The sequence below is a fragment of the Parashewanella hymeniacidonis genome (genome assembly GCF_016900895.1).
Classification (GTDB): domain Bacteria; phylum Pseudomonadota; class Gammaproteobacteria; order Enterobacterales; family Shewanellaceae; genus Parashewanella; species Parashewanella hymeniacidonis.
In genome coordinates, this window is record NZ_JAFEUN010000026.1 from 1 (window position 1) to 44382 (window position 44382).

Sequence of the window (44382 nt, forward strand, 5' to 3'; positions counted from 1 at the left end):
CGTGGTTTATCTGCGCTCGAAGTTATCTCTGAAATTGTTACGGCTGTAACACAACGTAAACCTTATCCAGATGTGTTTAACCTCACCAGCGATTAGTCAATACTACGCTGGTGAATGGTTACTCTAACTCTGCTATTGACGTATTATATGCCTTGAATGCTGCAACAAATTCTGGTTGTTCTTTTATGGCTTCTTCAGCGTCTTGTACATTGGCATATTTTCCAGCTTTTACTTCTTGTAATGCAACGATATGAAGTTTCTCATTCACAGCACCTACAACAGGAACCACTTTAACTTTCATATCTCTTTCAATCATTGATGCTTCAAATTCTTCTCGATTCCTTTTCGTATCATCGGCTAAACACGCACCTGAATATATCCTTCCAGCTAACGCTTCACTATTAAGGAAACCATCGGCTCGCTCACCTTTGGTATCAAAAAAGTTATCGTTATTTTTCGTTAATACCGCATAAAACCATTCTTTTTTTATTTTGACTGCAGTTAACTCCTGATCAGTAATGGCTTCCGTTGAATTGGTTAATACCACTACTTTACCTTTAGGATACCGAGCCATAAATTTATCGATACTTGTTTTTAACTCCTCCGGGTTCTTCATTTTCACGAGTGAAAATTCTTTTTCTTCCATATCTTTCGTATAATGCTGGGTTACATCAGTTAAAAAGACTTCATCCATATCTAAGAATAAAATGGGCTCTTCACCTAAGCCATAACTTTCAAAGTTATTAACAACTTCAGGAACACTCAATACTGGTCTTGAACTGAACCTAGATGTGTAACTCTCATCAATTGACGATATCGTTTCCGATGGAGAAACGGATATTGGTAAGGCCGATTTAATAACGGGTGATCTGTTACTATCACCAGTAACCCCTTCTTCATCATAAGATCCCTCTTCATCAGTGCTTAAGGTATAACCTTGTCGTATTTGTTTTGCTAATTGGAATATGTTTAGCGGTAAGCTTCCTTCCTCTTCAGGAGCGGCAAAACTTGAAGTATTTGAGTCGTCTACAGACTCATACATCTCATTTAGCCCTTGAGCTTTCGGCTCCACCTCAGTGTTTGAAAGTTCATTATTTTGTTTCTGAATCGTGCTTGTGAAACGAAGAGTGGCATCATTTGATGTTGCGCTGCTTGAAGACGAATCTTGCACAGCTTCACCTTGTAAGACGGAACCAACAACAATTGGAGTTTGGATACTTTGTAACACGTATTGAGCCGCAGTACTGGTTTCTCTTTGTTGAGCTGATGGATATAGTGAAAATTCTACAAAATTTGAAGCACTATCAGCTTTTTCATAATAAGGGTTCGAGGTAAATTTGCTTAATATGGCCCCTATTTCATTTTTTTGCTCTGACTCTAATTTCAATGCTGCCACGTTTTGCCAAAATTCAGCAAAGGCTGTTGACGCCATTTGATCGTCTTTACTGATAAAAGTACTCGTTTGTTGTTCATCAATTTCTTTGTTTTTTTTGATGACCGTAACTTGAAGTTCTTTTCCATTTTCCAAAGTTATAAAAATCTGTTTTAACTCATCGATATCATGAAGTGTCCATTGACCTGATTCATTGGCAACCAAAGTTAATGTTAAAGACATAATTTAACCAGCAATAAGACATAAATACTTGAATCTTAGCACCAAAACATTTATTGAAGGTGAAGCCTAAATGATCTTTTATTCATGTAATTAAGCATCTACTCGTGATAATCATTCAGTCTTTCTTTAATCTCTTCAGATAACTTCATACTGCTTTCATTCTCATAGTCATAGTGCACCATGGTCGTCCTCCCTTCTGCTGTCAGCTTTCCATCTTGCATACAGCGTTGATACACCTCAAAACTAGCGCTGCCAATACGGCTAATATTAGTAATAATCGTCACAGATTTACCGTAAAAGGATGGTGCAGAAAACGTGACATTGAAGCCAGCAAGGATAAGATTCCAATCCGCCATCTTCATGCTAGGAACAAAAATCTCAAAAATGGGGTCTCTTGCGGCTTCAAACCAAATTGGAATTACAGTGTTACTGATGTGCCCCATGCCATCGGTTTCACTAAAGCGAGGTGACAAGGTCATTTCAAACGTTTGTTTTAACATAGTATGTTCATTTAATTAATTTTTATTAACAGTGCTTAGCTGCAAAAAATAAAAAATATATTATTTTTCAGATTATTACAACGATCGAACTCTTTTGTATCTAAATCATTAATTAGACTTAATTTAGTATTTTATGATTCTAGTCTTACCTTATTCCTTGACTTGATTAAATAGTATGAGCTTTCTGTCTCTGTAACAGCACAGAATCTAAATAATTAAGGAGTTTGTAATGGCGTCATCAGCAGCCACATTCACTGTGCCAACTGAAATGACCTCTTTCAATTGTTCATCCAGTTCTCCTTCATATTCAAATGATAAAAAGATGAAAATAGGCTCAGGAAAAGAGTTTGTGGTTATGGAACTGAAAGATCTGACTACTCCTACCACCTCAGAGACTCATCAAGCTACAGTAAGTTTTTCTAAAACCCAGCCTCAAACCCCTTATGCTACTACTTGCATGACATCTCAATTAGAACTGGAGCGCTCAGTATCTTCTCACAGCCCTTTACCTTCAAGTCGAGATACTGAAAAACAAGAACAATCAAACCCTCTAGCCGAAGCTTGCAAGAATGGAAATATTGACTTAATCAAACTTGCAGCTCAATCAACAAATAGTGTTAACCATAGAGACGCTTCAGGTAATACCCCTATGGATTATGCAATCATATCTGCGATTGACAATAACAACACTGAAATATTAGAAGCGTTACTAAAAGTATCTCCAACATGTATTGAGTGTCTGTCTTATCAACATTGTGGACAACTCGTAGAAACTAACAACGTTGCTGCGATTGAACTACTCGCAACACATAAAGCTAACTTTAATCCTCCAGAGGGGTTTACCGGACAGACACTCGTTCACTTATCAATGCTTAAGCCAGACACGAGGATGCTAGAAGCATTAATTGACAGTCGAACCTGAAATGTCGATTATCCAGATGAGTCTGGCTTATCACCACTTCATTATGCAGCTGATAAGTCGATTCAACACGTAAAATTACTTATTCAAGCTGGTGCGAATCCCTACATTAAGAGTGAAAAAGCGCAGTGCTCACCGCTTCATTGTGCGGCAAAGAACTCTGACTCAATGTTTCTAGAAACCATGCTGAAATGCAGAACCCAGCACAGTTCACCATTAGATTCAGCTTGGCAAACGCCGCTTATGTACGCTTGCCAAAACCACTTAGGAAAAAATATTGAATTATTGTTAGAAGCTTGCCCAAATGATACACGCTTATCTGATCGCTGTGGCAAAAATGCACTTCAACTTTTAACAGGCGTCGCTAGCACCGATAGTAACCCAACAGAATATAGTTTATTAGCTACTTTTGCTAAAGACGAGCATGGTAGACAGTTGTTTAGAAATAAAACGAGAGATGGAAATACCCTCTTCTCCCTCGCTTTAAAAAATGAACATTTTCAGTTAGCACGTGACATGGTAAAACTTTCACAAGGTATTGGAGATACAACGGCCTTAGATTTAGGCTGGAGTGATCGACTGGCCTCTAATAATCAAATTATGTGCCGGCTAATAAGAATGAGGGATAATGACTTAATAAACGGCTGTTACGACCATATACTCTTTGCTAAGGAAGCGCGAGGAGGATATGGCAGCTCACCTATGGAATATGCTATTGCTGTAGGAAACTTTAAACTTGCGGCACATATCGCTGGAGATATAGATTTACCAATAACTTATAGCTGTTTTTTAAAATATGAGCGCCTTTACCAAGGCTCTACTAATCCTCCATCTCCTTCTCAGCTTTTAAACAGATTATGTGTAGATTTCCCGATGCAGGAGTGGCAGCATACAAGAATGGTAACCACTCTAAAAAACAGCCAAAAACTTTATGGCACGTTGTAAACGCAAACACGGCATAATTAATCGTCATTATAATGAGTGAGATGCCATTATAAAAATAAACGTCTCACTCCAATACCTAGAAATATTAGCGCTCATACATCATGCGAATTTCATCCGCATATTTGTTATATATGACTTTGCGACGTAATTTTAGAGTGGGTGTGATTAGCCCTGCTTCCATTGAAAACTCATCGGGTAACAGAGTGAACTTCTTGATTTGCTCGAAGCTAGCCAATTCAATTTGTAATTCGACTAAACGTTCTTCAAAATGGTGAATCACTTGGTTATGACGAAGTAGCTCCATCGTATTGCTGTATTTCAATCCTTGCTCTTTCGCCCACTCTTCGAGTGTTTCAAATGCTGGGACAATCAGTGCTGTGACATAATTTTTCGCTTCAGCTATCACGGCCACTTGCTCGATAAATGGACTACAACCCACCTTCCCTTCGACTCGTTGTGGTGCAATGTATTTACCGTTGGACGTTTTCATTAATTCTTTGATTCGGTCAGTGATAAATAGATTGCCTTCCTCATCAAACTCACCAGCATCACCCGTTTTAAACCAACCTTCATCATCAAAAACATTGCCATTTTCTTCAGGTCGCTTGTAGTAGCCTCGCATCACACTGCCACCACGGACGAGAATTTCACTGTTCTCACCAATCTTAACTTCTGTTTCAGATAATGGTTGGCCATTTGAACCAGGCATACGTGAATCAACGGTGTTACACGTTATAGTAGCAGTGGTTTCTGTCATGCCGTAACCGCACAGCAATGGAACATTCACAGCTTGAAAGAAGCGCTCTACATTAGCATCTAGTGCTGCACCGCCACAGGGCATAAAGACTAAATTGCCACCAAGAGCTGTTGTCAGCTTTTCAAAGACGAGTTTGTTCGCAATTTGCCATTTTAACGATAACCAAGGGTGCCCCTTTTGTCGCCCTTGGTTCGCTTCAAACTGTTGATAACCAACAGCAACCGCCCAGTTGAAAATGCGTTTTTTATTGCGAGAAGACTTAATCACTTTATCTTGAATGGCACTATAGACTTTCTCTAAAAATCGAGGAACCACGCAAAGAGTGTGCGGTTTGATATCAGCAATGGCCTCTTTTGCTTTGTGCGTATCGGTAAGATACACATTTCGCATGCCACGATATAATGCGTAAAAAGACCATGCACGTTCAAAGATATGGCTTAGAGGTAAAAAAGCTAATGAGGTATCACCTGCACGGACATTAAATTTTTTGTCGTGTTGTGAGATTGTCGAAGCAACATTTCTGTAATCTAACATTACACCTTTAGGTTCACCGGTTGTCCCTGAGGTATAAATCAGCGTGAGTAAATCATCAAGGTTACTGCTTTGCAAGCGGGCTTTGAGTTCACCATTTTGGTTCACATCGGTAGCCGACTGACACAAAGCATCGAAATGGCAATCTTGCTCTGATTCCAATACTGCCTCAGTATCAAAAACCACGGTGCGCTGTAATGTAGGGCATAAAGCTTTGAGTTCGAGCGCCATTTGATAGCTTAGTGCATCTTCAACAAATAACACACTGGCTTCGGCATCATTAATAATAAAAGCGGCTTGTTGAACGGTACTTGTCGGATAAAGAGGAACAACGACACCACGGGCTTTTAATATCCCTACATCTGCACAGGTCCATTGCGGGCAATTTCTCGACATAATGGCACATCTGTCTTGCGTTTGAATACCGTGTTCAATCAGCCAACTGGCAATTTGATTGGTGACATCTTCAAATCGTTGCCAAGTAACGGTCTTCCAATTGACAACGCAATCGTAGCCTTCAAGGGCGATTTCACTGCTTCGTGTTCGAGATTGCTTACGAAGTAAAGAAATTAAATGGTACTGCTCTAGTGACATATTTTTAGCTTACAAGTGTTCCGCTTTTTTTATATTGTACCGCAGCGTGGCAAAAACACCCAAGAGCTTTTACTCTAATCGTTCGTTCCACATTTTTTTTGCAGATATTCTAAATATCATTTCTGCTACTAGAATAAAAACCAAGTTTACCATGAGTGGAAGCATCGTTGCGGGTTCATCGGTAATCTGTTCTTGCCCTATCACAATCCAAATGCCCGTCATCATTACTGGCAACATGGCCAAGGTGAATTGCCACATTCTCGTTGCAAGTCCTGATAGCCCCATCATTAACATGGTTGCAGCGTAGCAAGCCATCAATATATGCAAGCCATTGTTTAGGCTAATATCATTTCGAGTAAAACTGCTGACAAGCGCCAAAATAAAAATATAACCACTAATAATGTAGGCCACTCTGCGTTGCGCAGAAGCAAATCGTTTTCGTAAATCACTTATGCCATTATGAATCGGTAATGTAATGAGTAACTCAAATGCCTGTGGTCTTTGTAATCTCCCCCAGTGAATCATCGAACCTATAATGACTGAAACCTGAAGCATCACAACAAATATTGGAAACTCCCAATTGAAATACAGACTTGAGCCCTCAGCAATCAAACACATCGTAGGAATAAGCACTAACATGCTACTCAAGGTCGGGCCGATAAAATAATTAGCAGGAAAGATAAAGCGTTCAAAAGCGGTTAACCATTTAAATGAAAGCTTCGGTGTCATCATCCAACAAGAATGCAGACCACTACTGAATACATTGATGGCACTTGCTGTCCAATTTAAACGACGGTGGGTGATGAATACTGCCAATGTGGTGATAATCATCAAGGTGTAAATCAGCCAGTTTGGTATTAATTCTGCAACGGATTGTGAGGCTAGATTTAATAAGTAAAAAACAGCTGAAGCATGAAAAAAACTGGGGTTATATCGGCAGATGACTAAAAACACATTACCAAAAATACCGGCTACTGACAGTACAGCTAACGCTTGCGAATTTAAGAAAATCCCGGCATAGCCAAAACCAAATACCATAACCAAGATGTAGATGATAAGGGCTTGTAACTGAATATGCTTATCAAAACCGGGCAGTAATACTTGCCATTCAGTACTTCTTAATCTTATCACTTGCCATGTAATGGCAATGCACATGGAAACAATAGTGAGGCCATACATCAATGAAAATAGTACCCCATCCTTGTCGGAAAGCATTGGAAATACCATCGCCATAATTGCCATGATCATGCCAGTACATAAAAAATTAGCTGATCCGACATCAAATAACCAAGTTCTAGTCATTCCTTGAAATGGGTTGCGCTTCATTGATGCAACTCCACAAATAAGTTTTCAAGGTTTAGCGATGACTCCGACAATACTCCCTGAACAATTAGATCTTTCCCTGATTTTTTTACCACCAGCTGATTCGCTTTTTTCGCCAGCACACAAATATGTTCTGGGATAATGAAGTCAGGTTCGACCTTCCAAACCTTAATGTGCTCGCGTAGGTTATCCATCTCATCAAACAACACTAACTGGCCTTCTTTTATCAAGGCTACATGGCTTGCGACCCGCTCTAAATCTGAAGTAATGTGCGACGAAAAGAGCACTGCACTCCCAGACTCTAGTGCTAATTCAAAAATATCACCCATAAACTGTCTACGGGCGATAGGGTCTAAGCTTGCAACCGGTTCATCCAACACTAACAGTTTTGGTCGATAGGCCATCGCCATGATGAGTGAGAGTGATTGCCTTTGACCTACAGAAAGCTTTTGTACTGACTGTTTTTCATCGAGCTGAAAACGATCTAACCAATATTGCTCAAGTTCTTTATCCCAATTTGGGTAAAAACTTGAATGTAAATCTAATGCATTCCTTACCGTAAATCCTTCATAACCGAATTGCTGCTGCGGAACATACCCAATACTTAACTTTGTGTCTGCTGATAGCTGAGTTGCAGGTTCACCTAATACACTAATAGTGCCATTAGTAGGCGCCATGATACCGAGAGCGCAACGTATTAAGGTTGATTTTCCCGCACCATTTTTACCTAATAAACCCACCACCATCCCTGGGTACAATTGAAGCGATAATTTATCAAGCGCAAGCACAGAGCCTGTGCCTTGCTTAAAGTATTTAACTACGTTATCAAAAGATAAAATCGCTTGTTCTTGTTCCATCGTTCATTATCCCTGCCATTTGTCTTTTAAGGCTTGTTGTAAGTCTTCTAGCGGTACGCCAAGTTGCTTTGCTTGCTCTACTAATTCTGTAATTGTTCTTTGCAACAATTCAATCCCTGAATGAGAGTGATTAGGCTGAGTTGCAGCAACACGAGTCGGTTGGCCACGTTGCCGAACAATCCAACCTTGTTCGACTAATTGTTGTATCGCACGCGACACCGTCATCGGGTTTACCGATAATAATTCTGCTATTTGTCTCACGGAAGGAAGGACTTGAGCGGGTTGTAACTGACCGCCCACAATTAAACGCACGATTTGCTCGTGTAATTGACGGTAGATTGGTTCCCCACTGCTGGGGTTGACATGAATGAGTTCTAGCATTAGCCTATTGCTACTGTATTAACCAATTAATACACTGATACACCAATACAGTGAGAATAGCATAGCTAATTCAGAAATCGTAGCGGGATTGGAAATTTAGTAAATAAAAGGATATTGAAATGGAATTTTTAAATGAGATCTTTACCAGCGAAAACTATGGCTTAATTGCTGCTGTAGCTGTAGTAACTATTTTTTTATGGTTTCTGCCTGCATTACTCGCACTCTTTTTTAACCGTAAGCACTTCAAACTCATATTAATTGCTTGTATACCTGCAGGTCTGTCAGTCATCGCATGGAGCGCACTCATGCTGTGGGCTACGACAGGAAAAGTTGCCAGTAAATATACCTCTATACCCATGATACCTGAAGATGCTCGATTTCAGCGAGAATGCACAACTTGTTAATCAAGGCGACAGTGTGCGGCAATAGTGAGCTATTGTTAGCACTGGCAACGAAGAGTAATAAGCTGTGCAACTCGCACTGCGTGGACTTCTCAGCGCCAATTCTTCTTTGTTACATTAGCTCGAAAGAATCCCGATATTCCTTCGCTAATGCGCCTCAAAGAATTGGCGCTGAAAAAGTCCTGAAACATGCATCTTCAAGTATCATGGGTATAAATTTAAAACACCAACAATTAAAGCTTCACGATAAACCGATAAAAAGGGAATCAACATGAAATCATGGAATCTTGCTTGTTCAGCATCCAAGCACAGAATGACGGCAGTGGTTGTGGCAATAGCGACAATGCTATATGTCAGTCATTCTAATGCCGAACAAACTCAGAATAAGCCTAAGACTAAGAGCTGTTATTTAAAAGGCATTTCTGATCGCTTGCAGTGTGGCAAGTTATCTGTGCCAGAAAACCCTAATAACGTTCAAGGTAAAAAGATTGATGTGCACTTCGCTATTTTACCAGCCGTTAAGAATACTCATCCCCAAGAAGCAATGCTTGCCATTGCGGGCGGCCCCGGTCAGTCCGCCATCGATAATGCTGCATTATTTGACAAAATATTAAGTGAGGTTCGTGAAAATCGTGACGTACTACTGATTGACCAACGTGGTACTGGACGATCGAACTTATTGAACTGTGATGAACAAAATTTGAATGCGCTTTCTTATAACGACGATGACATCGATATGGTTGCTGAGACTCAAAAATGCCTCAATAGCATTCATGACGAAAGCGACATCACACAATATACCAGTGACATTGCACTTAAAGACTTTGATGCAATTCGTGCACATTTAGGTTATCAAAAATTACATGTTTATGGCGTTTCTTACGGAACACGTATGGCTCAGTTGTACATGCGCCATTACTCGCAGAATCTGGCTACTGTCACATTAGATGGCGTAGTACCGATGCAGCATAGCGTATTATCCATTGGTGAAGTCATCGATCGTGCCGTTAAGTTGCTCATGAAAGATTGCCAAGAATCACAAAATTGCCACCAGGCCTTCCCTAACCTTGAGCAAGATCTTCAACGCGTTTCTCAACGTTTAAAAGACACACCTTTCGCTGGTAAAGTTTCTGACCCGTACACGGGTGAACAAACGGATTTACTCTTAACCCAAAGTAAATTTTTAGGCAGCGTTCGTCTGGCGTTATATAGCACCAGCACGCGCGCTTTATTGCCATATGCCATTCATCAAGCGACTAAAGAAAACTACCAACCGATTTTGGGACTTTATTCATTGACTGTCGGCGGCCTAGATTTAGCATTGGGTATGCATTCATCGATTGTTTGTGCTGAAGATCTCCCTAGAGTAACAACCGCTATGCGTGATAAAGCAGATAGCAGCTTCTTTGGCTCGACCATGCTCGATTCAATAGAGCAAACCTGTAGTGTATGGAACATGCCAGCAGTGAATGCTGATTTTTCAGCGCCAATCATGAGTGATATTCCGACTCTGTTACTCTCAGGTGAAATAGACCCCGCAACCCCACCAGCTTGGGGAGACTTAGCAACAGAAAAGCTGACTAACTATCAACACTTTGTTGCACCTTATGCGACTCATGGCGTTGCTGCACAATCTTGTGGTCATCAATTGATTGCCGATCTCGTGAAATCTGGTTCAGTTAAAGAGCTCGACGGTAAATGCCTTGATAAAGACGTACGCCGTAGCTTCTATCTTAATGCCAGCAGTGTTGAAGTATTCACAAACAAAGGTGAAAAATAAATCATGATTAACGTTTCTAACTTAAAAAAGAAAATTGGTGATGTTCAAGCACTCGATGATTTAAGTTTTACTGCCGAAAACGGTCAAATCACAGGGTTATTAGGCCCTAACGGTGCAGGTAAAACAACCTGTCTACGCACGTTATTTGGTTTACTGAAAGCGGATGAAGGTTTTGCAGAGATTGAAAACATTAACGTTGCTACAGATCCTATTGCCGCTAAGCAGCAGCTCGGTTTGTTCCCTGATCCTTTTGGTCTTTATGAACGCTTAACCCCAAGAGAATACATTCAGTATTACGCTGAGCTCAGTGGTTTATCGTCAACTGAAGCCAAACTCGCCACGACTGACGTGATCACACAGTTAAGCCTTGAAGATATTGCGGATCGCCGTTGTAAAGGCTTTTCACAAGGTCAACGTATGAAGACCGCATTGGCACAAGCCATTGTTCATAAACCAAGTAACATCATCCTCGACGAACCGACTCGTGGTCTCGATGTAATGAGTACACGTCAATTGCGTGATTGTTTACAAGCATTAAAAGCGCAAGGTCATTGTGTTTTATTTTCAAGTCATGTGATGCAAGAAGTCGCCGCTCTGTGTGACAAAGTCATTGTCATGGCAAAAGGAAAAGTGGTCGCCGAAGGCAGTCCGCAAGAGCTTTGCCAAATCACAGGAAAAGAATCACTCGAAGATGCGTTTATTGCGCTCATCGGAACGGATGAAGGAATTGCAGCCTAATGAACATGTTAAACACATTAATCAAAAAAGAACTCATCGATGCCATTCGCGATAAGCGTTCCGTCATGGCGGGTTTGTATTATGCCCTCGGTTCGCCACTGCTCATGGCAGGATTATTTATTGTGATCATTGGTCAAATGTCCAGTCCAGAAGATCTTAATATCAACATCAAGAATCCTGAGGGTGCCCCCGATCTTGTGCGCTTTTTAGATAACGCAGGGATCACCCACTCTGAAGATGAAAAACGTAAAGACATCACGCTCGTGATCAGTGATGAATATGCAAAGAGCATGTCACAAGGTCAACCAGCCGAAGTCATCATCATTGCAGATACTTCAGAGCAGAAGCTGCAATCATCGATTCGCAGACTCAAAAGAAACTTGCAAGTCTATAGCGGTGAAATGGGCAGTTTGCGATTGATTGCTCGTGGTATCAACCCAAGTATTGTGCAGCCATTAAGTGTTCAAGTTGAAGATCAATCCACCTCAGACTCTAAAGGCAGCTTTATTCTGAGAATGGCCATATTTATGATGCTTTACGCTGTATTTATTTCGGGAATGAATCTCGCTATTGATACCAGCGCAGGCGAACGTGAACGTAATTCTCTTGCTTTATTGCTAAGCCATCCGCTTACGACAGGTCAAATTGTTATGTCGAAAATTGCGGCAGTCTCGATTTTCGCTTTGGGTGGCTTACTGCTGACCTTAATTGTATCTAAATTTGCCTATCCATTGGTGCCTTGGGAAGAAATGGGGTTCAGTATCAATTTCAGTTTTGAGTTCATGGCTCTCATGTTGATTGTTTCTATACCTGTGGCTTTAATGGCGGCGACACTACAACTGTTCGTCTCATTCTTGTCAAAAACCTTTAAAGAAGCGCAGTCATACTTGTCATTAGTCCTTATTGCACCCGCAATGGTATCAATGGCAGCGGCTTACAATATTGCACCTGAAGTCTTCCAGTGGCTGCCATTATCAGGGCAGCAACAAGCCATGACCTCATTCATTCGAGGAAATGGTTTGCCGATTCAAAAATTGCTGGCATCGACTGGCGCTACGCTCGCCATTGCTGCGGCATTGTGGTTCGGTATGAAACAATCGCTCAAGAGCGAAAAAATTGTATTTGGATTGTAATAAGACGTTGTGCCGCTCTGTATGGGTGGCACACAAAAATGGAGAGCGATAATTATGGACGATAATACGACACTGGTACTTATTTTTGCCGTCATCTTTGGGTGTGAAGCTTTATCCCGGCATTTAAGAACCAAACAAGCAACAGCTAAACAAAAGCAGAGTAACTTAGCTTTAGAAGCCGAAATTCAGCAACTTAATGCTAATCAAACTCAATTGATTGAACGGATTCAGACTATATACCCATACCTGAAGATGCTCGATTTCAGCGAGAATGCACAACTTGTTAATCAAGACGACAGTGTGCGGCAATAGTGAGCTATTGTTAGCACTGGCAACGAAGAGTAACACGCTGTGCAACTCGCACTTCGTGGACTTCTCAGCGCCAATTCTTCTTTGTTACATTAGCTCGAAAGAATCCCGATTCCTTCGCTAATGCGCCTCAAAGAATTGGCGCTGAAAAAGTCCTGAAACATGCATCTTCAAGTATCATGGGTATAGAAGCCATTGTCACCAATGATGGTTATCAATTGAAGCAGGAAGTGAAGAAGTTAGCCTGAACATAAAAAGCTAAGCAACCTCGTTGCTTAGCTTTTTATTAAACGAAAGAATTATTGTTTTACTTTTCTTTCTAATACGGCAACGTCTTTTTGATCTAGTGCGTGCCTTGGATGGTATTTACCTACAGGCATCGTATGAATTATTTGACCGTTAACTGCTCTCGCTACAGGCACATAGTCCTGGTTTGCCGTTTGAATTGCCGTCGCAATTAAATTCAACAATCCATTACCAGTGTTTCCAGACGTATCATAAACAATCGTTGAATCATAAAACCAAACTCTTTGTTTGCTTTGTGTGGAAAAGAGCTCAATCTTCGCTGAAACCGTAACATTTCCGGCTAACACATTATAATTAGTATCCCACTGCTTTAACGTCACAAAAAGAACCGTATCTACACCAAACAGCTCTTTATACTTATCTAGGGGTACTTGGGCTGCTTGCGCACCATCAGAAATCCCTTCTCTAGCAAGAAACTTCTGTGTATATGGCACAGATAATACGTAATAACCAGCCTCAGCCAATGGGTAAGCCACTGTCGTAGAATACAAATTAATGGCATCAGCTGCGGTGGTATTATTGATAGCAGGCACAACCAGTACTGATACAGGCTTTTCGTTATACACTTTTGGGAAAGCTTCTTCTTTTGTAATGTATTTTGGTGCCTGACAACCAGTCAGAAATAGCGCCATGACCAAGAATAAAATCCGTTTCATTGTTATAGACTCCCAATTTCTCTCATTGCTAATTTAACTGCAGTCTTTGACTCAGGAAAAAGCTCTGTCTCTTTAGCAAGGTGTGCTTTTGCGACATCTAAATTACCTGTTTCAGCTTCCATCATTGCCAACTCATAATGAATGCCAGGTGCGACTTTCTTATTTTTCTCTGCTGCAGTAGTGATGATATTCTTTAGTTCATCCATGTGAGCTTTTTTAGTTTCGTCTGTAGGCTCTTTCGTATAATTATAAAGCGTATGATTATAGTCACCCCAATGGTATAAGGTATTGGTCGCCTTACAACCGACAAGTCCGATAGCTAAAATCATGAATGCGATTGTTTTTAATTTCATGGTACTTTCACCTCAAAAACATTTGAATTAGAGACATAAATCTTACGATTTACGATTAACGTTCCATCTCTTGAAACCTTGATAGAATGTGTGCCAGTCTCAATAGGGAACCGAACAACCTCTTCATTATCAATTTCGAATGCGTCTATCTTGTCTTCTGAAATCAAAACAGGCGTCTGATTATCAACGCTAACTGTCGTTCCCCAAAAATTACCAGAAAACTGAATGAAGGCGCCTTCAGCTGTTTGCGTAGAAGCCTTATAACTCGAACCGCAACCAACAATTAAAATCATTAAAATAGCTGAACAGAAGTACTTAAGTGTTTTCATTCTTTACTCCTTTTCCCTTACGATATAGTCCATTAATTTATCTTTATTCACGGCTCCTGAAATTACCGTTGCCATACTTAATTCGTTCTCACCTTTTCCCGAAAAAGCAATCACTTGAACTTCCGCAACTTTTTTACCTGGTAATTCAACGAGCATTCCTGTTTGCGGGTTCTTGACTTGCTTACCCTTCACTAAAACATCAAACGTATCGTTTTTCTGTATCCCTTGCTTTTTCCCACCAGACATAAAATAGGTACCACTGTCTTCTGCGAGTAAATATGACTGCCAAGGTGCATCGAGTAAATTTTCCATTACATTGGAAACAAGCTTAGAAATGGCTGCAGATAAAGCATTGTCGTCAAGTTGTGCATCATAACCAGCGGTTTTACCCACGCCTAAAGTGCGACTTGCTTCAGATGTTGCTTCACCAGAAGCCTCTTGAGAAAAGACGACCTGCTTAGTTTTCGTGTTCACAAGGCGAATATTGACGGTGACTTTAGCTTTTTGAATCTTATTTCGAGAAAAAACACCAACGTCACTGGTCGTTGCTCTGCCATACTCAGATACTGAACCAATAATTAAATAATCCGCTCTTGGTGACATACTTTCAGTCTTATGGACCGATTTTTGACTACCAAAAACCGTGGTTTTTTTGCCATTCTTCTCTGTTGTTTCAATTACTGCATTTGATAACTCTGGCTGCATCTCTTGATCTACGAGGGCTGCATCGGTTCTCTCAAGAACAATGAACTTTCCAGAATCAGTTAAGCGCGCACTTAAAATATCACTCGCTTGTTTTCCAATTCGGTTGTTATTCCGATCGAGTAAAAAACTATTTCCACGTTTTGTTTCATCTGAAAATCGAGCAATCGCCACTACTCGTTTTAGTCCTTTCTGATCTGGCTGAGCTAATGTTTTACTCACTTGAGGTTGGTTACTGAGGGGCTTGTTTACTTTAGGTTTGGTTGAGCTAACACAACCCACAGTAATAAGTAGAGGAACAGCGCACATTATATATTTAAGTTTCATTCATCACGTCTCCTTCGCAATTTCGACACAAATTGTAACACCGACAACTTAAATAGAACAGGAATCCGTATAAGCAAGTCATTATGCATATACGAATCAAATAAGCTCGCCCAAAACTGATTTTAAAGTTAAAAACATTGCATAAAAAATCTTTCAATGTTACATTCCGCAACCTGAATAAATACTTACTAATTTTAATTTTTTATGAGGCAGAAATGAAGTTTCAAAATCGTCGTTCTTCTATGGCAGTTGTTATCTCTGGTATTCTTGGTTCATCAAGTTTCTCTTCTCCAGTAATGGCTGAGGAATTTGCTGGCATTGAGCGCATTCAGGTTACAGCTTCTCGACGATTGACTTCAGTGGAAGACTTGCCATACAACATCAGCGTTTCGGATAGTGACAGTCTTGCAAAAGCAGGAATCACCGATCAAGCTGAACTTGGTTTAACCATTCCAGGATTGACTGTTGTTGATACTGGAGCGCGTAACGATTCACCTATGATGATCCGTGGTTTATCTGTAGACGAACTGTCAGCGAATGATGGTGGCGGCAATGGCGGCACAGTGTCGGTTTATATCAATGACACACCGATGCTGGTTGATCTAAGCCTGCTCGATATCAATCGAGTCGAAGTATTGAGAGGCCCGCAAGGGACACTTTATGGTGCGGGTTCTTTGGGGGGTACTCTTAAGTACATTTTAAATCAACCGGAGTTGGACGAAAACTCGCTATCGGTCTCAAGCAGACTATCCCATATTGATCACAGTAGTGGCTTAAGCCAAGAGTATCAGGCCATTGGAAATCTCGCTGTTATCGAGGATAAACTAGCCATAAGGTTAGCCTATAACTGGACTGAAGATCAGGGTTTCATTGATTACACAGAGGTACTTTCTGATCCACAGCAAGATGTGAATAAAGAAAACACCAAAAATATCAAATTAGCGTTAGCTTATTCATTTAATGATGAAATCTTAGCCACCTTAACTCATATTCAACAACAACAGAAAGTCGGAGGCCGCCAGGCTGTTAACTCTGAGTTTACTGGCAGCAAGTTTGCCAATGCCGCACGGTTTATCGAACCTGCGGATAAGGATGTCACCATGGATACTCTGGAAATCAGTTGGCAAGGTGATGCATACCGTATCGTTTCATCAAGCAGTTACAGTCAGCTCAAGGATCTCGGACAACGAGATCAAACCGATTTACTGACCACCTCAATTTGGCCCGGTTACGGTGACTACGAAGATTTTAGGGCTTATACCCGTGATACAACAGATAACAGTAACTTTGTACAAGAGCTCAGATTGCAGTATGACGACTCCGATCTAATCAACTGGACGGTTGGTTTATACTATGCAAACGAAGACAATAACGGTCAATCCATCGAATTTACTCCCGGCTATCCAGAGTATCTTGGTTTAGAACGCCCAGACAATATCGAATATTATTCCGATGCCTCAGAGAAGGTCATTGAAAAAGCCCTCTTTGGCGAATTAACGTGGTTTGTGACTGACGACTGGAATTTAACGTTAGGAGCCAGATTTTTCGACCTTGAACAATCTTCTTATCAATGTCTGGATTTCCCAATTGATGAAGGGATGGCAGGTGATGAATTTAGTTTTGAATGCAGTAATGGCGCGGGCAGTAACCAAGATTCTATTTTTAAGTTCAGTTCATTTTATGAAGTGACTGATGACTTTAACTTTTATCTTACGATGTCTGAAGGTTTCAGACGTGGCGGTTCAAATGGTGTTCCCGAAGGCGGTCAAGTTGATTTCACAGAAGATGAGAAAAGCTTTGATCCGGATTCAGTAACCAACTATGAGCTCGGTTGGCATGCCACCATGTTTGATAATAGCTTAGCCATTAATGGTAGTCTGTATCATATTGATTGGACAGATCTTCAACTCTCAGGAAAAACGTCTGAAGGCGCAATTCCAATTACCGTTAATGGTGGCAGTGCCACGTCACAGGGACTGGAGTTGGAAAGTGTTTGGGTACCGATTTCAGGACTTCAAATCACAGCCGGCTATGCCTATACCAGAACCAAGTTATCTGAAGATGCCCCATCACTTGATGGTTTCAATGGCGATCATGTTCCCGGTGTACCCACCCATGAAGGCAGCATTACTGCAAGCTTTGAGCATAGCTTAGGCCACGACTGGAATGCGCAATGGTTTGCTGGATTATTCATGAAAAGCTCTGTGACGACGAGAGTGAATAGTCTGGTCGGGACTAAGAATGAAGATAACCAAACGTTAGCAGGCTTTGGGATTGTTAATTCATCCGTTAAATTCACTAAAAATCAATGGGGCTTGAGACTATTTGCTAACAACCTACTGAATAAATATGCCATTGTCGGCGCTAGAGGTAAACGTGATTATGGCGAACAAGGGCAACTGCTGTTTATCAACAAACCAAGAACAGTCGGAGTTGAGCTAAGTTACCAATTCTAAATCCATTCGCAGAACAGATGCTCCTTGTCTATGACTAGCATCTGTTCTGCAAACCATATAATTTCATCTACGCTTATAGCTACCAACTCTGTCGGATTTATTTCATTAAAGCATTTGTCGAAGGAGTGACAGCATGAGCGTTAAACCCTACCTAGTAGCCTGTATTTCGTTAGTATTATTATCGGCCTGTGGAAGTGATAATAAAAAGTGAACCAAACGCCAGTGTGCAATTGTATTATGAGCTTATTGCTGTAAACCAAGCTAGGGAACACGTTTCAACCAAACTTTTTTATGAAAATGAAACTTATTCTCCAGAGATGGATGGCAGTAAGGGTCGAATCCAAGGGCATGTATGGGAGATGCTCATACCTGAATAACGGTGTAACGAGCGGATATAAAGGAGAGCCAAGGCTCTCCTTTTAAGTGTTATTTATCCGTGTTGTAGTACTTACTGTTAATCAGACCTTTTACTATTGCATCGAGCGTATCTCTAGGTATCAATTCAGGCGCTCTAGCTTGCGGAACAAAGCCATCATCAATATCATCGAGCCACTCATTTTTAACCTCGATTGTTGCATTAAGCTCATCATCAACATTAATATCCAACACATGCCAATATCTCTTAACGCCATCAGCTGGTGGTTGCATGATAATCAACTCGTTGTTAAAAATAATTTCAGTACGAGTCGATGCGGGATCCATCATTGGGCGACCTGAGTAATTATGAATGATGTATTCATACTTACCTGCTACAGGAAATTGAGGAATGGATATCACTTCTGGTCCATAGCTTGTTACATCATCAACATCTAAATGAATGACCGTATCTTGGATAACCACACTCGTATTGCCAAAGTATACGTGTTCAAACGCATTTTCACCGTAACGGATCAGTAGATGTGAATCCAGATCAGTCGGGGTTTCCCCCCACGTTAACGTCATCTTAGTCAATGCGTCAGACAAAACGATACACGCCTCAAGGGTAATATCTTCACGCGCAGTACTTTGAATGAAAGTACGACTTTGACTGCCACTAATCGCTGAAATCAACACCGTTGAATCGATTCTCACTGGCAGAGTAAAGTTTCCATCAGCATCGGTAAAGCTATCAGAAGTACCCAGATAATTTCGACCTTCAGAAGTAAGACGAGCGCCTTCTATTCGAGTGCCATCTGAATCAACAACACAGCCCCTGATGTAAATGGTTTCATAAATGATATCAGCATTCCAAGTCGTGAAATGAGAAACGGTTCCTTGGTAATATTGAGCATCACCATTGGTCATTAGGGAAGCTTCGCCCTCTTCTACCCAAACACCTGCGACCGAATCATAATAATAAAGCGGAATAGTCTCCGGTCTTAAAAGTGCATTACCCGTTGCTGGAATTCTAATGGTTGCAGGTTCACTGCCATTAAACTCCACATTATTGCCTTGTTCGTCATTAAACGTCACCGTGATCGCACCAAAGGACTCTATTGGTTGTTGTTCACCATTTTCATCCACCGTAACCATGTCTCCAGGCATAAGATCGATATCTAATTCTGGGTTAATAATGGTAATTTGTGCTTCAACGGCTGATGTAATGGCATCACCATTTTGATCAACAAAACTATTCTGCGGTATCGAAGCAACACTAAAGTCTTCAACCATTAGTTCAGTTTCATTGGTAGGATCAAATGATTGACTGGCATGAACGGGTTGCAACAGCAAATTATGAAAAGCATTGAACTCTTGTGGACTGATCGTTTGTGCACTCTCTGCATATCCCATTTTTTTAGCTGATAGTGTTATACGCTCGGCTTCAGCTAAATGAATATCTTGAATTTTAAATGAAAATTGCCCTGTTTCATCAGATACGATTTCTGAGAGAACCCCAAGGCCTTCTGATGCCCTGAGTGTTGTATCTGCAAGCTGATCGCCATTAAAATAATTACGAGCTTGACCATTAATTCGAACAAAAACTTGTTCTTCTATTTCAATCGATACATCAACTGGCTCTACTCCGTCTTCACCGCCATCGCTAACACGCACGACAAATGTATAAGTATGGGTACTTTGCGCTGAAGCCGTAATAGTGAGCAAACCAGTGTCACTAATTTCAAGTCCACTGGGTGCCGTGATCAACTCAAAATTAATGTCTTGCTCAATATTGGTATCATCGACATCTGCCACATCAAGCTGATAACGCCATTGCTGTCCGGTCTCAATAAACTGCTTTTCAACCATGGCAACCATAGGGGCGTCATTCACTGGCGTGACCGTTATTTCAAGTGCTTGAGTCGTGACGCTGACTCCATCTTCTCCGCCATCTCGAACTTCAACCGTCACAACGCCAGATGACAGTATGCCTTCTGTAGCCGTCCAGGTGATTAAGCCAGTTTCTGACACCTGCATTCCTTCAGGGGCATCGACTAACGCAAAAACAATATCAGTACCATTATTCTCATCATCAGAATCTGACACTGCTATTTGCTGCTGATACAGAATATCTTCTGTCGCCGCAGTAGAAAATTCAGCTGTGATTTGTGGAGCATCATTAACAGGAGTAACCGTCACCATAAAGCTTTCTGTTGCCGCTGATGCTCCATCTTCACCACCGTCAGCCACGCTTACACTCACTTCACCAGAAGTTAATATGCCTTCAGCTGGTGTCCATGTGATGATGCCGGTATCCGAAACACTCATTCCATCAGGTGCATTATTTAACGTGAACGTTAAACCACTCTGATCATCATCGGGATCTGTAACGGCCAGCGTATAGCTGTACTCAATATCTTCAGTTGCTGTAGTGGGTGCTAGGGAAGTAATCGTTGGTGCTGCATTTGTTGTGACAGGAACAGGTAATGGTACTGGTGGTTCTGGTTTTTTATCATCGCTACCACCACAAGCTGCAAGTGTTAATGATATCAATGAAGCGCATGTTAATTGTTGCCATCGAAACTTAAATTCCATTTAAGTATTCTCCGTTATAATTATTGCTTTTTGCCCAATCCGTTAGTTTTAATCGTTGTTAACGTACATTTCACTTCACAGATTGCACCGTGTCTACACCTACCACTTAAATAGGTATTTACTATCATATTTATGCAAATACTCTAAAACAACCCTATGTAACAATAATTTAACACTTTGTTTTATCGAAAAAGTAGCTAGAACCCAGCACTCAGCAATAGGTTCTAGCATTAACTGTGGTTTACTGCAGATGAGATATAATCTTTTCGGCTACTCTAAAAGCATTAGCATAAATGGTCATTGTGGGAGTGATACTGCCGCCATTTGGCATAAAGCTTCCATCTGTGACGAAGACATTGTCGCAATCGTGCACTTGGCAATTGGCATTTAACACCGACGTTTTTGGATCATTACCGAATCGACAGCCACCAGCGACGAGATTAGAGGTTGGTTGAGTAAAAACATTACCGTATGCTTCATCAGCGCCCATCGCTTTCATCACTTCAACACCTTTATCTACGAGATACTGAGCGACTTTAATATCATGCGGATGGAATCCGGCTCGAACTTTTGCGACTGGAACACCCCATACGTCTTTTTCACTATCATCTAGGCTTACAAAGCAATCATCATGAGTTAACCAATCACAAAACACTTCAAATTTAAAATCTTTCGATTGCGTGAAATGCGCTTTGATTTTTTGTTTGAGTGGCGTCCCCCAGAGTAGTTCACCATTAGATTGCCATTTCAAACCACTGATCTCTGCAGTGGGTGACGGTGGGTCAAACACAAAATCCAACGTCCCTCCTTTTAAAGGTTTGTCACTCAGTGATTTATCTTCAATTTCATACCAGTCCTGTAAGAAGCGATTGAAGAACGGCCCTCTAACCTTGAGGGCATTGGCTTTATTGCGCGCTAATTTTGTTAAGTCAAAAATCCCATGGCCCGTCCCACCAGCGCAGCAATGAAGGTTTTTACCAACTTGCCCATGATTATTCCCTAAGCCTCTCGGGTGTTTCTTTCCAACACTGGTCAACAGTAATCGAGCACTCTCAATTGAATAGCAAGCTACAACAAATTTCTTCGCCGTTAATGATTGAGACTTTGTCTCTGAAACAAAGTAATCAATAGTGGTTGCCTGACCATCATCATCCGTCTGAATGCGATAGGCTTTGGCACCAGTAAGCATAGTAAAGTTGGATTTATGTTTTATTCTATCGATGAGTGAGGCTCTTGAGCTGGCTTTAGCACCTGAATTGCACCCATAGCTGCCACAGTATCCAGAGTATTCACAACTACGTCGCTCTCCTTTAGGTTGCGATAAAATACCTCTGGCCATTGGCAGCGGTGTAAACCCAAGCTCTTTGCACGCATTATCAAAGTACTTTGATACAGGGTGTTCAGCGGTGGGTGGCATCGGGTAATCAGGCTGGCTTCTTGGCTCTAAAAATTTGTGAGGTTGCACCTTGCCTGAAACACCAATGACACGCTCGACTTTATCGTAATAGGGTTCAAGCTCTTCATAGCTTATCGGCCAATCCACAATATTTGCGCCTTTGATGGCACCGTAGGAAGACAACAATTTAAAATCATTTGGTTTTAAACGATGAAAGTAAGCGCTCATAAAATTGCTGGCGCCACCGACAACATTTCCTCCCCAGAATTGACTCGTCGTATCGCGGCTCCAACCACCCTCACCATCCGGTTCTTCTATGACGTGTCGCTCTTTATCGTGTTGTGACTTAAATATCCTGTGTCGACCTAATTGTTCATCTTTTTTAAAATGTTGTTCGTCGTACCATTGACCTTTTTCCAACATGCAGACCTTGAACCCAGCATTCACCAGTTCATAAGCGATTGGTCCTGCACCGGCACCACTACCAATGATACACACATCGAAATCAGGTTCCGCTCGCATTGCTTTTGTTATTGTTTTTCTCACGCTTACGCTTCCTCAAATACTCGATAATGGGTTTGCGAATTCGGCCTAGGAAAACCAGCTTGGTGTTCTAGCCACTTCCAGCCTTCTCCCTTCGTATTACCACCATAGAGTGGATCTAACGTGACGGCTTCAAGTAAGTAATACAATAATAGTGATAACCAATTCTCGCCGGATTGACTGCCATTGATTCTATGGAGTAACTCGGCTTGTTCAGCAACGCTCATTTCTAGAAATGGTTTACTAAAGTGTTTGTTAGCGGACTCATCTAGCCAAATCGTCCCTTTAATTAAAAAAGCTCTGTCACCATCTTCTTGATTATCTGGATCATTGAGCGCCCATTGTAAATAACCAAATGCATTCAGATCATGCGCTGAAGGGCCATCACCATCATCGGGAAATAAATGCAGTTGTACTTGTTTAATCAGTTTTGTTTGTAAAGGATTAAATTCGGCGGCTTGGGGTAAAAAAGCGGGTGATAATGGCTCAACGACATCGCCTTCAAAAGACTGCTCTGCACTCAATGAAGGCCGAGTCAGACCTGCCCCTGCAAGGACGGCAAACGCAGTAGTCCCTTTTAAAAATGCTCGTCGAGAAAGTCCTTTTGCGAATTTCGGGACACGGTGTGTTTGAAATATCGACTTTATCATTAGCACACCTCCGGCAAGCATGGCTTTGTCCAAGCATCTAATGACTTAGCAGAAACCTGCGGTATTTTGTCTCTATGTTGTATCCTGCCATTGATGTCGATGATGAACTCGGTTGGCGAGCCCCAGACATCAAATAAATCGGTAATCGTCGCATTATCATCAAAGGCCATAGGGTAATCAGTTTGGTGCTGCTGCTGGAACGCACGAATTAACTCTTTGTCGTCGCTCCAAGAGGTATTGACGGCTAATATTTCTAGCGCTTGTCCATACGTTCTTGCAAGCTCGTTTATCGTTGGCACTTTCTGAATACAGTAGCCGCACCAGGTATTCCAAAAGATCAAATACACTGGTTTTTTACCTTGATAATCCGCAAGGTGAAATTGAGTGCCATTAAGCCGCTTAATCGTGAAGTTTGGCGCTTTATCCCCAACACTTAAACTCTGTTGAGCCGTTGCTAACATGGGTGTTAACAATAAACACAGAGATAGGATAACTTTTAGCATACCTTTGCCTTGTCTTTGATGGTTACTTAAGCTTAGTGAGTTAGAAAGGGAGTCTCCATAAATTTATTCAAAGATTTTTTTCCGATTAACGGAAACATGATCTAAAACAAAAAAAGCCAATGAGTATGGCATTGGCTTTACATCAGTTTCAATGGAGGTTATCCCACACTGAAACCCGCTAATCCTAGGAAATTATGAGCGCCAGCTTTACCGACATCGTCTTTAGTTTCTTTATAGACATGTTGATCGATATACGACAGTGTTCCATCACCTTTGATGTTAAATCGATTTAACGTAAAGGTTTGGAAGGCGCCTAATACATAAAGATATTTATTATCAGGTGTAATATACATGTCTTTAGTATCCCCAGCTGGTGTGCCTTCACTGCGTGAAGCATAGCTCAAGGTTTTAGCAACGGTTCCATTAGCATTCAATGTAAATGGTGTAATCACGTTGGCACCAAAGCTCGATACATAAAGTCGTTTTCCATCAGGGCTAAGCACGGTCCAACAAGCTTCATCTCTGCTGTTTTCTGCACCAGTATTATAATGGGCCGTTAAGGACACACCTGTATGACCCCCTTGCTGATCCCCATCATCATTTAATACCGTCAAGCCATGCCCTATCAACTCATTGGTTAAATTGAAGTTACTGGCATGCAAGGTCGTATTACTGTTTAATGCCCAATTAATGCCAATCGTGCCTGCGATGCCTGATTTTTCAAAATAATCAGGAAGCTGAGAATTAATGTTTCCTTTTGATTTATCAAAATCATAGACATAAACACGACTAGGATGCTGTTCATCAGTACTTGGATTATTCGTATTGAAATGAGCAATACCCCAAGTTGAAACCGCTAACTTAGTACCATCGGCACTAAACGTTACTGTTGTTGGGCCACCGTTAGCTCTATCATAAGTTGCTAAAGTTGGCCTATCAGCAGCCCATAAATTGCCATTGGAACTATCGAAATTAAACAAACTGATATTACGATGAGTATCAGATCGATCTGAAGCCGTTAAATCAACTTTGTCTCCATTCGAATCAATAAAGAAGTCATTGCTTGGATAGCGCTTTATATCAGTACCGTCTTTTTGTACATTCGGGTTATTCCATTGATTACCGACCACCACCCAATATTGGTCATCACTGTTTGGTTTCTTGGTGTATGTAATACTGACTGGGCGTTCACCACCTGAATCGATGTTTTCTAGCCAGGTTAAATCTCCATTACTCTTATTGATTTTGAATAAAGAAATATAATGATCGCTTCCTGCATCCACGTTCAATAAGTAATCTCCAATAATTTGGATGGCGCCCTGACTGTCAAAGTCACCATGAGCATCACCGCCAGTAGATACATCAGCTGCACCTTTGGCCTTAGTATCGTAGACAACTTCATTGCCTACCGTACCGTCAGCATAGCGAGTAAGCCGCATCACTTTATTCATACCGTTGCCATTTTCATCACCGTTACCATTGGTCGTGGTATAGAGGTAACCCGAAATAAGTGGCATTGGTTTATTCGACTTGTGTTTATGGCTTGAGCCGCATGCGGTTAACGCCGAAGCAATGGCAACTGCACACATTAATTGGCTGAATGTAATTAGTTTTCTTTTATGTTGATTCATAATTCTCTCGCATAACAAGTTATGGATGAATCACAAATGTCCCTATTGAAGTGACCCTATGATTTACAAGGTTTGCTTGTAAGAATTGCAGATGTAACGGGAGATAATCTACGCCCATAAAGGACGTACATCAATGACGGTTAGTAAATACCTTTTGTTTTAAAGGTATATCCAACCCGAGAAATTAACGAAAATCCAGCCAAACACATTACGATAGAGGCACCGCTTGGGTAGTCCATGGTCACAGAAACCATTAACCCAACCACATAGCCTAAAAGACCAATACCTAACGCAATGGCGACGCCTTTTTTACCTTTAAAAGGCTGCGATGCTAAAGCCGGCATAATAAGTGTACTAAATACTAAGTACACACCAACGAGCTCTACTGAAAAAGTAATGACAATCGCAAAGATAAAGTAAAACGCTCGCCCATTTAGTAATCTTGGGGTGAACATCAATAACATCAGCAGCATGATATAGATGATTGCAGGCCCAATAAGTTGAGACCAATCAACCCATAAGATTTGACCTGACATAATCTGTTTTAAAAGCTCAGCGCCATGCGGATCATTGGCGAGCAGCAATAATGCCGCCACCGCAGATACCACATACAAACAACCAATTAACGCTTCTAGCTCTTTAGGTGCTTTTTTAGAGAGCCATGCAATTAATGCGGCCCCAAAAAGTGCAAACACTGCTGGCATGACAAATTGCATGAGCGGCAGAGCTTCAAAATCATGGTGCGTTTTTGCCACAATCGCACCCAGCGCTGCAATTTGCGCAATCGCCAAATCAATAAAGATGATCCCACGTTTAAGCACTTGGCAACCAAGCACTACGTGTGTAGATAGCACCAACAATCCTGCCACGAAGGCAGGCAGAATAATGTCAAGAAGGTCAAACATCAGTGCATCACCTTTAACAACTTAGCGATAACCGAATCATAAAGTGAGAACAAGTCCTTGCTTTGTTTATCGCCACCAATCGTCATAGGCAAAATCAACACAGGGATGTTGGCTTTTTTACTCAACCATTCGCCACCTCTTTGATCTTGATAAGATGACACCACAATAGCACTGACATGATCTTGTTCAGCCACTTTCAATAAGCTCGCTAAATGGCTTGTGGTTGGTGGTAAACCCGGCTTAGGTTCTAAGTCCCCCACCTGCTTGATACCTAACCAATCAAATAGATAACGAAAACTACTGTGATAAGCGATCACGCTTTTGCCATTTAAAGGTAAAGCCAGTTTTTTCCATTTAATTTTGGCTTGATTCCATTTGATTTTAAATGCATCAAAATTGGCTTGGTACTGAGCTCTATGGTCAGCATCCAACTGAATCAAACGCACCGTTAAACCATCAGCAATCTCCAACATACGCTGAGGAGAGAAATGTAAATGTGGATTACCTAAAGCATGAACATCACCCATACTGCGATCCACTTTATCTAACTTATCCAACGTATTGGTATGTTCAGCCGCAAAAAACAACCCTGTTTGATGATCGCGAACTTTTGGGTTGGCCGCTTTCAATTGCAACATCGGCAACCAACCGATCTCCAAGTCAGCCCCCGCACAAACAACAAGGTCTGTGCGGCGCATTTTGGCGATCAGGCTAGGTCTCGCCTGAATCATATGTGGATCTTGCATTGCTGTTGTCGCCTGATACACATTCGCTTCAGGTGCAATCTCTTTAACCAAAGCTGCATATTCCGGCTCACATGCAAACACGTTCAGCGCTGCATGAGCCATTTGACTCAGCCCAAATAGGGCTGTAGCCAAGAGTAACTTAGAACTGATGCGCACTGTGAGCTCCTAATGTCATGATAAATTGCAAAGTAATGCTATTTTCATCCGTAGGTAAGAACATTTCAGTACCATCTTGATGGGTATATTGCAGACGAATCACAGAGAAATGACTGTGATGATATGAAAGTTGCAATTCAGTTTCTTGCAAACTCGCTCTTTCTAACTCTTCTTCATGAAGGTTATACGTATCAATACGGCCATAGCGCACACCCTTCGACCATTTTGGTGAGAACTGGTAAACACTACTGACATACCAACCTTGATGATCTTTATCAAATTGTGGCTGATGTTCTATCTCATCCGCTAAGAAGGTATCTGTTAAACGGAAATATTCACCACTCAAAGTCAGATGTTGATATTTGTAATTACCCTGTGGTGCCCATTTATACACAAAATCTGCACCAAATAAATTTTTACCTGTAAACGATGCACCATGGTTATGCCCTTCATCGCCATGATCATGTTCGTCATGCACATCACCATGCGCTTCTTCGTGCTCATGTTCATCATGATCGCCTTCATCCTCATGATGATGCTCTGCAACAATAGCTTGGCCGTTTTCATTGCGCAAATAGCTTAAACCAAGCTGCCACGAACTACTCTCACTAATATCACCGCCGAATTTAGAATAAAGCGTGTAAGCACCAACGGATTTTGCATCGCCATTCAACGCTTCTGCTTGTAACTTTTGCCCTTTAAACGCTTCAATGCCCATCGCCAAATAAATATCTGTTGGAGCAACATAATCAAGACGAATACCATCATCGAAATAGTGGCTACCTAAGAACGCACGGTAAACTGCAGGACGATCAACAAATGCATCTGTATGCAGATGTTGATTGTTCAAGTAACCGATATCAGACATAAAGCGACCAGCTCTAACAGAGAAACCATACGGAAGAGAAAGCGTTTGTAAAAATGCTTCTTCTAGTTCGTAATTCGTTTCGCCATTTGCCGACTCAATCACACTGGTAAGCTTGCCATAAAACGCATCATCAATGGCGCCACTGAACGCCAATTCTGTTTCGCCCAAGCCAAAGCCTTGTGCTTTTTCTGATAACGTCTTATCAGCACTTTGATAGTAACCATTTAAAACCGCACTGACATTTAAATCTGACGCATCTTGAGCTTGAGTGTTTCCAGCCAGTGAAGCAATAACCATAGCAAGTGTTGTAGGAACCAATTTTTTCATTTTCACTCTCCAAAGTCTCGATGGCACTATCCTCAGGGAAGGCGTTGCCATCGAGTAATCTCAATTTTTAATTTTTTGGAGATATCAGATGTTCACGGACTCAACTTTCTCTGTTTGCGCACACAAGAAAGGCAAGTCTAATTTTGGGTGATTACTCATTAATCCACACAAAATCAACATAGTCACATCAATACATGAGCACCGTAAACATAAACGGACTCTAATATCTCAACGTTAATAAATGATGATTAGGACAATAAAAACTGAGGAGGAGCACGATTACGATAAAGCGCCGTATAGAGCACTTCACAAACTGTGATGGCAAATTCACTAATAATGAAATTTTGAATTTGGATCGGCAGTATTGGGGTTGAATTGGCAAGACCACCAGCAAATTGATGCTGGTGAAAAGCAAGTGTACAGTGCTCTGTTAATCCGTGATTAACATGTTCGACACTATGAGCTGATGCAGCGACAGACAATAGTAGGACTAGGACACTGAGCCCCATCGCTAACCATTTCTGCACTCGTTTCAATTGCTGCATCACTTTCATCATTTATTACCTAGGGCTCTATCCAATGGGCAATAAAAATACTCGCTCTTTGATTTTAACAGGCTGAGTCTAACTTAATGGTTTCTGTTAATTCAATGACAATTTTGTAACTTTCAGTGTGCCAGCGCATGTTTCTGCCATTTGACTAACCAATCCATAATCTTAATAGAGTCAGCAAGTGTTGCCTGAGGGTGAGCTAACGAAAACTTATTTTGCTCAACAGCATCAATAACTTGTAGCACTTGGTAATAGAAAGCATCGCCCTCAGCTTCGACGTTCACTACCGTTTCCTGTCCTTCATATTCAGCATAATGAAAAGAATTTTGTTCTTGTGGTAACCAAGGATTACTGTCGAACACTAAATAACCTTTCTCACCTAATATTTGTAAACTGGATTTCGTGCCATAATCTTCAGCGCAATGGAGCTGAACTTGAACCGAATCATCAAAATTCAAACTTGCTGAGGTTTCACAAATATTCCCGTCTGTACCTTTCCGACCAATAGCTTGGAGTGCATAATCACTTACTGAATGAGGCGTCACGGCTTCAATGCAACGATAAGCGATCGACGCTGGATAACATCCAAGGTTGTAGATGGCGCCTCCACCTTGGGAATTAACAAACTCGCTAATGGCAGCGCAATAGCTCGCATTAACTTGTTTAATGTTCCCAATCACGCCCTGTTTGAGTAATTCCAGTAGCTTATTAATCACTGGATGATGCAAATACATCAAACCTTCTGCAAAAAATACCGGATTCTCAGCCAGTGCTTTTTCAACCACTTTGGTTTGCTCTAGCGATACTGCCAATGACTTTTCACATAAAATAGCTTTACCAGCCTTGGCGGCCTTTTCCACATAGATATGATGAAGATGATTTGGTAAAGCGATGTATACGATGTCAACATCTGAGTCATTGATTAACGCATCGAAGTCAGTGTATGACTTTTCGATTTGATGTTGTTGAGTAAAAGCCATTAAGCGTTCTTCATTTCGTCCAGCCGCAGCGATAATTTGACTGCGCCCCTCTTTAGCAATAGCACTCGCCATTTCACTGGAAATAAAGCTTGTTCCTAAAAAACCCCAATTCAGTGACTTCATACTGCACCTCCAACTAAATGGCTTTGATAACCTTTAATAAAGGACGTTTGCTTACTGTTAATAAACGCTTGAGTGTGTGGCATATTAAAATGTGCTTCAATCGCATCTTCGTCCTGATAGATTTCCCATAATATGATTTCTCTTGGGCTCTGTGCATTTTGACTGGCTTGTGCAAACAGACACCCGTCTTCGGACTCCATTTGTTGACAATATAGTTGAATATTACTCAGAACAGATTGAATATCCTGATCAGCATTAATCTCGATGACGGCAGTTACTCGAACACCTTGTTGAGATAACATTTAATGAACCTTGCTTCGCAAAACCTCAGTCTATTACTAACAAAACCGCTGATAAACAGGTTATGATTATCGACTTTATTAACCCACAGTTTATAATTATTGATGGATAAACTAAAAAGCCTGCAAGTATTCATCGATATTGTTGAACAAAACAGTATCACTCATGCAGCTTACAGCAATCAAATCAGTGCGACGATGGCTGGAAAGCACTTAAAATCATTAGAGGCCGAGCTAAAGCAAACGTTGCTCACCAGAACAACACGTAAGCTATCATTGACTGAGGCGGGCAAACTCTATTATCAGAGCGCAAAGCATATCCAACAAACCTTACTTAATACCGAAAATCAACTCCAGCAAATGCAACAAAAACCCAGTGGTAACATTAAATTGAATGCCCCTGTGACATTCAGTGAAGTTGTATTAGCCCCGTTAATCCCGCAATTTCTCAGACGTTACCCTGAAATTAACATCGAACTCATTTGTGAAAACCGCATTACTGATCCGATGCATGATAGTTCAGATTTGCTGATCAGAATTGGTGAACTGGAGAATTCTAATCTTTATGCGCAAAAACTCGGTGAATATCAAATGGTTTTTGCAGCATCACCAAGTTATATCAATCGATATGATGTACCAACATCGATTAACGATCTTAATCTTCATCAATGCTTGGGGTTCATTCCAAACCGGATGGGAATCCAGCAAATGACGACAAACTCAATGCCGCTACAAACAAATTCTGGGCGAGTCTTATTAAGTGCAGCACTCGCAGGGAGTGGCATCATACTGCAGCCGAAAATATTAATTGAGAATGCGTTAACTGAAGGAGCTCTGATTCAGATTCTTAACGATGAACACCCCAAGGCTAAATCCATTCATATCATCTACAAAAACAAGCCACTACCACTGAAATGCAAAGCGTTTATTAAATTTCTTAAAGCGAATTATAAATAGCCATACATTCATATTTAGCGCCTTGATCAGTTAAACAAGAATGATACAGCCCAAACTGAGTGACTTGTATGTGTGCTAGCAATGAACGAAGTTGTTGATGAACCTCTGCTAATTCAGTTTCTGTAAAACTCACATTCCTCGTCAAGCTAATATGAGGCACAAAGCTCTGTTGATCATCAAATTCTGTTACTTGCTTTGCGCATGCTGTTACCTGTTGCCTCAATCGCATTAATGACGCCGTATTCGCCACACCAGCCCACAAAATGGGTTTTCTTTTTACACAAAAGTGTCCGCTTGCAGCAAAAGTTAACGTCTCTGCCGGAAATTTAATTTGTTGCAGTAACCCATCTAAACGTTCAATTTGTCGTTGATCTAAATTACCAATAAAAGCCAATGTAATATGTAGTTGACTCAACACATTATCAATACCCATTCTATGAAGGCGGGACTTCCATGGAACCATTATTTCTTCTGAAATAGGTATACCAATAAATGTTCTCAAGTTTGAGGCCAATGTCTTACCTTACGGTCTGTGATCTACGCATTCAAAGTCTAACATTAATTATAAAGTGTAAAATTTGCACAATTTTAAGACCCTTTCTACGCTTAATCAGCGAGTTTACTTATTCAGTAATACGTTTGTACGTTTTATAAGTCAGAAGGAGCGACTTAATGAAAGTTCAACACTTCCTGTTAACAGGTATAGCTGTTGCCGTTTTATCCGCATGTGGAAGCGATAACAACAGCAAGACTGTTCCAGCTAAAAAAATCGAACCAGCCAAAACGGTAACTAAAGCCGGTAAAGTTATCGATCCAATGAACCGTAAAGGTGCTGTGGCTTTTTTAGATACCAATACCAACCATCAACATGACGAAGGCGAGCCTCTTGCTGCAGTCGACGAAGCTAGTGGTTCATACTCACTTGAAGCACCTGAAGCTGATGCGACTAAAGCAGTAATGGTTAAAGTTCCTAATGGCGAAAATAGCCATTACTTACTGAAGCCGATTTTAGGAGAAGTGGTCAGTTGTGCTACAACATACGCTGAACATTATTTATGGATGAATGGTGGCGATATCACAGTCGCAGCCGATGTCGAAGCGGCATTAGCTAAAACTCAAGATGATCTAGATTTATTTAACCCAGCAAACGAAGATTATATCGCTGCGGCTGGAGCAGCTTCTGCTTCTCCTGAGAAAATCCGTGAAGCAAAATCTGATAAGCTTAAGGTCCAAGCGGCATGTTTGACTCTTTCAAAACTCACCTCGGATGCAACCCTAGACTCAAACGCTGAAGATAAGGAATATATCCATCACGGTGCTATGCACCAGTTGATGTCTGCACCTGGACTTGAAGCAGTGAGTGAAGTAGCTAAAGCGCACGCTCCTTATGTTGATATTATGGGCATGGAGCCTTCTTCATATGATGATATTATCAACAGTATCATCAACTTCGAGCCGGGTAATACTCAAAAGTTAATACCTCTAACAAAGGCTATGAGTACAGCAGTTAAAGGTAATGCGGCTGAATACTTTGCCACTGATGGTTTGAATACACTTGGTGTTGGTCACCCTAATGGTGAAGAGCATGCAGCAAACCACAGCTCGACTCATTATGATGTGAGTTCTGAAGAAACACATTTATCTAATTATCATTTCACATATGATCATGAGAATTATTTTGGCTACTTCCACAGTACTGCGAAACCAGAGCTTGAAAAGCACTTTGTTTTCGATACAACTGACAGAGAGTTCAAAAAGTCTTACCACAAGTGGGAAGTGACAGACATCGATTTAGAGAGTGGTGATATTACTCTTGTGAATCCATGGAACCGTTTCGTAAGCCGTTCACCTGTATCTAAAGTATATGATGTATCTGGCGTTTCTATTGACATGTTCTTAAGTGAAAACCCTGATTTGAAAAAAACATGGGGTTACTTAGTTGCTGATGATGCGATGTTTGCTGAAGGTTCTAAAATCAACAAGCTAACGATTACCAACAACAATCAAATTTTCTTACTGCCAGAAGTTGATGAATGTCGACCTGACGACGCTGACGTTAAGTACGCAATTTTAAGCGACGATAACGGTGAGCAGAAGTTGTGTAATTACTTGAGAAAGCATGTTGGCGGTGTAAAGTCACAAGCACTGGTATTTGATGATATTTTTGTTTCTGAATTTGCATCAGAGGTTAACCCAACTGATAGCGGCGTTGATGGTGTGATTGTCGCAATGGAAGGTTCAACCTACATTATTGCTCAGTTGAAAGAGTCAGCTGACGATGACTCACGTGGAAATGTTAAGTTTTTCAAAGAAACTCACGTGCTTAATGAGGACGGAGAGCATGAAGAAATTATTTCATATTTTCCAACAAGCACACCGAGTACTTGGGAATCACAAAAGTTCGGTACAGGTAGTAACTCTGTAGATCTTTGCCGAATTACATTACCTAAAGAAGTAGCCGGTTTTGGTCGTGAAGTTCAAATGCATAAGCATGCTTTTGTTGTTGAACTTGGTGAAGGCGAAGATAGAGCTCTTAGACACGGTAAAGTTCTAGAAGCAGGTTTGGTTTTACCAAAAATGCCAAAAGGGCTCAACACCGTAGCACTTGATAGTATTTTGGACAACATCAACTTGGAGAAGTACAAGTATCATGAACATTACGAGTTTAAACTCGATAAGAAATGTCATCTTGGTAACTCGTTGATGAAAGATAAGTTCAATAAAGTTGCTTATGCTGAAACATTGAAGACTCGTGATCAGTACCATACTTCAGCGAAAAACTGTACGACTTATGGTGAAGACGTTTCTACTGTCGCTGATTTTGCTGAAAGAGAGTTTAAACTCAGCAAGCACGATGACGATCCTTATCGTAAGATCAAATTCAGTGCAGCCGATGATAACTCTGGTACAGTCAAAATCTTTAAAGACGTAGGTTCTGAAGCTCTTTACGAGTACGAAGGTACTTACACTTTCCACCCAGAAAACACATCAGTGAAGATTTCTTTCATTAAGCCTGAAGATGGTAAAACTCATCACATCTACTTAACTCGAGTTAAGAGTATAGTAGATGCAGACGGCCAAGTAATCAAAGTCCACTTTAAGACGCTCCATGTTATTGAAGACGCACTTAAAGGAATCGTTGGACACCATGTGTTCTTAGTTAAAGAGTTAGAAACAGAAGATTAACTTCTTCTCCAATCTAAAATAAAAAAGCCCGTTAATACGGGCTTTTTTATTACTCAAATAACGGCTTCAAGATTTAGCTGTTTGCAGCTCAGCCTCAGATTCTTTGTTATGTTCAGCGGCAATATAGGAGTAAATCACCGGCAGAACAAATAAAGTAAAGAAGGTACCAATAATCATCCCTGCAACCAGAATCAAACCGATACTGTTACGCGCTGCTGCACCTGCACCGGTGACTAATACCAGTGGGAAGTGACCCAGAACGGTTGCGGCAGTGGTCATCAGTACAGGACGAAGTCGAGTGCTTGCAGCTTGGATAACAGCATCACTTCGATTCAAACCTTCTAATTGCAGATGCCTTGCAAACTCAACAATTAAAATACCGTTTTTCGCTACCAGCCCAACCAAGGTAATCAATCCAATTTGCGAATAAATATTGATGGTCGTAAAATTCATAAACGACAACAATAGCGCCCCTGATAATGCTAATGGCACAGAACCCAGCAATACAACAAGTGGATCTCTAAAGCTATTGAACTGAATCGCCAATACAAAGAAAACAAACACCAATGCCACACCAAGCACACCGACAAGTGTATTACCTTCTTGACGTAACTGACGCGACTCACCCACATAGTCAATCGAGTAACTTGCAGGCAAAATTTGCGCAGCCGCTTGCTCTAGTGATGCCAACGCTTCTTCTTTTGTACTTCCTCCGTTAATGCCGCCAAATACCCGGAACGAATTTCGCTGTCCAAACTTGGTGAGCTTTCTCGGGGCTGCTTTCGATTGCACAGTAGCAATACTTGATAATGGTATTAATTTTCCAGCAGGCGTCGATAATTGCAGTTCGAGAATCGCTTGTTGGTCGTTGCGAAAGCGATCTTCAACCTGAGCAATCACCTTGTAAGCTTTACCGTCTAAATTAAAACGGTTGATGTAATTGTCCGACAGTAAAAACGACAGTTGTTCATTAACATCGCTGATAGTCATGCCTAAGTCAGCAATTTTGGCTTTATCAAACGCAAAGCTGATCTGCGGTAAATCGACTTTTAAGTCAGTATCAGCAAACATGAATTTACCACTACCAAATGCCGCATAAACCAACTGTTGTGCATAGACTGCCATTTCCATTTGTGGCACCGATGACGTCACCACCATTTCGACATCAAACTGACCTGAAGTTGGTAATGCTGCAGGTAAATTAGGAAACGCAGTAACCTGTGGGAACTGCGATAATACGCCGAACACTTGCCCCAATAATTCTTGAGTACTTTGTTCACGCTCTTTTACAGGTTCAAATACGAGGCCACCAAAACCAAAGGTCGGGAACGAAATATGCCACATCCCTACACTGTCAGGTGTTTGAATCGCCGATTTTACCACTCCCATCATCTGAGCACTGGTATGTTCTAATGTCGATTCTGGTGGTGTTTCAATATACATCTGAATCATCGACTGATCTTCAGTCGGCGCAAGTTCAGATTTTGAAAAAAGGTATAACGGCACAATCATCAATGTCATAAACAGCGCAATGACGACAATTTGAGGACGATAGTTAAAGGCATTGGTTAAAAAGCCTTTATAGAGCACTTCAAGGTGAGCAAAGCGACCATTGATATACTGAGTAAATCGGCCTTCTTTACCACCTTCTGGCGATACTTTTGCACTCATGATCGGTGATAGCGTTAAAGCGACTAAGCCCGACATTAATACCGCAATTGCCAGTGTAAATACGAACTCTTTAAATAGTACACCTGTGAGTCCTGACAAGAAGCCGATAGGTGCATAAACTGCGGCCAGCGTGATTGTCATACCAATAATTGGCGTAAATAATTGACGTGAACTCAACAAAGCGGCTTTGGGTCCACTCATGCCGCTGCGCATATGACGTGCAACGTTTTCAACCACAACAATGGCATCATCAACCACTAGACCAACAGACAATACAATCGCCAGCAAGGTCAGTAAGTTGAGTGAAAAGCCCATCAACGTCATAGCTGCAACAGCGCCTAAAATCGAAATAGGAATCGTGATCAAAGGTACTAATGCGGTTCTGAACGAACCCATCATTAATAAGATAACAATGCCCACTAATAATACGGTTTCGAGTAAAGTGGTAAACACTTCCTTAATCGAATCACGCATATATTTGGTCGCATCGTAAGCGATATTCAGCTTAAGATCTTTTGGTAACGACTGGTTTAAGGTTTCTAAGCGTTTATACAGTGCATCACCAATGGCAATTTCATTCGCACCTGGCTGAGTGAATACCGATACATATACTGAGTTACGGTCACGGAAACCCGCTTCTGCTGTTGCTTCTTCTGCACTTAAATCAATGGTGGCAACATCACCCAGTTTTATACTGCGACCGTCAACGTCTTTAATAGTAATTTGTTCAAACGCTGGGGTATCTTCAAGCAAGGTATTTGCAACAAGATCGATGCTTTGCACTGAGTTTTTAGTATTACCAATGGTGGCGGCAACGTTATTACGTAACAGTCCTTGCTGAATATCACTGCTACTGATATTCAACATCGCCATTTCACTTGGGTTTAGCCAAATACGCATTGCGGGTGAGCGACCACCTTCTACACCAACCCTTTGTACACCGGGAAGCGCATTTAACAATGGATTCACTTGGCGTACAAGATAGTCGCTCAATTCAGCGCGGCTGAACTCTTTGGTATCGGCCCATAGATAAAAAGACGCATAAGGTCTGTCGGCACGAGTGACCGTGATACTTGGATCTTGCGACTGTTGTGGCAATTCATATCGAATTTGACTTAACCGAGTATTCAACTCAGCTAATGCCTTGGTACTGTCGGCATTCAACACCAACTGCACTGTGACTTTACTGGCACCAGCAGATGATTCTGAATTGACATAATCAACACCAGAAATGGTTGCGGCTGCTTTTTCTATTGGATCGGTTACAAAACCTTGGATTTCATCAGCCGAAGCGCCCACGTAAATGGTATCAATCACCAGCTGTGAACTTTCGATCTGTGGGTATTGCAACACAGGCAATTTCATCGCAGAAATACTGCCAATCAACACCAAGACCAAGGATAAAATTACCGCCAAAATTGGACGAGTAACAAACACATCAGTAATGCGTTTGGGATAACGTTGTTCTGACATGCTGCTTCCTTACTGCTCGGCGCCAGTCGGTGCTGGTTGCTGCTGATCGGTAACGAGTTTATTGGGGTACATCTTAAATGCGCCCGTAGTAACCACTTTCTCGCCTTGTTTCAAACCGCCAGTGATATAACTGTATTGACCGTCTTCTTGGAACAAAGTGATATCACGTCTTTGTGCACGATAAGTACCTGGGCCGGCTGGCACCATGACGTACACATAACGCGTCGCTTGTTGACGCAATACCGCTTGCTTAGGTAATCGAATGGTTGGTTGAGCACTGCCTTGCTTGATCAATACTTCCACAAACGCACCTGGTGTGAAGTTTTTAGCCTCTGCTTTTGGCAGTAATGCACGATGCTTAAGGCTACGCGCTGTCGTTTCAATTAACGGGGATTTTGCAACAACCTGAGCAACAGTGGGTAAAACCTGCCCGTCAACAACTAACGTAAAGCTTTCATCTGACAACAGCCTTGCTTGTGTTTGTGATAAATTGACATCGACCCAAAGGTGACCTTGATTTGACACTAGATTGGTAATTGCACTATTGGCAGGAAGGTATTCACCAACAGAGTATTCGTGCAATCCTAACGTGCCATCAAACGGTGTTACTACAGTCTTTTTCGCAATGATAGCTTGAATGCGCTCTACTTCTGCTTGGTTAATTTTCAGATCGGCTACGGCATTATCGAGTGCGTCATCTGATGCCAGCTTTTTCTTATGTAAGGCTTTAATTCTTTTTAAATCTGCTTTTGCTAGCTCAGCACGGGCCTTTGCTGTCTTTAACGTGGCTTGTTCTTCACTGATGTCTAACTGCAGTAACATTTGCCCTTTCTTAACAGAGGCGCCATCCTTTAAATTAAGCTTTACAATTTTCCCTGATAGCTCATTGGTTAACAATACTGAATCAGGTGCAATAATTTCTGCTGGTACACGCACGAGCTCTTTATAATCGACTAAACTTGCGTTTTCTGCCCCCACTAATTCAGGATACTCAGGCATCGTTTGTCCAGCCTGTGCTGAAATTTGTGATGATTTGTATGAGTAAAGTCCTATACCCATTGTCGCTACCGCAATAAGGGTTAAACTCCAGACTTTTAGCTGCTTTCCAGCTGACATAATGTGCTTCCTTGTTATCTTTACTGAATCATTGAGTAAGTAAAAATTCTCAATGGTTGTAACGCCTAGGTTTAACGTAACCCTAGACTGATCAAATTCTTTTTAGCTCTTTCAATACCGTCGTCGGTTAAAGACGCCTTCCATGGGTATGCGTTGATATAATGTTTCATCGCTTTAATCGCCATGTCGCCTGCAAAGCAGACTTCTTGGTTCGATTGACAGTGCTTCTCTTTAATTTTCATGTGGCTACGGACTTGGCGCATTCCTACTGTCATCGCCCAATTTCCCATCGAAATTTCCATGACTTCTTCGAGTTCGCCTAAATACTCCCCAGACTCAACACAATCTTTGGTTTTTTGCTCGCACATAGAGTCCATGTGGTCTTCGAGTTCGAGCATTTTGGCTTTCCACATCGGTGAGCATCGGCGCAATACTGGGTCACTGGTAGCTAATATTTCTAAATCCATATCAAAGCTAAATCGATTGGCTTTTTCTGGTGCCAATAACATGAACGACATTAACTTTTCTGGCATGGATAAGTGAGCCGATGAATAGATTTGATCGGCAACATCACAAAAACGGATAAACATTTCACAGGCGAGCGCAATAATCACGTCTTCTTTAGTTTGCACATATTTGTATAGTGAGCCCACTGACAAACCAGCTTCCTTGGCAATTGCAGTCATTTTGAAATCTAGTAATGAGGAGTTTTCTATGACTTTCTCTGCAGCACCTCGGATCATTTCCGCCTGCTGCTCAATGCTGTATCTAGGTGCTGGGCACATAAATAAAATCTCATTCGAATAACGTTCGAATGAGATTTTCGCTTTAGTTCAAACATTATTCAAGTGTTTTTATTAATTAATTTACTCTGCACTTTGTCAGTGTTAGGTTGTCTGGCGAAAATCGGAAGTACTCAAGGCATTACCAATGAAGTAAAATCGAAATTTAAAGCTGTTTTTTATTCTCTATGCTTTACAGTCATAAACGCTTGTAGTAGTTACACCAAACCTCAACGACTAATACATGGATATTTGCCTGACTATCAAAGGTTGAAAGAAGTAAAAGACACTCATGGCTTGGGGTATTGCGCCCATTTCATCCATATCTCTCACAAAATCTAGATAACAACTAATAATCAATAGGTTAATGATAGTGTTTTCATTGATAATTCCTTTGTTAATCGGTAAATGAAGTAGTTACTGTTTCTAAAATTCTCTCTAGATTTAGTAATTCATTATCTTCATCAAATACATAGTTACCAGCTAACTGAATATGCCACCAAGCTACAGGTGAAAGATCACCAAGCACTTTAATTGCAGCCTCATTCTGTTGCTCTTTAAATCTCATTTTTGTCTTTATCAAATATAGATAAAGATAGAAGATAGAAGATAGAAGATAGAAGATAGAATACAGACTAAGATGTGCTATTCCCTTGAATAATCTAATGCTTTGAATTATTCAAGGGAATAGCCTCTTTATCTTTAACTAAGGTAACATCATGAAATCTATTTTAATTTTTTCAATTTCTCTGTTTATAATAACTGGCTGCTCAGGAACGCTTATGGTTCCACCAATAAAAACAGATCGAACAGCTTGTAAAGATAAACTTGGTGATAGCAAAAGAAGTGTTTCGAGCAGGTAAATAGTATTAAAGATTCTATAGAAAAGCATAAAAAGCCGTAAATTCTCGCAATGTAGAATAAAAAAGTTGGGTTACTGCGGCAAAGCACAAGCGTTTGTAGTCGAGTAATTTACTTCGCAACAGATACGTCATGAGATGAGCCCCCAAAATTATTTTAGATTTTTTAAAGTAGAAAGCTTTGCCTAATAGGCCTAATGACCACATATAAACCATGACGTGGCAGGGTGTTCAGCGTGCAAGGAAAGTAAATACAAAGGTCGTCCGATCGATACCGTTCTTCACTCCAGAATCAAAGATCTGTTAATTGATAAGGAAAGTTATATACGCATGACACCTGAAGATGCATGTTTCAGGACTTTCTCAGCGCCAATTCTTTGAGGCGCATTAGCGAAGGAATATCGGGATTCTTTCGAGCTAATGTAACAAAGAAGAATTGGCTCTGAGAAGTCCACGAAGTGCGAGTTGCACAGCGTGTTACTCTGTGTTGCCAGTGCTAACAATAGCTCACTATTGCCGCACACTGTCGCCTTGATTAACAAGCTGTGCATTCTCGCTGAAATCGAGCATCTTCAGGTATCATGGGTATAGTCATATCGAAAGGCTACTTGATTGTTCAAGACGCACAATCTCTAAGGTACCCAAGCAGTTAAAGTCAGAATTACATTTTTCTCAGTAATAAATTGAAACCTATTTTATTAATCTAATATGCTGATATTGAATGAAAAATCAGATTGCGTGAGAGATATGGATGAAATGGGCGCAATACCCCTGTTACAAATTCAAGATATTTTCAGGCTTGATATTTTAATTTCCAGATCAAACCATTCTGTAAAATCTGGATATAGAGCCTGATAACCATCCTCTGTAAAAGAAAGGAGTTCAACTAACGTTTTACCGTCAATGATCATTTCGTCGATCATGTTCTCAATCGCTTCCTTTGCGGTTTTAAGAAGAACTTTCCAAACATCTGAGGCAGATTATACACCCATAGCCTAAATTATCGAAGATAGGGACGACAATGCCCCACGCTTCAGTGTCTTTTGCGGGAGGCTCCACTCCGACTTTAAAAATCATTGAGTATCCTTTTATCTTGGAGTTGGTTCAGTAATAAAAAAGATATTTTGTTTCTTATCTTGTTCCACCTAGGAAATTCCTCCTGAAAGGTGCATACCAATAGGCTTTCTTGTTTGAATTTGGAAAAGTCTAAAGGAGAAATTTTATGGTGAATGAGGGTTAAAACGTGACTCAGAATCTGCGATGTTGAGGTCTTTTTAAGGCCAATTATAGGGGTAAATTAAGGCTGATTTTTAAGCTGAGAAGGCATTTATGCCAAGGCTCAGCCAGCTATAACTCCTGAAAAAGTCAAGAGCATTAACGATTTTTAACTCGTTTTTTAGCATTGTCTGCCTGTATTTTAAAAATACTGGCTCTTCCAAATCTCAATGAATTCTATGGTATCGAAAGTTCTATCCATTATGAATGGTTTCGGTTATACGTCTGTGGATAACGGGGTGTGCTATGGACTTGCGGTTATGGCTGCGCAGGCGGTGATAAGATTTGATGGGGCAACGTATAACGCCAGAATCAAGAAGCTTCCTAACGGTGAGGAAGACGACCTTAAGGCTTTTTTTGAAGGTGTGGTCGTTTATTCAGGCAGCGTCTTAAGCGCTTCACAATATGTTGCATTAGGTTTACCACGTCACCAAAATATCCCTGCACCTGCAAAGTTGTTATCATTTACACAAGATGAAAAAGATACCCTTCATGATGAGCGCAAAAAGTGCAGACCTTGTGTGGCTGAGACATTTTTGTGCTCTTTCAATCGAAAATCACTGACCTGCTGCCTTAACGAGATGCGTTCCCATGACGTGCCATTCTCATTGGTTATTACTTATATCAATCATGCGGTTCAAATTGGGTTTGATGGTTCAAACTGGCTGTCCGTGAGTCACGATAATACTCTGTATGAGGCAGCTATAACGAGTGAACTTTTACTTAACATTACAGATGAAAAGTACGCTCGTGATGGGTTGTGGCTTGCCAATATTAATATTGTCTTAGGAAAAGGTCGTACTATTTCAGATTTCTCCGCATGCTTTCGTGAATTACGTCTGACTGATAATAATTTTTTAAAGTTATCAGATTCTCAAAAAAAAAGGTGTGTGCATCTAGCGCTGTATGAAGATCATCATGATACGGTGACTGCGTTTATGGAAGCACTGGCGGAGTTACTGAAGGCAGGGAAGTTATCAGAAGATAAGTTCATAGCGCTGGCAGCGGGGAAAGAAGGTGACGGAACGCCTGGACTATATTTGGCGCTGCAAAATGGTCAGCATGAGACGGTGGCTGCGTTTATGAAGGTGCTGGCGGAGTTACTGAAGGCAGGGAAGTTATCAGCAGATAAGTTCATAGCGCTGGCAGCGGGGAAAAAACGTAACGGAACACCTGGACTATTTCTGGCGCTGCAAGAAGGTCAGCATGAGACGGTGGCTGTGTTTATGACGGTGCTGGTGGAGTTACTGAAGGAAGGGAAGTTATCAGAAGATAAGTTCATAGAGCTGGCAGCGGGAAAAAGACGTAACGGAACACCTGGACTATGTCTGGCGCAGAAAAACGGTCAGCATGATACGGTGGTTGCGTTTATGAAGGTGCTGGTGGAGTTACTGAGGGCAGGGAAGTTATCAGCAGATAAGTTCATAGCGCTGGCAGCAGCGAAAGATGGTGACGAAACACCTGGACTATATTTGGCGCTGCAAAATGGTCATCATGATACGGTGACTGCGTTTATGAAGGTGCTGGTGGAGTTACTGAAGGAAGGGACGTTATCAGAAGATAAGTTCATAGCGCTGGCAGCAGCGAAAGATGGTGACGAAACACCTGGACTATTTCTGGCGCTGCAAAATGGTCATCATGATACGGTGACTGCGCTTATGAAGGTGCTGGTGGAGTTACTGAAGGAAGGGAAGTTATCAGAAGATAAGCTCATAGAGCTGGCAGCAGCGAAAGATGATGACGAAACACCTGGACTATGTCTGGCGCTGCAAAATGGTCATCATGATACGGTGACTGCGTTTATGAAGGTGCTGGTGGAGTTACTGAAGGCAGGGAAGTTATCAGAAGATAAGTTCATAGCGCTGGCAGCGGGGAAAAGACGTAACGGAACACCTGGACTATGTCTAGCGCTGCAAAAAGGTCATCATGATACGGTGACTGCGTTTATGGAAGCACTGGCGGAGTTACTGAAGGAAGGGAAGTTATCAGCAGATAAGTTCATAGCGCTGACAGCAGCGAAAAGACGTAACGGAACGCCTGGACTATGTCTAGCGCAGCAAAACGGTCAGCATGAGACGGTGGCTGCGTTTATGAAGGTGTTGGTGGAGTTACTGAAGGAAGGGAATTTATCAGCAGATAAGTTCATAGAGCTGGCAGCGGGGAAAAGACGTAACGGAACGCCTCGACTATATTTTGCGCAGAAAAACGGTCAGTATGAGGCGGTGGCTGCGTTTATGAAGGTGCTGGCGGAGTTACTGAAGGAAGGGAGGTTATCAGCAGATAAGTTCATAGAGCTGGCAGCGGGGAAAGATGGTGACGGAACGCCTGGACTATATTTAGCGCTGCAAAGTGGTCATCATGATACGGTGGCTGCGTTTATGAAGGTGCTGGCGGAGTTACTGAAGGAAGGGAAGTTATCAGAAGATAAGTTCATAGAGCTTGCAGCAGCGAAAGATGATTACGAAATACCAGGGTTATGTCTGGCGCAGAAAAACGGTCAGCATGAGGCGGTGGCTGCGT

Annotated in this window: 35 protein-coding genes and 2 pseudogenes; 11 read left to right on the forward strand and 26 right to left on the reverse strand. The window is 41.3% G+C overall.

The window, feature by feature from the left end; genetic code table 11:
• Nucleotides 1-118 precede the first annotated feature (118 nt).
• Both JQC92_RS07205 and JQC92_RS07210 read right to left on the reverse strand, forming a co-directional pair.
• The gene (locus tag JQC92_RS07205) at nucleotides 119-1615 is read right to left on the reverse strand and encodes a hypothetical protein (RefSeq protein WP_204999016.1); all 1497 of its coding nucleotides are present in this window, start codon (nucleotides 1613-1615) and stop codon (nucleotides 119-121) included.
• A 98-nt stretch (nucleotides 1616-1713) separates the two neighbouring features.
• Nucleotides 1714-2115: an acyl-CoA thioesterase gene (locus JQC92_RS07210; RefSeq protein ID WP_204999017.1), complete on the reverse strand. Its 402-nt coding sequence runs from the start codon at nucleotides 2113-2115 to the stop codon at nucleotides 1714-1716.
• A 229-nt stretch (nucleotides 2116-2344) separates the two neighbouring features.
• Here JQC92_RS07210 and JQC92_RS07215 point away from each other — a divergent pair, with 229 nt between their 5' ends.
• The gene (locus tag JQC92_RS07215) at nucleotides 2345-3037 is read left to right on the forward strand and encodes an ankyrin repeat domain-containing protein (RefSeq protein ID WP_204999018.1); all 693 of its coding nucleotides are present in this window, start codon (nucleotides 2345-2347) and stop codon (nucleotides 3035-3037) included.
• A gap of 36 nt (nucleotides 3038-3073) precedes the next feature.
• Nucleotides 3074-3979 (forward strand): annotated as a pseudogene (locus tag JQC92_RS07220) (ankyrin repeat domain-containing protein); the annotation flags it as partial.
• Between the two features lie 85 nt (nucleotides 3980-4064).
• On the opposite strand, the gene JQC92_RS07225 reads toward JQC92_RS07220, so the two are convergent.
• The 4 genes from JQC92_RS07225 to JQC92_RS07240 all read right to left on the reverse strand — a co-directional run bounded on the left by JQC92_RS07225 (nucleotide 4065) and on the right by JQC92_RS07240 (nucleotide 8422).
• Nucleotides 4065-5861, reverse strand: coding sequence for an AMP-dependent synthetase/ligase (locus JQC92_RS07225; RefSeq protein WP_204999019.1), 1797 nt, complete (start codon nucleotides 5859-5861; stop codon nucleotides 4065-4067).
• 69 nt (nucleotides 5862-5930) lie between these two features.
• A complete protein-coding gene (locus tag JQC92_RS07230; RefSeq protein ID WP_204999020.1) occupies nucleotides 5931-7187 on the reverse strand; it encodes a hypothetical protein in 1257 nt (418 codons plus the stop codon).
• The gene (locus JQC92_RS07235) at nucleotides 7184-8041 is read right to left on the reverse strand and encodes an ABC transporter ATP-binding protein (protein ID WP_204999021.1); all 858 of its coding nucleotides are present in this window, start codon (nucleotides 8039-8041) and stop codon (nucleotides 7184-7186) included. The genes JQC92_RS07230 and JQC92_RS07235 overlap by 4 nt, the downstream gene beginning before the upstream one ends.
• Nucleotides 8042-8047: 6 nt before the next feature.
• Nucleotides 8048-8422, reverse strand: coding sequence for a GntR family transcriptional regulator (locus JQC92_RS07240; protein WP_204999022.1), 375 nt, complete (start codon nucleotides 8420-8422; stop codon nucleotides 8048-8050).
• Nucleotides 8423-8541: 119 nt separating this feature from the next.
• Here JQC92_RS07240 and JQC92_RS07245 point away from each other — a divergent pair, with 119 nt between their 5' ends.
• The 5 genes from JQC92_RS07245 (at nucleotide 8542) to JQC92_RS07265 (ending at nucleotide 12786) form a co-directional block, all read left to right on the forward strand.
• Nucleotides 8542-8826 carry a superinfection immunity protein gene (locus JQC92_RS07245; protein ID WP_204999023.1) on the forward strand — a complete coding sequence of 95 codons (285 nt, stop codon included), beginning with the start codon at nucleotides 8542-8544 and terminating at the stop codon, nucleotides 8824-8826.
• Nucleotides 8827-9094: 268 nt separating this feature from the next.
• Nucleotides 9095-10603: an alpha/beta hydrolase gene (locus tag JQC92_RS07250; RefSeq protein ID WP_239480448.1), complete on the forward strand. Its 1509-nt coding sequence runs from the start codon at nucleotides 9095-9097 to the stop codon at nucleotides 10601-10603.
• Between the two features lie 3 nt (nucleotides 10604-10606).
• Complete coding sequence (locus JQC92_RS07255; protein WP_204999024.1) at nucleotides 10607-11341, forward strand: ABC transporter ATP-binding protein; 735 nt, start codon at nucleotides 10607-10609, stop codon at nucleotides 11339-11341.
• The gene (locus JQC92_RS07260) at nucleotides 11341-12474 is read left to right on the forward strand and encodes an ABC transporter permease (RefSeq protein ID WP_204999025.1); all 1134 of its coding nucleotides are present in this window, start codon (nucleotides 11341-11343) and stop codon (nucleotides 12472-12474) included. The genes JQC92_RS07255 and JQC92_RS07260 overlap by 1 nt, the downstream gene beginning before the upstream one ends.
• A 54-nt stretch (nucleotides 12475-12528) precedes the next feature.
• Nucleotides 12529-12786, forward strand: coding sequence for a hypothetical protein (locus JQC92_RS07265; RefSeq protein ID WP_204999026.1), 258 nt, complete (start codon nucleotides 12529-12531; stop codon nucleotides 12784-12786).
• Between the two features lie 296 nt (nucleotides 12787-13082).
• Here JQC92_RS07265 and JQC92_RS07270 read toward each other — a convergent pair whose 3' ends face one another.
• Genes JQC92_RS07270 through JQC92_RS07285 form a run of 4 tightly spaced genes read right to left on the reverse strand, consistent with a single transcriptional unit; the run spans nucleotide 13083 to nucleotide 15456 of the window.
• Nucleotides 13083-13745, reverse strand: coding sequence for a GNA1162 family protein (locus JQC92_RS07270; protein WP_204999027.1), 663 nt, complete (start codon nucleotides 13743-13745; stop codon nucleotides 13083-13085).
• A gap of 2 nt (nucleotides 13746-13747) precedes the next feature.
• Nucleotides 13748-14098, reverse strand: a complete 351-nt coding sequence (locus tag JQC92_RS07275; RefSeq protein WP_204999028.1) for a DUF4810 domain-containing protein — start codon at nucleotides 14096-14098, stop codon at nucleotides 13748-13750.
• Nucleotides 14095-14427, reverse strand: a complete 333-nt coding sequence (locus JQC92_RS07280) for a hypothetical protein (RefSeq protein WP_204999029.1) — start codon at nucleotides 14425-14427, stop codon at nucleotides 14095-14097. Before JQC92_RS07280 ends, JQC92_RS07275 begins: the two co-directional genes overlap by 4 nt.
• A gap of 3 nt (nucleotides 14428-14430) precedes the next feature.
• Nucleotides 14431-15456, reverse strand: coding sequence for a CsgG/HfaB family protein (locus JQC92_RS07285; protein WP_204999030.1), 1026 nt, complete (start codon nucleotides 15454-15456; stop codon nucleotides 14431-14433).
• 215 nt (nucleotides 15457-15671) lie between these two features.
• On the opposite strand from JQC92_RS07285, the gene JQC92_RS07290 reads away from it, so the two are divergent.
• The gene (locus tag JQC92_RS07290) at nucleotides 15672-17912 is read left to right on the forward strand and encodes a TonB-dependent receptor (protein ID WP_204999031.1); all 2241 of its coding nucleotides are present in this window, start codon (nucleotides 15672-15674) and stop codon (nucleotides 17910-17912) included.
• Nucleotides 17913-18338: 426 nt separating this feature from the next.
• Here the strand turns inward: JQC92_RS07290 and JQC92_RS07295 are convergent, their stop codons facing one another.
• The 11 genes from JQC92_RS07295 to JQC92_RS07345 all read right to left on the reverse strand — a co-directional run bounded on the left by JQC92_RS07295 (nucleotide 18339) and on the right by JQC92_RS07345 (nucleotide 30545).
• Entirely contained in the window at nucleotides 18339-20864 is a 2526-nt protein-coding gene (locus tag JQC92_RS07295; RefSeq protein WP_204999032.1) for a putative Ig domain-containing protein, read from the reverse strand.
• Nucleotides 20865-21105: 241 nt separating this feature from the next.
• On the reverse strand, nucleotides 21106-22806 hold the full coding sequence (locus JQC92_RS07300; protein WP_338049499.1) for a GMC family oxidoreductase: 1701 nt from the start codon (nucleotides 22804-22806) through the stop codon (nucleotides 21106-21108).
• Nucleotides 22807-22808: 2 nt separating this feature from the next.
• Entirely contained in the window at nucleotides 22809-23453 is a 645-nt protein-coding gene (locus tag JQC92_RS07305; RefSeq protein ID WP_204999033.1) for a gluconate 2-dehydrogenase subunit 3 family protein, read from the reverse strand.
• A complete protein-coding gene (locus tag JQC92_RS07310) occupies nucleotides 23453-23956 on the reverse strand; it encodes a TlpA family protein disulfide reductase (RefSeq protein WP_204999034.1) in 504 nt (167 codons plus the stop codon). The genes JQC92_RS07305 and JQC92_RS07310 overlap by 1 nt, the downstream gene beginning before the upstream one ends.
• A 158-nt stretch (nucleotides 23957-24114) precedes the next feature.
• Complete coding sequence (locus tag JQC92_RS07315) at nucleotides 24115-25587, reverse strand: lactonase family protein (RefSeq protein WP_204999035.1); 1473 nt, start codon at nucleotides 25585-25587, stop codon at nucleotides 24115-24117.
• A 140-nt stretch (nucleotides 25588-25727) separates the two neighbouring features.
• Nucleotides 25728-26492 (reverse strand): metal ABC transporter permease, encoded by a 765-nt coding sequence (locus JQC92_RS07320; protein WP_204999036.1) that lies wholly within the window; start codon nucleotides 26490-26492, stop codon nucleotides 25728-25730.
• The gene (locus JQC92_RS07325) at nucleotides 26492-27394 is read right to left on the reverse strand and encodes a metal ABC transporter solute-binding protein, Zn/Mn family (protein WP_204999037.1); all 903 of its coding nucleotides are present in this window, start codon (nucleotides 27392-27394) and stop codon (nucleotides 26492-26494) included. The genes JQC92_RS07320 and JQC92_RS07325 overlap by 1 nt, the downstream gene beginning before the upstream one ends.
• Nucleotides 27378-28589, reverse strand: a complete 1212-nt coding sequence (locus JQC92_RS07330) for a hypothetical protein (protein ID WP_204999038.1) — start codon at nucleotides 28587-28589, stop codon at nucleotides 27378-27380. The genes JQC92_RS07325 and JQC92_RS07330 overlap by 17 nt, the downstream gene beginning before the upstream one ends.
• A 248-nt stretch (nucleotides 28590-28837) precedes the next feature.
• Entirely contained in the window at nucleotides 28838-29146 is a 309-nt protein-coding gene (locus JQC92_RS07335) for a DUF2607 family protein (protein WP_204999039.1), read from the reverse strand.
• Nucleotides 29147-29256: 110 nt separating this feature from the next.
• Nucleotides 29257-30243 (reverse strand): Gfo/Idh/MocA family protein, encoded by a 987-nt coding sequence (locus JQC92_RS07340; protein WP_204999040.1) that lies wholly within the window; start codon nucleotides 30241-30243, stop codon nucleotides 29257-29259.
• Nucleotides 30240-30545, reverse strand: a complete 306-nt coding sequence (locus tag JQC92_RS07345; protein ID WP_204999041.1) for a putative quinol monooxygenase — start codon at nucleotides 30543-30545, stop codon at nucleotides 30240-30242. Before JQC92_RS07345 ends, JQC92_RS07340 begins: the two co-directional genes overlap by 4 nt.
• 102 nt (nucleotides 30546-30647) lie before the next feature.
• On the opposite strand from JQC92_RS07345, the gene JQC92_RS07350 reads away from it, so the two are divergent.
• Complete coding sequence (locus JQC92_RS07350; RefSeq protein ID WP_204999042.1) at nucleotides 30648-31499, forward strand: LysR family transcriptional regulator; 852 nt, start codon at nucleotides 30648-30650, stop codon at nucleotides 31497-31499.
• On the opposite strand, the gene thpR is transcribed toward JQC92_RS07350, so the two are convergent.
• Nucleotides 31480-32013: an RNA 2',3'-cyclic phosphodiesterase gene (gene thpR / locus JQC92_RS07355; protein WP_204999043.1), complete on the reverse strand. Its 534-nt coding sequence runs from the start codon at nucleotides 32011-32013 to the stop codon at nucleotides 31480-31482. The genes JQC92_RS07350 and thpR overlap by 20 nt on opposite strands.
• 158 nt (nucleotides 32014-32171) lie before the next feature.
• On the opposite strand from thpR, the gene JQC92_RS07360 reads away from it, so the two are divergent.
• Nucleotides 32172-34685 carry a hypothetical protein gene (locus tag JQC92_RS07360; protein WP_204999044.1) on the forward strand — a complete coding sequence of 838 codons (2514 nt, stop codon included), beginning with the start codon at nucleotides 32172-32174 and terminating at the stop codon, nucleotides 34683-34685.
• Between the two features lie 66 nt (nucleotides 34686-34751).
• Here JQC92_RS07360 and JQC92_RS07365 read toward each other — a convergent pair whose 3' ends face one another.
• From JQC92_RS07365 to JQC92_RS07380, 4 genes are all read right to left on the reverse strand, one after another.
• Nucleotides 34752-37829: an efflux RND transporter permease subunit gene (locus JQC92_RS07365; RefSeq protein ID WP_204999045.1), complete on the reverse strand. Its 3078-nt coding sequence runs from the start codon at nucleotides 37827-37829 to the stop codon at nucleotides 34752-34754.
• Between the two features lie 9 nt (nucleotides 37830-37838).
• Nucleotides 37839-38945 carry an efflux RND transporter periplasmic adaptor subunit gene (locus tag JQC92_RS07370; protein WP_204999046.1) on the reverse strand — a complete coding sequence of 369 codons (1107 nt, stop codon included), beginning with the start codon at nucleotides 38943-38945 and terminating at the stop codon, nucleotides 37839-37841.
• Between the two features lie 71 nt (nucleotides 38946-39016).
• On the reverse strand, nucleotides 39017-39730 hold the full coding sequence (locus JQC92_RS07375; RefSeq protein WP_204999047.1) for a TetR/AcrR family transcriptional regulator: 714 nt from the start codon (nucleotides 39728-39730) through the stop codon (nucleotides 39017-39019).
• A 394-nt stretch (nucleotides 39731-40124) separates the two neighbouring features.
• Complete coding sequence (locus tag JQC92_RS07380; RefSeq protein WP_204999048.1) at nucleotides 40125-40295, reverse strand: hypothetical protein; 171 nt, start codon at nucleotides 40293-40295, stop codon at nucleotides 40125-40127.
• Between the two features lie 1746 nt (nucleotides 40296-42041).
• Between JQC92_RS07380 and JQC92_RS07385 the strand changes: the two are divergent.
• Nucleotides 42042-44382 (forward strand): annotated as a pseudogene (locus tag JQC92_RS07385) (hypothetical protein); the annotation flags it as partial.

Coding starts and splice junctions, on each gene's coding strand:
- JQC92_RS07205 (WP_204999016.1), bottom strand. CDS start 1,615: ATGTCTTTAACATTAACTTTGGTTGCCAATGAATCAGGTCAATGGACA.
- JQC92_RS07210 (WP_204999017.1), bottom strand. CDS start 2,115: ATGTTAAAACAAACGTTTGAAATGACCTTGTCACCTCGCTTTAGTGAA.
- JQC92_RS07215 (WP_204999018.1), top strand. CDS start 2,345: ATGGCGTCATCAGCAGCCACATTCACTGTGCCAACTGAAATGACCTCT.
- JQC92_RS07225 (WP_204999019.1), bottom strand. CDS start 5,861: ATGTCACTAGAGCAGTACCATTTAATTTCTTTACTTCGTAAGCAATCT.
- JQC92_RS07230 (WP_204999020.1), bottom strand. CDS start 7,187: ATGAAGCGCAACCCATTTCAAGGAATGACTAGAACTTGGTTATTTGAT.
- JQC92_RS07235 (WP_204999021.1), bottom strand. CDS start 8,041: ATGGAACAAGAACAAGCGATTTTATCTTTTGATAACGTAGTTAAATAC.
- JQC92_RS07240 (WP_204999022.1), bottom strand. CDS start 8,422: ATGCTAGAACTCATTCATGTCAACCCCAGCAGTGGGGAACCAATCTAC.
- JQC92_RS07245 (WP_204999023.1), top strand. CDS start 8,542: ATGGAATTTTTAAATGAGATCTTTACCAGCGAAAACTATGGCTTAATT.
- JQC92_RS07250 (WP_239480448.1), top strand. CDS start 9,095: ATGAAATCATGGAATCTTGCTTGTTCAGCATCCAAGCACAGAATGACG.
- JQC92_RS07255 (WP_204999024.1), top strand. CDS start 10,607: ATGATTAACGTTTCTAACTTAAAAAAGAAAATTGGTGATGTTCAAGCA.
- JQC92_RS07260 (WP_204999025.1), top strand. CDS start 11,341: ATGAACATGTTAAACACATTAATCAAAAAAGAACTCATCGATGCCATT.
- JQC92_RS07265 (WP_204999026.1), top strand. CDS start 12,529: ATGGACGATAATACGACACTGGTACTTATTTTTGCCGTCATCTTTGGG.
- JQC92_RS07270 (WP_204999027.1), bottom strand. CDS start 13,745: ATGAAACGGATTTTATTCTTGGTCATGGCGCTATTTCTGACTGGTTGT.
- JQC92_RS07275 (WP_204999028.1), bottom strand. CDS start 14,098: ATGAAATTAAAAACAATCGCATTCATGATTTTAGCTATCGGACTTGTC.
- JQC92_RS07280 (WP_204999029.1), bottom strand. CDS start 14,427: ATGAAAACACTTAAGTACTTCTGTTCAGCTATTTTAATGATTTTAATT.
- JQC92_RS07285 (WP_204999030.1), bottom strand. CDS start 15,456: ATGAAACTTAAATATATAATGTGCGCTGTTCCTCTACTTATTACTGTG.
- JQC92_RS07290 (WP_204999031.1), top strand. CDS start 15,672: ATGAAGTTTCAAAATCGTCGTTCTTCTATGGCAGTTGTTATCTCTGGT.
- JQC92_RS07295 (WP_204999032.1), bottom strand. CDS start 20,864: ATGGAATTTAAGTTTCGATGGCAACAATTAACATGCGCTTCATTGATA.
- JQC92_RS07305 (WP_204999033.1), bottom strand. CDS start 23,453: ATGATAAAGTCGATATTTCAAACACACCGTGTCCCGAAATTCGCAAAA.
- JQC92_RS07310 (WP_204999034.1), bottom strand. CDS start 23,956: ATGCTAAAAGTTATCCTATCTCTGTGTTTATTGTTAACACCCATGTTA.
- JQC92_RS07315 (WP_204999035.1), bottom strand. CDS start 25,587: ATGAATCAACATAAAAGAAAACTAATTACATTCAGCCAATTAATGTGT.
- JQC92_RS07320 (WP_204999036.1), bottom strand. CDS start 26,492: ATGTTTGACCTTCTTGACATTATTCTGCCTGCCTTCGTGGCAGGATTG.
- JQC92_RS07330 (WP_204999038.1), bottom strand. CDS start 28,589: ATGAAAAAATTGGTTCCTACAACACTTGCTATGGTTATTGCTTCACTG.
- JQC92_RS07335 (WP_204999039.1), bottom strand. CDS start 29,146: ATGATGAAAGTGATGCAGCAATTGAAACGAGTGCAGAAATGGTTAGCG.
- JQC92_RS07340 (WP_204999040.1), bottom strand. CDS start 30,243: ATGAAGTCACTGAATTGGGGTTTTTTAGGAACAAGCTTTATTTCCAGT.
- JQC92_RS07345 (WP_204999041.1), bottom strand. CDS start 30,545: ATGTTATCTCAACAAGGTGTTCGAGTAACTGCCGTCATCGAGATTAAT.
- JQC92_RS07350 (WP_204999042.1), top strand. CDS start 30,648: ATGGATAAACTAAAAAGCCTGCAAGTATTCATCGATATTGTTGAACAA.
- JQC92_RS07360 (WP_204999044.1), top strand. CDS start 32,172: ATGAAAGTTCAACACTTCCTGTTAACAGGTATAGCTGTTGCCGTTTTA.
- JQC92_RS07365 (WP_204999045.1), bottom strand. CDS start 37,829: ATGTCAGAACAACGTTATCCCAAACGCATTACTGATGTGTTTGTTACT.
- JQC92_RS07370 (WP_204999046.1), bottom strand. CDS start 38,945: ATGTCAGCTGGAAAGCAGCTAAAAGTCTGGAGTTTAACCCTTATTGCG.
- JQC92_RS07375 (WP_204999047.1), bottom strand. CDS start 39,730: ATGTGCCCAGCACCTAGATACAGCATTGAGCAGCAGGCGGAAATGATC.
- JQC92_RS07380 (WP_204999048.1), bottom strand. CDS start 40,295: ATGAGATTTAAAGAGCAACAGAATGAGGCTGCAATTAAAGTGCTTGGT.